Origin of the sequence: Roseobacter sp. OBYS 0001 (assembly GCF_019654895.1) — a bacterium.
GTDB classification, from domain to species: Bacteria; Pseudomonadota; Alphaproteobacteria; order Rhodobacterales; family Rhodobacteraceae; genus Roseobacter; species Roseobacter litoralis.
In genome coordinates this window covers 1-57,671 of the sequence record NZ_BPES01000001.1, presented here as the reverse complement: position 1 = coordinate 57,671, position 57,671 = coordinate 1, and the positions used below count along the sequence as shown (strand labels likewise).

Below are 57,671 nucleotides of genomic sequence, written 5' to 3'. Positions count from 1 at the left end.
GAACTGCGGCGCGGGTCGCTGCGTCAGCCGGGGGCGTCGGTGGGTTACGCTGAAAGGGGTTTTTGATGACCGGGCTAAAGGTGAACGTGAACTTCCAATCCGATGCAAAGGCATCTGGCGCAACGACGTTCTTTTCAATGCCAGCGTTGAGTTTTACGATCTGTTTGCCAAAGGCCGTTGTCTTGGCGACCTGAACACCCAAAGGCACGGTCCACGCGTTATCACTGTCCACCTTCCAGTCATAAGTGATTGTGGGTCCTGTCCCAATTTGCCAGCCGTTGCCCACACCGTAAAACAAGAAATACTGCAGGGACGTGATGGATGTGTCGGGTCCGCTTCCTCCGACTTTTTCGTTGTGGAAGGGGAAGAACCCCCATACGCCCCAATCTTCGGTTTTCACAGCCAAGGCGCTTGGCCCAAGCAGCCAGTTGTCCGAAGAGACATCGCTTCCCGTCGGAACTGCGCCGACGATCCCAGCGCCAAGCGTCCAGCCATCACGTGTGCCCGCGTAGAGCAGATCATAGGCGATATCGCCCACCGCGTCTTGGGCGTCAAAATCGCCTTGGCCAGCGTTAAAGTCAGGCTGCCCGAACGCATAAGCGAGAGCAGGTCTGAAAATCAGGTTATTGCCATTGGGCAAAACGAACGGAAATACAGGTTGGAACGTCGCGGTAAAGCTGTCCTGATCGTCGGCATTGGGCAAATCCCCGTCAAAATTCCGATACTCGAACTTGAAATTTAGCGTTGCGTTTGCGGCGCCCGGATTTGCCAACTCCTTCGCCAATTCATCGATATTTGGACCGACGCCTTGGGCCAGCGCAAATTGAGGCAATAGCCACATTGAAAGTGCACTCACGAGAATGCGGGGCCGCTTCATGGTTTCACGCTCTGGGACGTTGAAGAGAATGCGCTTGAAGCGCGTAATTTCTGCGCCAGTGCGTTGGCCGCATTGATGTCTGGGGACTTTCCGGCCTTGGCCTTAACATCAGCCAAGGTCTCGGCATGCTCGACTTCCATCAGGAACGTTGCATTCATTTGGACAGGGCCATCTACAATACGAACAACCTCCTGTGTCGGAGAGATTGATAGCTTACCGGTGAGGCGCACGGGTTCGTGTACGGCGCGTGGTTGCCACGCATTGGTCAGCCGCACTTTAATCATCTGATTGGCGTTCGGAGGGGGCATGTGGCTGCACATGCCACGCTCTGGGACAAGGTATGCCACCGACGTTCCGTCGGGGTCTGGCGGCGCCGGGATCGCATAACCGCTCAGGCTGACAACCTGACCGTCAACTTCACGGTTGCCGGTTGTAGCCGCCTTTTGTCGACGCTCAGCAACGACCCATCTCTGCTCAATAAGCCAGTCGGCGTTTTTTCCACTTTCCAAAAATCGGAGATTTGCACCACGCGCGATCTCTTCAAATTCTGATTGTTGATGATCTGACAAACCACCCCTCGCCAGCGCCTGTCGCACTGACGCAATCGTTTTCAACGCCTCAATTTCAGGATAAGATAAATCCCGATACGGATCGTCGAACACTTGTACCGACGGCTCTATGAGATCGGGCCACTCAACTGTCTCAGATGCAAGCGCGGTGCTTCCAAGTGTCGCCAACACGGCAAATACTAACAAAGGTTTCATCGGGTTTGGACTTCTTTGCGGATTTTGAAATAGTCAGAGATTTGTGCAGGGCAGCCGAGGCAAAAAACCGCCCTGCATCCCTACTCAGTTCAGAGTATTCTTGTAGATCACGCCATCTTTCATGATCACGAGGATGCCTTCAGGGCTTTCAGGCCGCTCGGGACCATCAAACCATTTGTCTGATGTGCCCATAACCGAGAAATCCTCTAACGGGTTGCCGTCGACCAGAAGAATATCCGCATAGGCGCCTTCCTCGATAACACCGAGTTTACCTTCTGGGTACGGGTTCATGAAATCACCAGACAGCGCAACGAGTTCGCCACCTACTGAGGTCATTGTAACCAGAGCGGTGTGCGGATCAAAGAAATCGGCATTGAGGAATTTCTCATAAGCGATTTGTTTGCTGCATGAGGCAACATCGCCAACACAGTCGGTTTGGAAGGCCCGTTTCGCCGGGCACTCTTTCATGTTGGTGATGTAGTTGCCGAAAGCGGCGGATGCGGATTTGGCTTTGCGCAGGCTTGCAGGGACGTTTGCGATTGCCGGTATCTCAAAGAGATTAGGATCGAAGGCGGTGAGGTTTGTCGTGATGTACGCGTCTTTTTTCGCCATGAGTGCTGAGATTTCGCAATCGAACATGAAGCCGTGTTCGATGGAACGAACGCCTGCGTTCAGCGCGTTCAAAATCGCTTCTTTGCGGTAAGAGTGGGCCATCACATAACTGCCATATTCGTTTGCAACCTGAACCGCAGCTTCGATCTCTGCCTGCGACCCAGCCAGCAACTGCCATGGATCGAAGGCTGAAACGACGCCGCCAGATTGCATGAACTTCAACTGGCTGGCGCCCATCCGGAAGTTGTTGCGACCATATTTTTGGACATCGGCAATATTATCAACTTCCTGTGCCATGTTCAGGCGGCTGAAGTTGGTCGACTGTCCGACGGGTGCGGTGAAGTTTGCGAAATCCGCGTGTCCACCGCGTGAGCCAAGAAATGCACCCGATGGATAGAGGCGCGGTCCGAGGATCATGCCCCCATCTATAGCACGCTGCAATCCGGCGTTTGCACCGCCTGCATCCCGAACGGTGGTGAACCCCTGCATCAAATACATCTCAGACATTTTGGTGCCGTGGATCGCAAAATCTTCCCATGTGGTTTCCGATTCCATGATAGGAAGCGACGGGCCCATAAGCATTAGGTGCGCATGACCCTCGATAAGCCCGGGCATCAGAGTGCGCCCACCGCCATCGATCACGCTTGCCTCACCTACATCAATGGCTTCTGTCGACACCGTTTTGATCAAGTTTCCCTCAACCAGAACGTTTGCATTCTCGATCCGGGCTTCGTTCACACCGTCAAAAACGTGTACGTTCGTGAACAGTGTCATCGCTGGTGCGCCGTCTTGCGCCCATGCCGGAATAGCGGCAACGGAGAGCAAAGCGCTTACCGCTGTTGCAGTCAGTAATTTGGTGAGTTTCATTTTTGACCTTTAGGTTGAGTCACTTTTCGGTGATTATACTATCCCGGTACGACAGCTTAACTCAATGAAGCGGTCAGTCATTTTTTCCCATTCCATTGTGAATCCTGGCAGATAATGACAGATTGCATTGACCAAATGACGAAATCGAGTCTGAATACTGGTCCCATCAGCCGTGTTCGAGGTTCTTTGTGTCGAAGTCTTTGCCTTTAGTTCAGCTCCAACTTCTTCACCCATTGATTGCTGGGCTGCGTTCATATGGCGTGGATCCAGACCCTGTTCTGGAGAGTGTTGGATTGACGCAGACCGCGGTTGATCAGGAGGGGGCTTCTGTTCACGTCATGGTCATGCACCATCTCCTGGAAAACTGTGCAGTTGCCGCCAACGATCAGACTTTTTGTGCGAAGATAGGCTCTCAACTCGACCCGACAGGCTGGCCGATGGTGCGAGACGCTTTTCAACGCGCAACAACCCTTGGCGATTTTCTGAATATCTATGTGGCGCAAGCGCACAAATACGCATCATCCGCCACATCCTATGTCGAAGTTCGGGGAGATATGGCGACGTTTGGCGAAACAAGAAAGTTCAAACCGCTTGTCGAACCGGCGCAGAACGACGGTTTTATGATCGCGCTGAAAATGGCGATGCTGGGAAGAGTATTAGGAGAGATCAAGGAACCGGAACGCGTTCTCCTGGTCCTCAGCGATCCTGCCGTTCTGCCCAATGCCCTCAAGCGGTTTCAGGCATTGCGCGGCAACAATATGGGCTGCCGCATTCAATTCCCGTCCGAATGGCTGTTACGGCCCAACTCAGAAAGCGGACTTGAAACTGGGTTCGCAGAACAGGGCACCGCCAAACAACAAGACGCATTTTTGATCAGTATGAGGCAGCTTTTGGGGCAACAGATCAGCAACGGGGGATTAAGTGCGAATGAAGCTGCGGAACTGATGCACATGAGCTCACGCAAACTCGCCAGAATGCTCTCCAAACTGGGAACGAGTGTTTCAAAAGAGCTTTCAAAAGCAAAGATAGAACATGCAAAAGAAGTTCTTCTTACCACTGATCGTTCCGTCGAAGATATCGCCGCTTCTCTCGGCTATTCCGACCCTTCAAATTTTGCGCGCGCATTTTCAAAAGTCGTACGTTCGACGCCATCCGCATTTAGGGACCAATTTAAATAGCAACCGGGTGACCATTGGTGAACCCCAGAGCGTGATTGCCTCAAAGCTCCGAAGGGGTTCGGCCAAAAGAGGCGAGAATTCTAGGGAGTCGTCAGCACGGCTTTCGGACGGTTGCGGCGCGCAGGAATTCGTCCTTCGCACCACAAGGCCCACGTCATCGGCACCGTCTCAGACCAAGCATGCTCTGCATATTGCGTCACGCAGCGGTATGACATGTCGCTATCTCAAACGATGAAGTCACCGATCACATAGTCGCCCAGCGACACGCTCTGAGTGTCGTTGATCCGGATCATCAGATCAATCGTGTCGTCATCGTCGATGCTCCCCAAGAGTAACGTCGCATCGAATATCGACCGGACCCAGAACACGCCCGCGCCAAAGGAAAGACCACTGACATCGGTCTGCTCTCCGATAAAGCTAAAGGCCTGGTTCCCGGCAATCAGGGTATTGGCGTCGATGTTGGACAGATCGATCCGGTCGCCGCCTGCCACTCCGACCCCGTCCATGCCGTTGATGCTGTCGTGCTGGAAAGGGTTGGAGTCCGCAACACTATCGAACTGAAAAACGTCGTTCTGAGCGCCGCCCACCAGTATGTCCGACCCCAGTCCGCCAACCAGAACGTCGTTGCCCCTGCCCCCCAAAAGCGTGTCATTCGCCGCACCGCCAAAGAGGAAATCGAAACCATCGCCACCAAACAGCCGGTCACTGCCAGCCTCACCAAACAGGTGATCGTCCTGCTGGTTGCCTTGCATGAAATCGTCGCCATCCCCCCCAAACAGCGTGTCGTCATTCGAACCGCCGAACAGCCTGTCGTTATCATCGCCGCCTCTCAGAACGTCATTGCCGCCGCCACCGCGCAGCTGGTCCTGCCCAGTGCCGCCGACCAACGTGTCATTGCCGATCCGGCCCACCAAAATGTCATCGCCATCGTTCCCCTCGATGACATCATCGCCCGCACTGCCATCCATCAGGTCGTTGCCTTGGCCACCCCGCAAGGTGTCGTTTCCGTCACCGCCAAAGGCTCTGTCATCGCCCACACCTCCGTCGATAACATCGACCCCGGTGCCACCGCGGAAATTGTCGTTGCCAAGGCCGCCGTCCATGATGTCGTCGCCGTCATTGCCGATCAAAAGATTGTTGCCATCCCCACCGTCCATGGTGTCGTTACCAGCACCGCCATACATGATGTCATCGCCGTTTCCGCCGATCATATCATCGTTGCCGTCACCGCCGTTCAGGACGTCGTTGCCGAGTTCGCCGCGCAGGGTATCATTACCCGTAACGCCCAGAATCCGGTCGTTGCCCTCCCCCCCTTCCAGAGTGTCATTACCGGAGCCACCAAGCAGAAAATCATTACCCCCCAAGCCCATAATAAGATCATCGCCGCCGCCGCCGTCCATGCGGTTCGCGCCTGCGGTGCCAGACAACGCGTCATTGCCGTTGCCGGAAATGATGTTCTCGAAGTTGTAAAATCCTTCGCGGGCCTCGTTTGGGGCGCCAAGGTAATCTGTCTGACCCGTTTCAAGATTGACAATGTAGTCACCATTGAAAGCAGTCGTATCCAGCGTATCGATACCCGCTTCGCCGTCCAAATACTTGAAATCACCCGCCAACGCGAAATCGGCACTGGAAATGATCAGATCATTCCCGCCGCCGCCCCAGAAATCGCCACTGCCAGAAGTGTAAATGATATCATTACCGCCCTGACCAAGGATTGTATCCCCGATCTCGCCTTCCAGCACGGTCGATCCGTTGATGCCAGTGGTTATCGTATCAGTCGCGAGGAAGTTCGTGCGAAGCTGACCGTAGTCGTCAGGGTCGATCACCTCGCCGCGCGGGTCCCAGATTGTGGAATAGATCTCTCTGGAGGATCCAGATCCTTGTTCGCCATGCCACACGAAAACAATCCGGCCGTCAGCCGTTACGCTGATTTCCGGTTGGGTTGCCAAAAACCCTCCATCACCGATCAGGACCGGCGCAGTCGCACTGGAACCATCAGCATTGAAGATTTGCGCGTGATATCGACCATACCCCACTTCGAACATGATTACGAAACCACCGTCTGGCAAAGCGGCGACACGCGGTTCGTTGACGACATAACCCGACATTTCAATCGGGATAATTTCAGCGACGGCGTTACCGGCGTTATCGTAGATCTGTCCAAGGATTTCACCGTAGTGCGAGCCTTCCTTGCCGACAACAACATAGCCACCATCTGCCATGCTCGCGATGTCGCGCGCAGCATTAAAGCTACCGGCGACCAGTGTTTGGTTAATAATTCTTCCACCTTCAGTGGCGATAGAAACTAAGTTTGCGTCACCACTCCAAAACAGCGTGGCGAAATTTCCATTGCTCAGAACAACAGCGTCTTCAACAAAGGGTCGGACAGCGCTCGCTGTTGGATTTTGAACAGCAAAGGTGGGCAAAAAGCTGTCGTCCTCGTCGATGACAAGAGCATCCACTTGGTCATCATCATCATTTCCATAAACGACGAAAATGTCATCGTTGCTAGGCAAAAGATTTGCCACGACCTGTGGCGTATCATAGTGACCTTCATTGGTGAGCGTGCCGTATATGTAAGAAAAATCTTCGAAATTTCGTTCAATACGAAGTGTCTCGCCAGCCCTACTTTGATCTGAATAAACGAAGACAAAGCCGTCATGTGTCGGCGCGATATCGAAGCTCGTCTGGTCCCCTTCCGTCCATTCAAAATTAAGCGCAAAGGAGTCGAATTCGACGTTGCCATCGGCGTTGTAGATTTTGGCCACAATATCTTGTCCATTGTCCGGCGCCCCCTCGCCGAATTGTTCTCTCCAGGCGACCATGAACCATCCGTTGGCAAGTCCGATCACCTTTGGCGCAAATTGGTGTCCGAAACTTGCATTGCCAGTATTGACCTGAAACGGCGCGCGCCACTCAGTTAGCGTTGTCATAAATTCATCCGTCCCTTTGAAACCATTTCTTAACAATAGTTAATAACTTCCTGCTCAAATCGTTGATCGAGATCAACTGAAGGTCAAAAGGGAAAAAAGACGCAACGCTGTGCACACGACACCAAGAAAAGATCAACGGCCGCCACCAGACGCTGATGGTCTTGAGCGTGCCTTCGTAACTTCTTCCCAAATGAAGACCTACTGACCTTTGCTCGCCCCTTCGGTCCCGGCGGATCGACGTGCCGACCTTCGCTGCAAGTCCCGAATTCACTGGACGTCCGGTGAGCGTTTCTGTCGGCGGTAACCGGGTGCAACGAATTTTGGCCCCTGCACAGACCGCGATGCCTACCGATCACGTCATGTTACACTTCAATTGCCGGTGCACGATTCGGTAAAAACCGCACGTCATGGAAAATGTCGGAAGATGAGAATAAGACGGGTCTCGGCCCTTGATACTGCCGACCCTTGCCCGCTCGTTTTCCGCGTCACGGCTCTTCGCGCTCACGCCGCGTCAATGGTAAGTCTCCATGGCCATCTATACATGTAGCACGGATTTTCAGCCGCCAGAGCCTCCGGTGCCCCAAACCGCTTTAATGTCCCATTTTATCTGACGAAGGACAGCATTGGGGTGGGCAAAGACGGCGCCTCCACTTTGGTCAAAAGCCTGCTGGCCATCGTGAACCAACAGGTCGTGACTGATTTGTTCAACCGTGTTCCCTGAGCGGAATACATCAAACGGGCTCCCCACGGCATCACACGCCGCAACGGCCATCGTGTCCTTGGAAAGGGCATGAACGCATTCAAGTCCGCAAACCTATGTAATCTTTTGATTTTTGGACAATCTTGCCAAGCAAGTAAAAGTGGTGCGGATGAGAAGACTCGAACTTCCACGGGTGTTACCCCACAGCGACCTCAACGCTGCGCGTCTACCATTCCGCCACATCCGCACGATAAATGGTCAGCGGTCTTTAGCCTGCCAAGGTAGCCTTGTGAAGAGTGATTTTTGCATTTTTCCAAAATCCACGAGAACAGACGGGATTGCGTGACAGACCTTTGCGCGCCGCCTCTGCTGCGGTATGGCTGCGCGTATGGTGGAATGGATCATCTCTGAGGGCCTGACCGATTTTCGCACGGCGGAGCGTTGGATGGAAACGCGGGCGACAGATATTGCCCAGGGCCGGGCGGCGGAATGCATCTGGCTGGTGGAGCATCCTCCGCTCTACACGGCGGGGACCAGTGCAAAGGAATCGGACCTGATCGACCCGGACCGCTTTCCTGTTCATGCAACCAAAAGGGGCGGGCAGTATACGTATCATGGACCCGGTCAACGCGTGGCCTACACCCTGCTTGATGTCGGCGCGCGCGGGCGGGATGTGCGCGCATTCGTTGAGCAACTGGAAAGATGGGTGATTTCGACACTTTCACAGTTCAACGTGACGGGGGAAATCAAGCAAGGCCGCGTCGGCGTCTGGGTGGAGCGACCGGAAAAACCCAAAACCGCGAACGGCGCAATTGCACAGGACAAGATTGCCGCCATCGGTATTCGGCTGCGCAAATGGATTTCCTTTCATGGGGTGTCCATCAACGTCGAACCCGATTTGAGTCATTTCAACGGGATCGTGCCCTGCGGAATATCCGAGCATGGCGTTACAAGCCTTGTGGATCTGGGGCTGCCTGTAACGATGAACGATCTGGATACCGCACTTATGCAGGAATTCGGTGAGGTCTTCGCAGGCCCCCTGCAGCCGGTGAAGTGGCGCGATTCGTAATTCAGCCACTTAAAACGCTGCCCTTTCGTCATGTCCGGCACCGCGCCGCACGCCGAGGTGCCGTCCCATCGGAACATGTACCACATCACCCGGTGTCGCCCTCTGACCAAGGGCGACAAAACCCCTGCCCGCGCATGAGGGAAAACTCCCGACACCACGCGCGCTGACAAATGCCCCCTCAGATCACCCGCTGCAAACCCTATATACTGTCAGCGCCATCGACGAGCTGCTGCTTTAACGCGGCATTCACCTCGTGCAAGTTCGCTTCGGCTGTTTTCTCTGCGGTGATGTCGAACGCGATGCCGATATGACGCAACACGCCCCCATCTGCCGCCCGTGTGAAAACCGTCTCAATCGAACGCAGCCAGACCTCATGACCATCGCGTGCGATTGCCCGATACTCCCAAACCGCTTGCTCATGATCGGCCAAGTCCTGCATTTCGGCCACATTGCCGGCAATGCGATCGAAATCATCATCGTGTATGATGGTTGGCAGTAAATCATCGCCCATCGCCTTGATGTCCTCCGGCGAATACCCGAGCAATTCCGCGATGCTCCGGTTGGAGTATTCGTTGCTCATGGTCTCATGATTGAACACATAAATGATGCCCGGCACCAGCGCCACGATCTGGCGCAAGAAGGTCACGCTGTCCGCATCGATCACGCTGGAGGATTCATACTGCCAGGGGATTTGTGCCAGTGCCATGGAGATCATCCTCTATACCCATACTCTTGTTGACCGCGGACATGGTCGGGGCATCAGATTGACACCTTGGGGGTAAAGGTTGCGTTAAAACCCAAGGCTGCCGGGGTCGAATCGCCACGAATACCCACCGGTATTAAGGCAAATGCGAAGGATAACGACCCGATCCGTTTGCGTGGCCGCAGGAATTTTCATTTTATCTTACACGTGCGGCATTAGGATCATTGCTCCTTGGCACAACACACTCTAAAACCGAGGTGAATCTATGGTCGGAACGGGAACCCCGGCCTGGACAAACACACAATCAGGAGGCACCGCATGGCAGACGCAGCCATTCACGGGCACGACCATCAAGACGAACGCGGGTTTTTCACTCGCTGGTTCATGTCCACCAACCACAAAGACATCGGTATTCTCTATCTGATCACATCCGCGCTTGTCGGGTTCGTATCAGTAGCCTTTACCGTTTATATGCGCCTTGAGCTGATGGAGCCGGGCGTTCAGTACATGTGTATGGAAGGCGCGCGTATGTTCGCCAGCGATGCGCTCTGTACACCCAACGGACACCTTTGGAATGTTTTGATCACCGGTCACGGTATTCTAATGATGTTCTTTGTGGTCATTCCCGCGCTCTTCGGCGGATTTGGCAACTATTTCATGCCGTTGCAGATCGGCGCGCCAGATATGGCCTTCCCGCGGATGAACAACCTGTCCTTCTGGATGTATGTCGCAGGCACCGCCTTGGCGATCTGCTCGGTCCTTGCACCGGGTGGGAATGATCAGGCCGGTTCGGGCGTTGGCTGGGTGCTTTATCCACCGCTGTCCACGAACGAGGGCGGGTATTCGATGGATCTCGCGATATTCGCGGTCCACGTCTCGGGCGCCTCCTCGATCCTTGGTGCGATCAACATGATCACGACATTCCTGAACATGCGTGCCCCCGGCATGACCCTGTTCAAAGTGCCGCTGTTCAGCTGGTCGATCTTTGTCACAAGCTGGCTGATCCTTCTGTCCCTGCCGGTTCTGGCGGGCGCGATCACCATGTTGCTGATGGATCGTAACTTCGGCTTTACCTTTTTTGATCCGTCTGGCGGCGGTGACCCCGTGCTCTACCAGCACATCCTGTGGTTCTTTGGCCACCCAGAGGTCTACATCATCATCCTGCCCGGCTTTGGCATCATCTCCCATGTGATCGCGACCTTCGCGCGCAAACCGATCTTCGGCTACCTGCCGATGGTCTGGGCGATCATCGCCATCGGTGCCTTGGGCTTCGTCGTCTGGGCGCACCACATGTACACCGTGGGCATGTCCCTCAACCAGCAGGCCTATTTCATGCTGGCCACGATGGTCATTGCGGTGCCCACAGGGGTCAAGGTCTTCAGCTGGATCGCGACCATGTGGGGCGGATCGGTGGAATTCAAAACACCCATGCTCTGGGCCTTTGGCTTCCTCTTCCTCTTCACCGTGGGCGGTGTGACCGGCATCGTGCTGTCGCAGGCCGCCGTGGACCGCTACTACCACGACACCTACTACGTCGTGGCGCACTTCCACTACGTGATGTCGCTGGGGGCTGTCTTCGCCATCTTCGCCGGGATTTACTTCTACTTCCCCAAGATGACTGGCAAGATGTATCCTGAATGGGCCGGCAAGCTGCACTTCTGGACGATGTTCATCGGCGCAAACCTGACCTTCTTCCCGCAGCACTTCCTGGGTCGTCAGGGCATGCCACGTCGTTACATCGACTATCCTGAGGCCTTCGCCTACTGGAACCTGTGGTCAAGCTGGGGCGCGTTCCTGTCCTTTGCCTCCTTCCTCTTCTTCTTTGGCGTCATCGCCTACAGCTTGAAGTGGGGCCGCAAATGCACCGAAGCGAACCCGTGGAACGAATACGCGGATACGCTGGAATGGACCCTGCCCTCCCCACCGCCCGAGCACACGTTCGAGCAGCTTCCAAAGCAGGAAGACTGGGACAAGCAGCACAGCCACTAAGGCACACGTCAGAAACTTCTAGGAAAAGCCCCGCACCGCCGGGGCTTTTTCACATTCCGGGTCACCCGCATTTTACCACTGACACATCGCCCCGCCCCACCCCGCAGGCACCGACGCAATACCGACGTGACACCGACGTCATACCGACAGGCCATTTTGCTGATGTGACGGCCTCAAGAGACGCCCGGGCCATCGGCGAAAAACCACATCGCGCCCCTGTGGTCTGCGTGCCGCATTGCGCCGCGCCCCGCCCCTGCGGTAAACATCGACATAGCAACACCCCCGGTTATCTCACCCGCAACCAGACTGACGTCCCATCATGCCCTATCAATGGATTTCACAGCCCGACGAGACCCCGCAGACGTTGCGTCTGTGGCCGCATAATTCGCTGCCCCCGCAGGGGATGGCCGCCTTTGTGCTGGCCACTTTCGCAATGATCCTGATCCCCGTGGTGACGATGCTCGGCTCGCCTGTGCTATGGGGCCTCTTGCCCTTTGTTTTATTGGCTGTCTGGGGCATATATCATGCCCTGCGACGCAACCGCAAAGCCCGCAATATCGTTGAGGTTCTGACCCTCAATGACGAGGAGGCGCATCTGATCCGAACGGAGCCCACAGGCGCCACGCGGGAGTGGGATTGCAACCGCTATTGGACCACCATCACGAAATACGAAAAGGACGGACCGATCCCGCATTACGTGACCCTCAAAGGCATGGGGCGCGAGGTGGAAATCGGCGCCTTCCTCAGCGAAGAAGAGCGTGTCGCGCTCTATGATGAGCTGCAACGCGCGTGGCGGCGCTAAAGCGTCATCCGGAACAACCTGACTAACCCACCACCGCCTGAAATCAATAATTTCAACGCGTTAGGGGATAGGCGATGTTTTTGGCATCTCGTCAGACGCTCTGGGCCTGCCCCACTGGTTTTCTTCGCCCCAGAGCTGGCGCAGCAAACCCGACTGTTCCGCAAACCGATCCTCAAGAACAGTACATTCATAGATGCGATCTGTCCTAAAATGACGGAAGCCGGTGCGTAACTCACACCACCCTGCGACCATCACGCATTCCAGATGATAGATCAGCGCAAGTGGGCGGATAACGCGTATTGTGTCCGTGCCCTCACCACTGCGATAGGTGAGTTTGAGCTTTCTCGCATCACGTATGGCAGATCGCAGTGACGCAATCGACACGCACCCCTTTGACGGATCATCGCGCGGTGCGCCCCACGGGGACACCTGCAGCCAGTCGGCAGGACCGTGCAGCGCATCAACCTTCTGGTGAATGCTCTTGGCGGCCGCCTCAAGCCCACTGTCCCCGGTGCGCACCAGCATCGCCAGCCCCACCCGCAGCGCGTCGATTTCATCGGCATCAAAATTCAGCGGCGGCAAGTCATACCCCGCACGCATCATATACCCGATACCCGGTGCGCCATCGATGGGCGTCTGGCGTGCCTGCAAGGTCGCTATGTCACGATAGACCGTTCGCTTGGACACCTCCAGACGCACCGCCAGCGCATCCGCCGTCAAGGGGCGCGGGGCTGCCCGCAAAAGCTGGATAATTTCGAACAGGCGGTCAGATCTGGCCATGGTGCACCCCTCTCGTCACTGCTGACACCTTATCACTCCCTGCTGACAACGTGCTGTCAGCAGGCTTGTGCGACAACAGTGAAAAAGAGAAAGGGCGCTTATGTACTCCTACGACGAATACACACTGTTACGGCTGCGTTTGGGGCGGTGGGATCCAGAGTTCACACCGAAACCCGTGCAGGTGCAGATCAAACTGATAAACTTTGAAAAATTGGTGCGCCGTATCAAGCAGTTGCTCCGCGGTCGACCGTTTCGGGTCAAAACCTGATCAGCTCAAACGTTCTTTGACGGTCGGACCAATTTTCCCGAAATCCATTTGGCCGGTGTACTTGCCTTTCAGCACACCCATCACTTTGCCCATGTCACGAATGCTCTCGGCGCCTATTTCGGCAATCGCCGCATCCACGGCGGCTGCCGCTTCATCGTCAGACAGTTGTCGTGGCAAAAATTCTTCGATGACGGTGACTTCCTGACGTTCCCGCTCTGCAAGATCAAGGCGCCCGCCCTCTTCGTAGGCGCGCGCACTCTCGAGCCGTTGCTTCGCCATTTTGCCGAGGATCGCAAGAACCTCTGCATCGCCAACGCCTTCGTCGTTCCCGACGGCACGCGCTGCAATATCCTTGTCCTTGATAGCAGCATTGATAAGGCGCAGCGTCGATAGACGGTCCGCTGCCTTGTCTTTCATCGCCTGTTTCAACGCGGTCGAAACCTTCGTGCGCAAATCCATCGCTCACATTCCTTTTTGACTGTCCCACGCCGATTGTCCTGTTGCCGAACGGGCGCGGTAAGGGGCAGACATTACCCAAAGCCCGGCGCCGCCGCAACACCCGCCGCTGCGTCATGTCGGTCGCGTCACAAGCGCAGCCAGCACGTGCCAATCCGCTTGACCCGATCTGTCCGCCCGTCTAGGTATCGCCAGATTTCGTCGGCATCCTTTTGCAGAAAGGTCATCCCATGACTGTCCCCGCGTCCGAGCGTCCAACCGCCTGTCTGGCTCTTGCGGATGGCACCCTGTTTTACGGGATGGGATTTGGTGCAACAGGCCAAACCGTGGCTGAGCTTTGCTTCAACACGGCCATGACCGGCTATCAAGAGATCATGACGGACCCTTCCTATGCCGGGCAGGTCGTCACATTTACCTTTCCGCACATCGGCAACGTGGGTGTGAACCCGCAGGATGACGAAACCGCCGACCCTGTAGCAGCGGGAATGGTGGTTAAGTGGATGCCCACAGAGCCGTCAAACTGGCGGGCCATTCAGCATATCGACGATTGGCTTACGGCCAGAGGACGAATCGCCATAGGCGGCGTCGACACCCGGCGTCTGACGCGCGCGATCCGTCAGTCCGGCGCGCCCCATGTGGCGCTGGCCCATGATCCGAGCGGCAATCTGGATGTTGAAGCGCTCGTCGCTGCTGCGCGCGGTTTCAGCGGGCTGGAAGGCGTTGATCTCGCCAAGGAAGTCACCTGCGCACAGTCCTATCACTGGAATGAAATGCGGTGGGCCTGGCCCGAAGGCTACACCGCGCAAACCGAGCCGAAGCATAAGGTCGTCGCGGTTGATTACGGCGCCAAGCGCAACATCCTGCGCTGCCTTGCAAGTGCCGGGTGCGATGTGACGGTGCTGCCAGCAACGGCGACATATGAGGATGTGCTTGCACACAAGCCAGACGGTGTTTTTCTGTCCAACGGGCCGGGTGATCCAGCGGCAACAGGTAAGTATGCGGTGCCCATGATTCGAGGCGTATTGGATAACACGGACCTTCCGGTCTTCGGGATTTGTCTGGGCCACCAGATGCTGGCATTGGCGCTTGGCGCACAAACCATCAAGATGAACCACGGACATCATGGGGCCAACCACCCGGTCAAAGATCATGACACCGGGAAAGTGGAAATCACGTCGATGAATCACGGCTTTGCCGTTGATGCGCAGACGTTACCGGATGGGGTCGTTGAAACGCATACATCGCTGTTTGACGGGTCCAACTGTGGGATTCGCATGGATGGTCGGCCCGTCTGGTCCGTGCAGCACCACCCCGAGGCAAGCCCGGGTCCACAGGACAGCTATTATCTTTTCGAACGTTTCGCCAAAGCGATGGCAGATCGGGCCGCTTAGATCGTTGCGCACCTGCGCTTTGAGTTGAATGATCCATATTTCAACGCGAGGGCGCTTGAATGTGAGCCTTTGACGTCCGACGGTACAACCTGTGCAATGTCTTATTCTGGCCGTTGGCGATGGCTTACGGTTTTAAGCAGTATAGCCATCAACCTATAGGGGGCCACGAGTCCCCTGCACACCTGAAATTCGTATTTGCCGGAGTGTCTCGGTGACCGCGTAACGGTTACACTGGATAGCACTGGCGCGATCATTGCAGGCGCGCGACCAAGCGCACCCTTTGTTTGTATTGCCGCCGCATCCGAACATGTGCCGCCTGACGGATCTCGGGTGATGACCGCCTCTCGGCCCCGATCTGCGCGTTCGCATCCTCCTACCAGATTTAGACGCGATAATTTGCAGTTCCAAATGAGACGTCGCACCAAGGTTTTCCTGCCATTTGGCTCGCTGAACGCTGTCAGTCACATCGGCGGTGAACTGCAGAGGTAAAGGCATGTTAAGCATATATGACTATTTCAGAGTGATGGTTCGTTGCCAAAAATTCGCAGACCTTGGGCAGAGTGAAAGTGCCCCAACCAACTGATTGGCGCCGCGATGCGGATTAACAGAAATATCCACGCACTGTTTTCGGTAACAGTTCATTAACTGCGATCTGCAAGACTGCATCGTCCTCTAACGATGCAAGGCAATCGACGATGAATGACATTCACCTGCGTTTGTCTGACAACAAATCCAACGCGCCCCCCGTAACGCATCCTCCCATTGGCCGCCTGTTGGTGGACCGGGGCAAGATTGCGCCAAACGACCTGACCCATGCGTTGAATTTGCAGCGTCGCATCGATGCGCCATTGGGTGACATCATGATCTCCGAAGGGCTGATCAACAAAAAGGATGTGTTGAGTGCGCTGGCCGCACAGGCAAGGGCAGAAGGCGCCGATCTGGAGTTGGAGCCGCCGGCCATGGAGATGGCAAACCGACTGCCTGCTTCGCTGTGTCTGCGCTATGGCGTGGTTCCATGGCGCGAAGACGCGCGGGCGCTTTATGTCGCCACCAGCAGCCCGACGGGGTTTACGCAGTTGCTGGAAGCCTGCGGTCCTCAGGAGCGACAGCTTTTTCCCGTCATTGTTGATGACGCACAAATTCAAGCCCATCAGAGCCGTCTTTATGGCAGTGAGTTGGCGCAAGGGGCCGCCTCGCGTGTCCCTGTGGAGGAAAGTTGCCGCAGTTGGGCAGGTCGCGGGCGTCACCGTCTGATCTGGGCGGCCGCCGCCTTTTGTCTGCTGGCGGCATCGCTGGTTTTTGCCCCGTCTTGGTCCATCACTGTGCTGGCCCTCTGGGCGATCATCACGCTGCTGATGACCAGCACTTTAAAAGCTGCTGCGTTGTTCATTTACCTCAGGGGCGGACAATCGGCGCACGCTCCTCCTGTAGACTTCAAGCCGTTTCGTATGCCGCGTGTGTCCGTTCTGGTCCCCTTACTCAAGGAAAAGGAAATCGCCGGACAGTTGATCGCACGTCTCAGCCAATTGACCTATCCCAAATCCCTTTTGAACGTTGTGCTCATACTCGAAGAGGGCGACACCCTCACGCGAGAGACGATCAAACGCACTGAACTGCCCGACTGGATGAGCGTGATTGAAGTCCCCGAAGCGGGCGGGCTGACCACCAAGCCGCGCGCGCTCAACTATGCGCTCGACTTTTGCAAGGGATCAATCATCGGGGTCTGGGACGCTGAGGACTGGCCCGAAGCCGACCAGATCGAGAAAGTCGTCACACGCTTCAACACCGCCCCCGATAACGTCGTCTGTTTGCAAGGCATTTTGGATTATTACAATTCGCGCAGCTCATGGCTCGCACGCTGTTTTACAATCGAATACGCCATGTGGTGGCGCGTCGTTATGCCGGGTATTGCCCGCTTGGGCCTTGTGGTGCCGTTAGGGAGCACAATAATTATTTAAATATCCATTTAAAAACAGAACTTTAATCTAATTATTTTTCACCCAACCACCCTTCTATCCACCTATTGGTCTTCCCTTGAATTGTGGGGAACTTTTTACCTTTGAACAGCCCACTCACAAATTTGACCACCGAGACCGGTTCACAAAACACCATCTGAGAGAATTGCTGCACCCCTCCGTAAGTACGATCTGTGAGCCACGAGCGTTGCAAGCTGTAGAGCATCTAAACTTGCGACCATTTTTTGACCAAGAGTTTCTGGTAGGGGATGATCTAAATCAAAGCGGGGTTGTATTGCCTCATGGTCTTACGGTCACGAGCTTGCTAGCAAAACATATGATGTGCCCGCTTGCACCAGTAGTAAACGTTGAGGTTGGATTATCCCGTGAATGAATTGCCCAATGCCGCAGTGTGTCTGCGAAACTTAGTTTGGGCGGATACCACTAGTTTAAGTCAATCTATTGTACTAACGATCTATTTCAGAAAACGGAGATAACATGAAAACGAAGTTAATTATTATGCCTATGCTTGCTGCAACGGTATCTCTCAGTGCGTGCGCATCCATTACGAATGATGCGAATGTCCCTATTGCCATATCGTTTAGTGATGGCACCAATGGCAGCTGCAATCTTTCGAACAAAAGAGCGTCATATCAAGTACCTATCCCGTCTACTCCAATGATCCGTCGCTCTGACGACTCGCTGAAATACAACTGTGAAACGAGCCGGGGCGACAAACCTTTTGGGAGTATTCCAAGCACGATGGGTGGCAAAATTATAGCGAGCGCTGTTTTCATAGACTTTGGCATCACCGATGCAATAACTGACAAACACCGCGAATATCCTGCCAGCTACGTTATCCCAGTACCTAGGTGAGAACAGTCAAATAGTGCTGGCAGGCGTTCGAGCAGCAAATCTAAAGCCAACGTAACTCTTTCGATGATTTCGATCAAAGCAACCTACACTGGCGGCTCAAACCTGTTCACGAGCTTTAGTTCTCTCGCGTATACTTGTACCACTGATGACATTGGTGATGACCACGTGTCTGGGAGAGAAAAGGTTTATGCAGCGTCCGTCCGAACAACGAGGGCAGTCCGGTGCATGACCGGTTTCTTTAGTTACGGCTGCTAACGGCAAGTCGTCGTAGTATTTACTTTTGGTTAACAGGAATCGCTTAATCTTTCTTAATTCATTCGTGTGACCGCGTTTGCTTTGTTTGACCGGTAGGTTTTGGAAATCATCCAGATTTCGTTCGCCAGCGCAAGTTGGGTGCGAAATCTTGGCAATCCTGTACTTTCTCTGAGGGAGTAAAAATATGACCAAGGAAGAATTCGCTAAACGTCTTGATTTGGCAATTCAGATCGCAGAACGTAATGGACTAAGCGAAACCCGCTTAGCTCTTATAGACATTAGATCCCAAATTATGAGCTTATCTAGTGGGTCTCATTTGTATCACCCGAACCTATCAAGAGCATCCTTAAGGCTTTGTTAAATTTTCTGGGATGAACTCAGTATTGTTCAAAACACCTCGGGAAGGGTGTTTGCCAGAGACTTAAGGAAACTTCGGGATGGAAAACGACAATGATTGGGTACTGGAAGTTTTGTTGGACCTAAAAGAGTACGCTCAAGACAATGATCTGCCCTTGCTCGCGAACATCATCTGTGACGTAGAAGGTGTTGCTCAAAAGGAAATTTCTCTTAAAGCTGGAATCTCAGAAGCTGGCATCACTCAACGACGAAGCAGCCTGCCATAGTGACAATGAAAACCTGCTCATAACCGCATGTATTGCCGCCTTTGGCACCAACGAAGGCTGAGCTTGCCAGAGCACGTTTATCTTGGACGTTGCATATTTGCTAAGCACTCAAGTGTTAACTGCCGCTGCAATATCTAGATAAGCGAATTCATTTACCGATCGTTAACTTCCATTCAATTATCCATGAAGCATGAAATATGTTTGGAAAATTACGGTGCGAAACGCAGTCGATAAATCGGAACGCCGCCATGGCTACGCTTTTGCAGGCAGCATGGGTGAAGCGCTAGAACTTGCAGGGCATCCTGACGCTGTTGCCATACCTCAAATCGAAAAAGTCTGGCCCGGTGCTGCAGGAACGAATTTCTTCTGGCACTAACGCCCATTGGTAAGTCGTAGTTCGAGAATAATGCTAGCTCAAAACGGCTGCCATGTTTAAAACGTCGTTATGACAAAATGGCCAAATTCAATCCCCCCCGATCTAAATCAAATGCTCGACCAGTTGGCATTGCACCGCAACGAAGCGCGCAACTCAGACGTTTGGGGCGTTCTCCAGGACTGGTTACAGCGACATGAAGTGCAGCCGTCAGAAACTATTATCGGGCGTGGCTGAAAACCTTCTACGCTGACAAGGGGATTTAGTGGCGTCCCATCTTATGACTTCTGCCAGCCCAACGCGGCCATTCGATTTAGACGTCCATTAACGGATCAGCGGACATTGCTCCCCGAGGCTGACGCAGCGAAACTGATCTCCATTTTCGCATCAAAAGTATAACTTTAGCATTTAGTGACAAGGCGCGGCATTTGTGTGACGGTCGGTTTCAAAAGAAGGTTTTGTTGGATGGCATTTGCATCCGATTTAATTTGGTTTGACGGATTAAAGCTGCAAAACAGATGTTAAAGAACGCGTACACTATCGAATATGTTAGAAACCCGAAATGGTCTAGCAAGGAAAAATCAGCGATCGACTGCTTCGTTAAGTTGAATCACTGTAAACGCGAGCTGCCGTTTACAGCGAACCCAAATGACTGCGAAGTACATGGAAGAGAAATATTCCAGCAATGCGTAAATGGCGAGTTCGGCCCTATTGCCGATTTCGACGATCCACCCCTGCAGCAAGACTTCATTGAACCGCAGTTGCAGCAGGAACTGCCATCTCGATACATTACGCAACTCGTCGGAATGCTTGACGAAGCCAATGCCGAAAACTCCGCAGGCACTGCACGCGGCATTGTATTGGTTTGGGGAGCCTTTCTGGAAGTAGTCCTGAACGACTATATTGAGGGCCATTATCAGAACCAGAATAGCAGCGACATACCGGCCAAAAAACGAAAGCAGATGAAATCTCTGGGAGGTAAGATTGTCGTTGCAGATGAGCTGGGCTTACTTGAAAACGATCTTCACGAGGATCTAAAGCAAATAAAGGAATTAAGGAATTCTGCTGCTCACAATTTGCATTTCACAAAGTTTTCACACCTGAGCAAGCAAGAAGCGTTAGCTGCTTACGAGCATTTATATACAAAATATGCTTCCGACGATTTCCATGAGGTCGACGATCTTCTTTTCGTATCTCGATTTGTTTATGGAACGGCGTGCCAAATGGTCTTGCAAAAATTGGCGGTCTTATTCGACAGACTGCTAAGGCCGTAAACGCATCCATCCGTTGGCCTCCCGTTTTCCGATTAAAAATTTGGCGAAAATCAGCCCACAGCCGACATCCGACATCCGACATCCGACATCCGATTTCTGGATGGATCGGAATGTCGTGGCGGCAAGGCGATAGTGGATTTCAAAGGTTTGCACCTGCCGAAACCGCAAGTGCGTTGATCCAGTCCTTCTTTTTTAGCGACCGGTTTTGCTTCAATTCAACATGCACTAGATCGCCCGTCAGTTCTTGGCGCAGTAATTTTTTGTACAAACTTACGCTGCTTGGCGAAAGCCATGGGTTAAGGTACACTCTCCGCAAACTGTAAGCAGAGAATTTGAGCTTCTCCGGCTCGCCGCGAACAGGCGGCGAAACACGAAGGACTCTGAATTCTCGCTCGTCTCCGTACTGTTCTCTTTTCGTAAATGCTATCTCGTCTGGTTTGGTCTGGAAAAGATCCTTCCTAGTCGGGTACCGAACCATGCCCGAAACCAAGGAGTGGTCTTGATCAAATTCACGAACAATGCGCTCCCGGTCGAACCACAGACACACCCCGAGTTCGCGCTCTCCGAAAATATGCCAGAAATGGAACCGGTCAGGTGCCGCTGTTAGACACGTTCCCCTGATATCAAAACCAGATTGTCGTTGAGAAAACATTAGGATGGCCGCCGCATCATTTTGGTCATCCCAAGACTTTGGATCTCCCAAGTGTAGCTGTCTTGTCTCCAGTATTTCAGGAAGATATTCGAGCTTTGTATACTTCTTCAGCCATTTAGGTTTAGACACTGAGCGGCTCAATTTTGCGAATCCCAAGGTGCGAACAGTTGAAGATTACAATCCTCATTTGCAGAGATCCACAGTTAGATATTCGTTCTTCTGTTAGCCCAGATCGGTGCAAAGCCGTCATCAGATACCCATCGCAACTTTGCAAAGTCCGGAATCTGTTCTGTGCTGCCACTGAAGCATATCGTAGTACGGGTCTGAAAGGGTTCAAACCAATCATTCACTGAAAGTGTACGACCTCAAAGAAAGCCTTGATCCAATTCACCTGCGCTTTTGCTGAGAACCGAAACCATCCGTCGTAGGTCCTGCATTTCCTTCGTGCGCAGCCCGTGCCGATGGTTGGGGTGCGCCTTGCCGCGTGGCGCGCCACCACCAGCTCCATGCAGGCGGCAGACGTTCCAATTCTGCTTAGAAGGATTGCGGCAGCGTTCGCCCGTACTCTTGGCCGTTGCGCTACATCTGGGCGCATCCCTGAGTCTCTGAGTGGGGTCTATGGGGTTAACGTCGCTTTTCATGTTCAACCCTCCCCCCGATGGCTTACATCGCCCACAACAGCCTGTCCGCCACTCTCAACGGTAACGCGCTCAACGCGGACTGTTTGCTTGCCGCCGTTGCGGTGTTTGCGAAGGGTCTCCATTTGCATAGAATAGGCGCGTGCCAGTTTGGTGTAGCCCGAATAATGTGCCTGAACTTGTTCAATCCGGTCTGCATGTGAGAGCCACCGGCCAGAGCGTATCATTGCCACATGCGTTGCCGCCATCTGCACGGCCAGCATCCTTTCAAATGCGTCACGCGGTTTGATTTCAGCCACAGTAGCCAGCATAAACGTCCGCTCATCATTGCCCTTGAATTCGTCGCTGCATTCGTTGGACTTAAGAACTTTAAAGCAGTGCATCAGTAGCCCATTCGCCATCTCTGGGTGCTTGGTCCCGAATATGGTCAGCAATGCCTTGTCTGTAGCTTCGGTTACGTGCTGCCCTTCGTCTGGTGTGCCGCTAAAAGTCACGCCTATGGTCTCGTCTGCTGGTGTCGGTTCTGTCGTCATTTGATTACCTGCCTATGGCTAGATGTATATATGTCCTGATTTTTGTGACGCGCGATTTGCGATTTAGCCGCTTTACGTCACAATTTTCAGGACGGCTTTACCTGTTTTCGCCTGTAGTTTCTGGGAGGTGCCACACTGACTGTGACGCGGTGTCCTGTTTTTTGTGCGGGGGTTTTGTTTTTCCGTCCAAGACATGAAGCGTTTTAGGGCGGGTTTCATATCAGGCGTCTTTTCTTCATCAAGCGCCCAGACAGATGCTTTGCCGACGCCGGACGGCCCCAAGTGCGGCCCTTTTGTTAAACGGATAAAACCGCGTCCCTCCAGTTCATCAAACCACGGGCCGACTGTGTTGCGATGCACATGCAGCGCCTTGGCGGCGTCACGGTGACTAAGGAAAATGCGCCCATTGTTCGAGCCATTGTAACGCCGCTTGAGTTCAACGTAGAGCGCACGAGGGCCGGGTTTCAGGGTCGCCCATGCCTCTGTCGATTGCAGCCATTCGGGAAGCTGGACATGACGCCCAGCCCCCCTTTTGTTGGCTTTGTAAAGCTTACCTGCCACTAGCGGCCACCCCGCGCCTTGAGTGCCAGATAGACGCGCACGGCGACGATTTGACTGGGGCACCCACCAAGGGACACCCACGCCGCGTCTGTGGCCGCACCAGCGCCCTTGCGGGCCATGATATGCCACCGGTTTGCGGCTTTGCTGAGCCTGTATCTATCTCCCATTTTTTGCCCCTTCAAAGAACAGCTCCGCTATAAGACGGGCTTGAGTGCCAGACAGGCCATGCTGACGACGAAGGCGGGAAACGCGCAGACGGTTCATGCCGCGCGCCCGTCATTGCCCAGCGCCTTGGCAGAACGGGGAAAGCGCAGATTTGCCTTGTCTGTGTCCGGTGCCAGCGAATAATAAGCGACCTTTCCAGAGCCGCGATATTCCACCTCAACCGGCCAGCCAAACTCACGTCTCAGGCGATGGGCGATTGCGCCAAGACGCCATGCGCCGATTTCGTTCATCGCCTCTCTGTGCGAAATGGTGCGCCCATCCGTGAACGCTTTGCATGCCCAGAAAACGGACGTGGATTTGGAGTAAAAGTTGTCAGATTGTGCCATAAGCACCTCCATGAGAAAGGTTTGCTTTCACAAGGCGCTGGGCGTAAGTTGCACGTACTCTTCTAACAGAATGCACCCCTACCCAGCAATATTGCGCGAGCAAGTTGCGGGTAGGGTTATGCCACGCTCTTTTCGAGCACAGCGTCGATTTCGGCTTCATTCCAATACAGGCGAGAACCGAGTTTTACCGGCTTAGGCAAACGGCCTAATTCGACATCGCGGTAAATGGTAGTGCGGCCCCGGCCGCCAAGTTTGATTTGAAGGTCGCGGAAGGAAAGAAAGGTCATGTAAGGGGATGCTCCAGCTTGCGCGGCGGTGTTTCGTCGCGCTTCGTGAAGCCCTTCTGACCACAAAAACTGCGCTTTAAAATCGGGCTATTTGAAGTGTCCCCCGGGGTACCTTCAAACAGCCCCCCCACGTCCATTCGCGCGAATTGCAGTTAAATCACCCTCTTGAGGTTGCAAGTGGGGATAGGCCTTTTCGAATGTATCTCCTTCTTGCCATAATTCCCACAAACCCCAGTTGTCAGAGCGCTCCCACGATTGAAAGACTCTTTGGTAGTGCAATACAGTTGAGAGATATGTCAAAGTGGATGGCAGAGGTTTAATCAATGGGTGGCCACTGGAGTTTGCACCAGCCAACACCTTCGCCGCACATATGTGCGCAGCCGACCTATACTTTCGAAAGTACTGCCTAATTTTGAAAGGGTCGCCTACAACTGCTTTTTCCTGAACCTCCCAAGACTTAGCCTTGGGTATCACAAAAGAAATCTTACCCGAATTATTGAAAATTTCTGATGCTATTTCGCTTGCCTGATTCAGACTCGCTGGACTTCCATCTTTGTTCAAATGACACATGATTAGAGCTACGATACCGCAAACGTGAACCTGTGCAGCACGCTTAGCAACGGAGTTAATGACGCTCATGGACAAAGCACTAAATTGCCAGCTTGCCGGGTCTGATTTGTAAGAAGCAAGTTCAGTTTCGAAGACTTGAAATGCTTGGCTAATGCTAACTCTGTCATCCGAAAAAAACGCAATCACTTCCAATTTTACGTGCGTTAGCTCGTCAATTGTTCCATCCGCCTTATTAAAACGAAACGTTGGATTCATAATTGCACCACTGATACATCATATTTCTTGCTGACGACCCCGGACCACCGCTCCATCAAAGCCCGCCTTTGTTCCAAGAAATCCGTACGCCTGTAAGCCCGCTCTACCGCGCCACCAACAACATGACCCATACAGGTTTCTGCCACTTCGTATGGCGCGTTTGCATTCTCTGCTAGCCAATCACGAAAAGAGGAACGAAAACCATGCGGCCTTTCAATCATTCCGCGTTGTTCCATCATTCTGGACATAGTGGCGTCAGAAATTACACCCTTTCGAACGCTTGGAAATAGAAAACCATCGCGCGCAAAGGCAGAGGCTTCGTCAATGACGCGCAACGCTTCTGTTGAAAGCGGCACCCTGAAATCCTTTGCGACGTTCTTACGGCTTTTCATGTTCTCGCCGGGTACCGTCCACACGTCGCCTTCAATCTCGTCCAGACGCATAAAACGAATTGCCTTTGATCTGAGCGTCGTGAGTATCAGGAGGCGCAGCGCCAAGTGAGTGACGGAACCATCTGTCAGGCTTTGGTAGAAGTCGGGCACATCCTGCCAATGCAGCGCTGGTATATTCTGCACCGTGTGACGCTGTTTGCCCAAGAGCGCCTTTGCCTTGTCCGTCGCTTGCAGATCTACGTTCAAGCCCAGCGCCGCCGCGTGTCGCATACAGATGCTAAGACGGTTCATTGCCTTGCGCGCAGTGTCCGCCTTGCTGTGCCAGATCGGCGCGAGCATATCGCGTATATCGGTCTGGTCAATTTCTGAGACTGGCACTTTGCCGAGCATAGGCAAGACGTGCAGTTCAAGCGGCGAAAACCACCGCCCCGCCTTTCCATCGCCCTTGAGTTCGGCCTTGCGGCTTTCGAAGGCATCAAGTGCTACGTCCTTTAGGATATGCAGGTTGCGCACCGCCTCGCGTTGTTCCCGCTCGCGCTGCTTGATCGGGTCCAAGCCTTGCCGCACCTTTGCTCTTTGTATTTCGGCCTGTTCGCGCGCCTCTTTAAGCGAAACCGCAGGATATGACCCCAGCCCCATTTCGCGCCGTCGCCCGTGAATATGCACCCGCAAGAACCACTGAGCGCCGCCATCTGGCCGCTTGTGGAACCAAAGCCCACCGCCGTCTGAAAGCTTTCCGGGAGCCGCCGCTTTGACCGCAGAGGCCGATAGCTTATTGAGGGGACGTGCCATTTCCTGACCACCTTTCTATCCACCCTCAACATATAGTATATACTGGTGCCCCATGGAATACTTCAGGACACGAAAACCTTTGTTTTTATAGGATTACCTAAATAGGTGATGCACCATCGCACACCAAGATGTAGCATTTCAATGCCGTTAGGGGGCACAACCTTGTTCTTCAAACGCTCAGCACTTGAGGAACTGGGCGGCTGGGACGCGCATAACGTAACCGAAGATGCCGATCTGGGCGTACGGCTCGCGCGGCACGGCTACAAAACAGAACTCTTGCCCACCGTCACGCGCGAGGAGGCCACCAGCCGACCATGGGCGTGGGTGCGACAGCGTTCCCGATGGCTCAAGGGCTTCATGATCACCTATTTTGTCCATATGCGCCGCCCCGGCGCGCTTTTGCGCGATCTGGGCTTCTGGCGGTTCATGGGCGTGCAGACCATTTTTCTTGCCGCTGTGTCACAGTTTGCAGCAGCCCCTGTATTGTGGAGCTTCTGGCTCACTTTTTTTGGCGTGGCCCATCCCGTGACCATGACCCTGGGCGCACCAATCATGTGGGGGCTTGCCGGGTTTTTTATTACCACCGAAGCCCTCAGCCTCGCCTTGGGCTTGGTGGCGGTCTCCGGAAAAGGGCACCGTCACCTGATCCCCTTCGTGCCCACCATGATGTTCTATTTTACACTTGGCACTGTCGCTGCGTACAAAGCCTTGTGGGAACTGGTGCGCGCGCCCTTCTTCTGGGATAAAACCCAACATGGCGTGAGCGCACAAACCGACCCAAATCCTCGAAAACCGGGTTTGGACGAGGGTTGCTAGACCTCTTCCTCGCGGCGTTTTGCATCCTGCTTTAGTCGCGTTATGAACGCCACGGAAATGTGGTCTCTGAGGGCCACATAGGCCGCTTCTTCGTTCTTTTCTTCGATGGCGCGCACGATCCCGTCATGTTCTGCCTGCGCGATGGCGCCGCGACCCTGCGCTGCCAGCGACGTCGTCGCCATCAACGCCATCGTGCGATGCACCAGATCAAGTTGCTGCACGAGATATCTGTTGTGCGAGGCAAGATGCACCTGCTTGTGAAACCGCCGGTTCGCCCGCGCCAAAGCGACCGGATCATCTATAAGAGCATTGTCGGCCTCGACCATCTCGCGCAGAATGCGGACCTCTTCCGGCGTTGCATGTTGCGCGGCCAATCGCGCCGCCAGACCTTCCAGCTCCCGGCGCACGACATATAATTCCGCCATCTGATTGTGATCCAAAGACGCGACAATCAGGCTTCGACCATCCCGTGCCAGCAAGGATTGCGTCTCAAGGCGCTGCAGCGCTTCACGGATTGGGGTACGCGAGACACCGAAACGCTCTGCAAGCTCGCTTTCGACCAGCCTGCTGCCCGGCCTGTAAATCCCGAGGTCAATCGCTTCGAGGATCATCGAATAGGCATCTGTATTCTGAGGCTTTTGCATGGTCTGAGGTGGCCTTTCGTTTCTCTCTTTTCATCTTAACGACGCCACAAGGCGACACGCAAGCCCTGCACACTTGCCTTGGCTCTCCTGAGCTTTTAGGACTAGCGGATGGTTAAAGCTGCTTTTTCGGATGTGCGCCACTGGGTCTTTGATCTTGACCACACGCTGTACCCCCCATCTGCCCGTTTGTTTGATCTCATCGAGGTGCGCATGACCGCATATGTCATGCAAGCGCTTGGGGTTGAGGAGCAGCAGGCAGATCGCCTGCGCAAACAGTATTGGGCGGAACATGGCACAACACTTGCAGGTCTCATGCGCGAACATGATGTCGATCCGGGCCCCTACCTGACGGATGTACATGATATCCCGCTGGATCGCCTGTCACCTGATCCGCAACTGGCGAAAAACATTCGCGCCCTTCCCGGGCGGCGCATCGTTTACACTAACGGCTGCGCCCCCTACGCCGAAAGAGTATTGGAGGCGCGCGGGTTAGCAGGCGTCTTTGATGCGGTTTACGGCGTTGAACATGCGGACTTCATGCCCAAACCGGACCATGCAGCCTTCGAAAAAGTATTTGCCAGAGATGGCGTGCAAACCAAGACCGCCGCCATGTTCGAAGATGACCCCCGCAACCTCAAGGCACCGCATGCCATGGGCATGCGCACGGTCCATGTGGCAGATCAAGCGGACAACGGCGACCACATCCATTTCCACACCGATGATTTAAGCGGGTTCCTGGCAAGGATAATTTAACCGACCAAATGCGACAATCAGGCTCATTCCGCAGTGCAGCGGGCATCCTATCTACCACATAGACCAAACAGGAGAGTTTAATGAGCCTTGCCGCCACACCGACCCGATTGCCGCTTTGGCAGCGGATGTTTTTCGCGCTTCCCATCATCGGCTGGATCGCGAAAGACCTTCTTTTCGGACATAAAAACAACGTCTGGTTCGCGCTGATCGGTTTTGTAAGCCTCTGGCTGTCGTCTGCGTTGATATTCGGGTTGCCCGGTCTTTACCTGCCGGCCCTCGCGCTGGTGCCGATCATTTTTGTGACTCTTCTCTTTATTACCTGGGCCTAGGTTCGTGATGGTCATCCAGATCTGATCGGGATATTCCGGGCGTAACGGAACGGGAATGCTATGACAGATCTAACGTGTGATATTCTGATATCGGGTGGTGGTATCGCAGGGCTTACGGCGGCAGCCGCGTTCGGCACCGCAGGTTTTGATGTGATCTGTGTTGATCCTTCCCCGCCGATCACCGATCGTGCCGATCTCAAGGCTGACATGCGTTCAACCGCCATGTTGCAGCCCGCACGCGAGGTGTTAACCGCTGCGGGCCTGTGGGACCGGCTAGCGCCGCACGCCTCCCCCTTGCAGGTCATGCGCATCGTGGATGCTGGCGGGCCAGAGCCAGAAGCGCGCATGACAAAAGACTTCAACGCCTCGGATGTGTCGGATCTGCCTTTTGGTTGGAACCTGCCCAATTGGCTGCTGCGCCGCGAAATGGTGGAGCGGTTGACTGAATTGCCAAATGTCGATTTCCGCCCCGGCACAGGAACGAAATCCCTATTCACGCGGGAAAACGAGGCCCGTGTCGGATTGACGGATGGATCGCGCGTGCGCGCCAAACTGGTGGTGGCCGCGGATGGGCGCGCCTCGCGCATGCGCGAAGCCGCAGGTATCCCGGTAAGCACCACCCGCTATGGGCAAAAAGCGCTGGCATTTGCCGTAACACACCCGATCCCCCATGAAAACGTATCGACCGAAATACATCGCACGGGCGGCCCGTTCACCCTTGTACCGCTCCCGGATCATGAGGGGATGCCATCGTCGGCGGTGGTCTGGATGGATGACGGCCCCGTGAGCCAACAGCGCTATCACAGCGAAGTGGAGCGCTTCGAAAAAGAGATGTCTGAGCGCAGTTGCTATTTATTCGGTCCGCTATCTCTCGCCTCTCACCGCACGATCTGGCCGATCATCACGCAAAAAGCCGACCGCCTGTCCGGTGAGCGCCTCGCGTTGATCGCCGAAGCGGCCCACGTTGTGCCGCCCATCGGGGCACAAGGTCTGAACATGAGCCTTGCCGATACATCAACGCTGCTGGCGCTTGCGCAGGAACGCCCAGAGGGGCTTGGTGATCGCAAGATGCTGGATGCGTATCACAAGGCACGCGACAACGATATTGCCCTGCGGGTGCGCGGGATTGACCTGCTGAACCGTGCCAGTCAAGTGCACACGCCCGCCCTGAGAGACGCGCGTGCCATGGGGTTGAATGCCCTATATGCGCTCGGTCCCGTCCGGCGCACCCTGATGCAGATGGGACTTGGCGTCAGATAACGTCGTCCAGCACCCGCGACAGGCGGGCAAGGGTCCCATCGACGTCATAAAGCTTGTCGAGCCCAAAGAGCCCCAGACGGAATGTTCTGAAATCAGCCGGTTCATCGCATTGAAGCGGCACACCCGCCGCGATCTGCATGCCCTGCGCCATGAACTTTTTGCCATTCTGGATATCCGGATCGGCGGTATAGCTGACCACAACGCCTGGTGCGCCAAACCCATCCGCCGCGACCGAAACGACCCCTTTTGCGGCCAGCATGTCGCGCACCCGGTTGCCAAGGTCCCATTGTGCATCCTTCAGGCGCTCAAAACCGTACTCCCGCGTTTCCAACATTGTGTCGCGAAACGCGCGCAACGCATCCGTGGGCATTGTCGCGTGATAGGCATGCCCGCCATTTTCATAGGCCTGCATGATGCTGTGCCACTTGCCCAGATCAATCGCAAAACTGTCCGACTGCGTCTCGGCCAAGCGTGCCACGGCACGGTCCGACAGCATCACAAGCCCCGCCGACGGGGACGCGGACCAGCCTTTCTGCGGCGCTGAAATCAGCACATCGACACCGGTTTTGCGCATATCAATCCACGCGCAGCCCGACGCGATGCAGTCAAGCACCATCAACGCGCCGACCTCATGCGCGGCGGCCGCCATCGCGGTGACATAGTCATCCGGCAGAATGACACCCGCACTTGTCTCAACGTGCGGTGCAAAAACCACATCCGGTTTTTGCTCGCGAATGGTCGCGACAACCTCTTCGATTGGCGTCGGTGCAAAGGGGGATGGGCTGGCGTTTCCGGTCTGGCGTGCCTTGAGAACCGTGGCCCCCGACGTCAATCCACCCGTCTCGAAAATCTGGCTCCAGCGATAGGAAAACCAGCCATTACGCACCACCAAGACGTCCGCATTGCGCGCGAATTGCCGGGCGACCGCTTCCATCCCGAACGTCCCGCCGCCCGGGATGATCACCACCGCGTCCGCGCTGTAGACGTCTTTGAGCATACCAGAAATGTCGTTCATCACCTGCTGAAAAGCAGCGCTCATGGAGTTCAACGACCGGTCGGTGAACACAACCGAAAACTCTTCAAGGCCATCGGGGTCAATTGTGTCAAGCAAGGCAGCCATTTGTATTCTCCTGTTCATTCTAGAGTTCCGTTCTAGCGCGCCCCGGGACAAGGGGCAAAGCCTGCTTTGACGCACCTGTGCATATTCTTACCCGTCGCCTATAGCGGCCCGGGCAAGCGTTCCTCGCTCAAAAGCACATTCGCCTCGACCTCACCGGCACCGGGCAGTGTCATGATCCGGCGGCGCAGCACGCGTTCAAAGTCGGGCAGATCACGCGCCACCACGCGCAGGCGGTAATCATAGAGTCCCAGAACATGCTCGACCTGCTGCACTTCGGGGATCGCGCTGACCGCCCGCTCAAAATCCTCAAGGCTGACGCGCCCCTTAGTGGCGAGTTTCACGCCCAGAAAGACCGTGACCCCAAAACCAAGGCTTTGCGCATTCAGCCGCAGGCGGCGGCCCCGCAACACCCCCGCCGCCTCAAGTTTGCGGATCCGTCGCCATGTGGCAGGCTGTGACAGGCCAAACCGCCGCCCCAATGCGCCGGCACTTTGCAGCGCGTCATCGGCAAGGGCGCGCACAAGGCGTCGGTCAATATCATCCAGTTCGATCATATGGGCAGCGCCTCTTCGGATTTGATCCGGGCGATCTGCATCAGGGCTTCGATGTCGGCGATATGCGGCAGGGTCAGAATGCGGTCGCGATAAATATCGTGATAATGTGGCATATCCCGCGCGATGATGTTCAGACGCGCATCAACGCGGCCCAGAAAGGTCTGAATTTCCGTAACCTCGGGAACACCCCGCGCCGCTTCGATGAATTCATCAAACGCCCGCGCGACGGTCTTGTCCAAAGTGACACGCAGCGATACCTCAACCGAATAGCCCAACGCAGCCCAATCCACGACCGCGCCCACTCCTTCGATAACGCCTGCGTCCTGCATCCGCGCCAGCCGTCGTGCGGCCTTTCCGGGCGAGATCCCGACACGTTCAGCCAATTCGGCCGAATTCAGGGTGGCGTCCGCTTGCCAATGGCGCAAGAGACTCCGATCAACCGTGTCGAGCATGATTTTACCGTTTTCTATTAAATCAACAAATGAATACTGCAAAAACTGTAGAATTTCCAGAGACTCAATCGCTGGTATTACAGGGATATGCGGGTATTGTGCACCCCAGCATAAACCAAACAGAAGGAGCGCCCGACATGCGCGTTTATTACGACAGAGATTGTGATGTAAACCTGATCAAGGACATGAAGGTCGCCATTCTCGGTTATGGCAGCCAAGGTCACGCGCATGCGTTGAACCTGCGCGATTCAGGTGCCAAGAACCTCGCCGTTGCGCTGCGCGAAGGATCTGCATCTGCCGCAAAGGCCGAAGGCGAAGGCCTGCAGGTCATGGGCATTGCCGAAGCCGCCGCATGGGCCGACCTGATCATGTTCACCATGCCCGATGAGCTTCAGGCCGAAACCTACAAGAAATACGTCCATGACAACATCCGCGAAGGGGCCGCAATCGCATTCGCGCACGGTTTGAACGTCCATTTTGGCCTGATCGAACCCAAAGAAGGCATCGACGTCATCATGATGGCGCCAAAGGGCCCCGGTCACACGGTCCGCGGCGAATACACCAAAGGCGGCGGTGTTCCCTGCCTTGTTGCTGTGGACAAAGACGCCTCCGGCCGCGCGCTGGAAATCGGACTGTCCTATTGCTCTGCCATCGGCGGCGGGCGCTCGGGCATCATCGAAACCAACTTCCGCGAGGAATGCGAAACCGACCTCTTTGGCGAACAGGCCGTTCTGTGCGGTGGCCTCGTTGAACTGATCCGCATGGGCTTTGAGACCCTTGTCGAAGCAGGTTATGCGCCGGAAATGGCCTATTTCGAATGCCTGCACGAAGTGAAACTGATCGTTGATCTGATCTATGAAGGCGGCATCGCCAACATGAACTACTCGATCTCGAACACGGCAGAATACGGCGAATATGTCTCCGGCCCGCGCGTCTTGCCCTATGATGAGACCAAAGCACGCATGAAGGCGATCCTGACGGACATCCAGAACGGCAAATTCGTCCGTGACTTCATGCAAGAGAATGCTGTGGGCCAGCCACACTTCAAAGCGACACGTCGCATCAATGACGAGCACCAGATCGAAGCAACAGGCGAAACCCTGCGCGGGATGATGCCTTGGATTTCTGCCGGTAAGATGGTTGATAAATCCAAAAACTAAGCGTCCAATATCCCTGATCGATGCTCACCCCGGCGCAAGGCGTCGGGGTGACTTTTTTAAACAGAAAGAACATGTGTCCCAACAGCCCCGCATAACAGCTACCAGCTGGCTTATGGTCGCGATCCTTGGCGTGACGTGGGGCGCAACATTTCTTGTTACGGAAATCGCCCTTGAGGGTATGACGCCGTTTTGGCTCGCGGCGGGTCGCATCGGGTTTGCAGCAATTCTGATGACCGCCATTTGGGGGGCCTTGGGGTTTCGCCTGTTTGAAAGCCCGCCCGACCGGAGCGTCTGGGGCGCAACCCTTTTCATCGGCGCGTTCAGTTCCGCCGTTCCCTTCATTTTGCTGGCGTGGGGTCAGCAGTTTGTCACAGCCGGATTTGCAGGCGTCTCAATGGCGGCTGTGGCGCTGATCGTCTTGCCACTTGCGCATTTTCTGGTGCCCGGTGAGATCCTCACCCTTCGCAAAGGGGTCGGGTTCGTAATCGGGTTTGTCGGCGTCTGCATTTTGATCGGCGGTCAGGCTTTTGACACAACCGGCGCCAGTCTCGAGCCCCTGGGCCGCGTCGCCTGTGTTGGCGCGGCAAGTTGTTACGCCGTCTCTTCAATCGTGCTGCGCCGCTTGCCTGAAGTGGATGCCATCGGGCTGTCCACGCTTTTGCTGTTGATCGGCATGGCGGTCGTGGTGCCCGCTGCGTTTATCGTCGAGGGCCCTCCGGTGGTGCCGGACAGCAAAACGCTGTGGGTGCTGGCCTTTTTGGGGCTGGTGCCGACCGCGGCTGCGAGCCTGCTGCGGGTGCTTGTGGTGCGCACGGCGGGCCCGGTGTTCATGTCACTGGTCAATTATCAGGTGCCTGTGTGGTCTGTCGTATTGGGCGCGCTTTTGCTGAGCGAGCCGCTGCCCCCCTCCCTGCTTTGGGCCATGATCCTGATCCTGAGCGGCGTTGGCCTCAGCCAATACGGATCACTTAATCGGCTGTTCAGGCGCGGCTAAAGCACCATGCGCAAAACCTGAGTCACCCACCGCTGCCCGAAATCAGACATTTCAACGCGTTGGGTGATATGCGATGTTTCTGATATTTCGTCAGACGCTTTAGGTCCCGCCCACGGCATCCGCAACAGCTTCGACAACGCTATCAACCGCCCGCTCCATTACCGTCTGATCCTCGTGTTCTGCCATCACACGCACCAGTGGCTCTGTGCCGGATTTGCGGATCAACAGACGCCCCTTAGCGGACAGATCAGCCTCCGCCGCCGCAATGGCGGCTTTGACGCGGGCGTCCTCAAGCGGGGTTTGACCTGCTGTAAACCGCACGTTCTTGAGCAATTGCGGCACTGGTTCAAATCGGTTCAGCAAAACGCTTGCGGGCTGGTCAGCTTGCGTCATCGCCGCCAGAAACTGCAACCCCGCCATCAGACCATCCCCCGTGGTCGCGTAATCCGTCATCACGATGTGACCCGACTGCTCCCCTCCAAGGTTAAACCCCCCGGCGCGCATCCGTTCGACCACATATCTGTCGCCAACCGCGGTGCGTTCCAGCTTCAGCCCCAGATCGGTCAGGAAATGTTCCAAGCCAAGGTTGGACATCACCGTGGCGACAAGCGCGTTATTCGCCAGTTTGCCGCGTTCCGCCCACCGCTGCGCCATAAGGGCCATGAACTGATCGCCATCCCCAACCTTGCCCGTTTCGTCGATCAGGATCACGCGGTCGGCATCGCCATCAAGGCAGATGCCCACATCAGCACCATGCGCCACAACCATTTCTGCCGCGGACTGCGGGTGCGTTGATCCGCACCCTTCGTTGATGTTCTTGCCATTAGGGGAGACGCCCATTGGAATAACCGTAGCACCCAGTTCCCATAATGCCTCAGGTGCGACACGGTGCGCTGCACCATTTGCGCAGTCGATGACAACTTTCAGCCCGTCAAGCCGCCGCTGGCGAGGAAAGGAGGTCTTGAGCCGTTCGATGTAGCGAAAACGCCCATCATCAATGCGTTTGGCCCGCCCGATATCATTCGCTTCGACGGCATCGACACCGGACGCGATCAGCGCTTCGATCTCCTGCTCGGCCAGATCCGACAGCTTGAAGCCGTCAGGGCCAAAAAACTTGATCCCATTGTCACAGGCCGGGTTATGGCTGGCCGAGATCATCACCCCAAGGTCCGCGCGCATCGACCGTGTCAGCAGACCGACCGCAGGTGTGGGCACCGGCCCCAGCAACAGCACATTCATCCCCGTGGAGGTCAGACCCGCCGTCAGCGCGTTTTCAAACATATAGCCTGATAAACGTGTATCCTTGCCGATCACCACACGGTGCGCGACCGATCCATCACGCCGGAAATATTTACCGACGGCGGCACCGATACGCAGCGCCATCTCGGCTGTCATCGGGTGCTGATTGGCTTTGCCGCGCACCCCATCTGTTCCAAAAAGCTTATCCATGCCCATGTCCTGCCACGACCGCACGCCAAAGCGCAATGGCCTGCAGGGTCTGTGGCACGTCATGAACGCGCACAATTTGTGTCCCATGTTTCAAAGCCGCGAGCGCGACCGCCAATGACCCCGGCATCCGGTCACGCGCCTTTTCGGCCCCGCCGAGTGTTCCGATGAACTTTTTGCGCGACGCCCCCAACAGGATCGGCACGCCCAACGCATGAAACAGGGACAGATGCGATAGCAGTCTGAGATTGTGCTCAAGCGTTTTGCCAAAACCAATCCCGGGGTCAGCAATGATCTGATCGCGCGGCACACCGATCTGCACGAGCCGCTCAATTTGCAGCGCCAGAAAGTCGTATACATCCAGCAGCACGTCGTCATACTCGGGTCGGGCCTGCATGGTTGCGGGATCCCCCTGCGCATGCATGACACAGACGGGCACCTGCCGCGCGGCACAAAGCGGCCCGAGGTCAGCATCAAACGTGAACCCGGAAACATCATTCACCAATGTGGCCCCCGCGTCGATCGCGGCCTCGGCGACAGGTGTTTTGCGGGTGTCGATCGAAATGGCCATCGCGTGGCCCGCCTGGCGCAGAGCTTGAATAACTGGCGCTGTCCGTTCGATTTCTTCCAGTGCTGGCACCAGCTGTGCACCCGGTCGGGTGGATTCCCCCCCCACATCAAGGAGGTCCACACCGACCATTTGGGCCGCACCTGCCAAAGCGTCAGCAACCGAATGATGAGTGCCGCCGTCCGAAAAGCTATCCGGCGTCACGTTCAAAATCCCCATGACACGCGGTTTGTTAAAATCCAGCCCGGCAATCGACACGCGTTCTCGGGTGAGAGTTGTCAAAACAGCCGGTGGCGCATCCGTGGCGGGAATGACCTGTGACGGGCGCCCCCGTTCCAGCACCTCGACATCCGTAAACCACGTCCAGCCCCCGGCCAGCGACATAGCACCGCGCGGGCGCACGGGCCCCGATTGCAGGAGCGGGCGAAAATAGGGCTGCACGTCTACCAGACTTCGGCGTCGATCGAAACGCTGCGAAGTGGCACAGACGCCTCGGTTGGCAGTGCGGCCCCGATGACGACCATTTCGCGCGCACCAAGGGTTGCTGCAAACCATGCAGCCAAGGCAACAGCATCGCGCGGTTGCGCGGATGGACCGTCCACGGCATCAAGTACAATCTTGGATGGCGCCCATACCGAGGACTGGCCGTTTTTCATCGCCCAATCAAGCTCTGTGCGGGTCGAAACCACCACACAGCGGTCGTCCTTGGAGGCCAGCACCCAGGCATTCTGCTCAATGGCCAGCAGGTCGATCCGGCGTTGCGCCATACGATGGTTGATCTGCGGGGCCCGTGTGAGTGATGCGCCCACACAAAACACCACGGGACGATTAGATTTCTCAAGTTGATCAATCCACGTCTTCAGATTTGGCGAGGCAATCGCCTCATTGCTCAGATACAGCAACTCAGGGCCAACGCTTGCGCTCTCAGCCTCTGGTGCGGCATTGAGCGTGCTGGTCGAGCGCACGATCTCAACCCCCAGCGCGCCCGGTCCCCGGTCGAGCTTTTCGATCCGAACGAAGGCCCGCATCGCCTGAGGCTCCAGCAAAATACGTTCCGCGACGCGTTCCGCCAGCGTTTCGAGCAGATTTAGGCGTTCATCAGCCAGCGCGCCAGCTATTGCTTCGGTCACGCGGTCGTAGCTGAGTATGCGATCAACATCATCGTCGATTACACCGGTGAGCGGCTGCACCTCCACCACAACGTTAAAGCAAATGCGTTGGGTGACCCCACGCTCGGCCTGAAACGCGCCGATTTCAACCTCGACGATATGATCGCGCAACGAGATGCGATCCAGTGGCATTTTGTCAGCAGTTGCCTCAGACCTCTCGGAAGGATGCGCAAAAGCAAGTCGTATTTCGGAACTCATTCAGAACGCCTCTCTTCCCGTACATTGAACGCCATCTTACCGAAAGCGCACCGGGGAGCAAAGCTCAGACCGCCACAATACGTCTGGAATACGTCAGTTGCTGGCTGTACGCCACGTGTGGCGGTAAAAGATGTGAGTCCCGATCGCCGTCGTTTTTGTATACGTCTTGCTCCAGCGCGGCTTTACAGCCGTGGTATGATAATGCGTGGCACCTTCTGTCAGTTCCGGCGCTTTGCCATCCAACGCGACACGCGCAACTTTTGAGACGCGCTCAAAAGCCCGGGGCTCCTTGATGACCTCTTTGTGTCCATCGCAGGTATAAGTGAACTGGCACTGGTACTTCTTGCCCGTTCCTTGGTTAATGACGCCGCACGCAGAGGATGGGAAGCGTTCGGATTCCACGCGGTTCATGATGACCTCCGCCACCGCAAACTGGCCCTTCACGGTTTCACCGCGCGCCTCGAAGTAGAGCGCTTCGGCAAGACAATTCCATTCTTCGCCGCCCGTTGCTTCGGGCAGGTCGTCGATCCAGTCGCGCGAAAACTCAACGCCGAAAGTGTCTGATCCATTCTCAGGCGTACGGTTCAGTGTAACAGACTGAAGCGCGTTCTTCTCATCGGATACGGCGTCGTCGTTCGCGACAACCGGCGCTGCCACGAAAAGGCCCAGAGACAGACCTATAGTAAACAATAACGTAGTCGGACGTAATACTCGCATAACTGCGGCCCCCACCAAAGTTGCAGTGAAAGCTCTCTACCGGGATAAAAAGTTTACGTAAAGTTTACGGCCGTCAACATGGTTAATTGGTCAGCCAGTCTGACGCTTAATGGCAACACTTGCTGGCTGATATAGTATTGATAATATTGAAAACTACGAAATATTGTGTCCGATCGCAAGCTGTGCGGCAGCTAGTCGCGCCACGGGGACCCTGAAGGGCGAACACGACACATAGTTGAATCCAGCGTTGCGGCAGAACTCTATCGATTCGGGGTTACCCCCGTGCTCGCCACAGATGGACAGTGTGATATCAGGCTGCGCCGCCCGCCCTCTTTGTGCCCCAATTTGCAAAAGCTCACCAACCCCGTCGATATCAAGCGTATGAAACGGATCTTCGGGAAAGACACCCTGCCGCACATAGTCGGACATGAAACGACCGGCATCGTCCCGTGACAAACCATAGGTCATTTGCGTCAGATCGTTGGTTCCAAAACTCAAGAATGCGCAATGCGGCGCGATATCGGCCGCGCGAATGGCAGCCCGTGGTGTTTCAACCATGACGCCGAGCCGATAGTTGAAATCCTGACCCTTTTCCAATCTCACTGCGGAAGCAACAGTATCTATGGACGCCTTGACCAATTCAACCTCGCGTTTTGCTGACACAAGCGGGATCATGATCTCGGGCACGACCGGATCGCCATCCGCGCTGGCATCCAGCGTTGCTTCAAAAATCGCGCGCGCCTGCATCTCGTAGATTTCAGGCACGGTGATGCCAAGACGCACACCGCGCAGGCCCAGCATCGGGTTATATTCCATCATCGCATCAATCCGGCGCGTGACGTCGGACAGGGGTAAATCCAAAGCATCCGCAAGCTCGCGCTGGCCCGCCCGGTCGGTTGGCAGGAATTCATGCAAGGGCGGGTCAAACAGGCGAATACAGACCGGTTTGCCTTCCATAATGCGGAACAATTGCGTGAAATCCGCGCGTTGCATCGGCAGCAAACGCTCCAGAACCGCGCGCCTGTCCTGCGAACTTTCCGCGAAAATCATTTCGCGCATGACGGTCAATCGCCCCGGTTCAAAGAACATATGCTCGGTGCGACACAGCCCGATACCTTCCGCCTGAAAATTGCGCGCCGTTTGCGCATCAGCGGGGGTGTCGGCATTGGCGCGGATCTCGATATCGCGCAACTCATCCGCCCATTCCATCAACGTCTGAAAACTCTCGTCCAGCGCTGCTTCACGCATCTCCGGCGCACCAGCGAGGACCTGACCGTTCGTGCCATCAACCGTGATGATGTCCCCCGCCGAAAACACCCGACCATCGCTGGCCACCAACTCTTTGCGCCGACGATGAAAACGCATATCCGTCGCCCCCACCACACAGGGCAGGCCGATCCCGCGTCCGATGACGGCGGCGTGACTTGTGATGCCGCCGCGCTCCGTCAGCACTCCTTGGGCGGCGTGCATACCCCGAATGTCTTCGGGGGCTGTTTCGCGGCGCACGAGGATACAGGGATCGCCCCGCGCGGCACTCGCTTGCGCCTCAGTGGCTGTGAAAACGATCGCGCCGGTCGCCGCACCGGGGCTTGCTGCAATGCCGCTGCCAATCACATCGCGCACGGCATTGGTGCGCACTTGCCGGTGCAAAAGCTCGGTCAAGGTGCGCGGTTCGACCCGCATCAACGCCTCTGCCCGCGAAATTACCCCGTCTTGTGCAAGTCGCACAGCGATGCGCACAGCAGCACGGCTTGATCGCGGCACCCGCACCCCGTCAAGGATATGCACCTTGCCGTTGTCCACCGCGAATTCCAGCTGCATTTCGGCCCGCAGTTTGATCCGCATCAGGGCCGCATGCTCCTGCAGTTCTGCGAAAGCGTCCGGTACAAGGTCTTCCAGCGAGGGACCGCGCGGGTCGCGCCCAAGATAAAGCGCCGAGGAATCCCCCTCTACCGCATCGCGGCCCTGGCTTTGGCTCAGGTAACGCCCGGTGATCTGCGGCAGCCCCGTGTCACTGTCGACAAGCTGCAAGACCCCCGATCCACATTCACCCAGACCGACACCAAGCGCCATTTGCTGCACCACGAGGCCCAACCCCGCATCCGCAGGCGCGCCCTTGGCCTGCCGCAACAGCCGCGCCGACGTGCCATCCCATGCCCGCGCCATGGATTTGAGCACAGCGGCAAGCTGCTCGCCGGGGTCTGTGGGAAACGGCTCTTCCATTTCAATTTCATAGGCCCGCAGGGAGTCCTGCAACGCCTGTTGGCCATCTTGCGCCACATCGTCGAACATATCCGGGTCAAGCCGGGCGACATCGACCGCAAAGGACTGCACGAAACGGGTATAGACCGAGCTTGCCGCCTCTGCGCCGAGTTCAGCCACCAGCGCCTGAAAACGCGTGTCATTCATCCCGATGTTGAGAACCGCGCCCGGCCCGCCCCAGTCGGGATCCTCAGAGGAAGGACGCACGCAGAGCAACGCATCCTCCGGAAACTGGGACACGATGGCGGCGATATCCGGCAACTGGCCCCGCGCGATGTTCTGCACCGCCTCAAAGGACAGCGCGACGGTGCGCGGCACCGGCAAGTCGAGACGCACAAGCCGTTGGAGGCACTTTGCGCGCCCCCCATGTGTATTGTTTGCGATGGGCGCTGTGGGCGTAACGAGGGTTGTATTCGGATTATTCTGCACTGCGGCACCTTTTTGAACTTGCCTGCAGCATAGAATGTAAACCTAGCCTGACAAGCACTAGTGCAAGCGCTCCCATTTTGCCGCAGGTCGGTTTAGCCCTCGATCCGGGTCAGGTCCGCGACAGACAGACAGATCTGCGTGATCCGGCTGAGCAGGTTGAGCCTGTTGCGCCGGACAGTCGGGTTGTCAGAATTGACCTGCACCGCCTCAAAAAACGCATCAATCGGCGCGCGCAGTGTGGCCATGGCGGACATGGCGGTGGCAAAGTCTTCGGATTTCATCGCCGGGGTGATGATCGCCTCAGCGGTGTCCAGCGCTTTGAACAGCGCGCGTTCTTCGTCGGTTTCGGCGAATTTGGCGTCCGCGCCGTAGGAGTATTCGACCCCATCCGCGTCCTGCGCCTGCGTCAGGATGTTGTTGGCCCGCTTGAAGCCTTGGATCAGGTTCTCGCCATCCTCGGTGCCGACAACATCTGACAGCGCCTTGGCCCGTTTGACCAATAGCGTGATGTCGTCATTGCCCGGCATGGCGATACAGGCGTCGATGATGTCATGGCGAATGCCTTGATCGCGCAGGTAGACTTTGAGGCGGTCGTGGAGGAAGGAGAGGATGTCATCGCCCTTTGCAACTAATTCAAGGGCGCTTGCTTCAGGATCGTTTCCTGTCAGCGCTTTGACATATTTTTCTCTCTCGTCCTCTATGGAGAAGTCGACTGAAAGGATGTCTGATACCGATAAAGTTGCAAGTTTCTTTGAAATTGCCCAAACGTGCAGGGCGCGACCAACGACACAGCCGCGCAGGCGGTTTTGCAAATTGATCTCAATGTCATTCTCCAACACGATCCGAATAACCCCCAGCGCAGCCCGTCTCAGGGCGTAGGGGTCTTTCGAACCGGTCGGTTTCTCGTCAATCGCCCAGAAACCCGTCAGCTTGTCGATCTTTTCGGCCAGCGCTACGGCGACGGACACGGGTGCGGTGGGCACGGCGTCGGATGGCCCAAGGGGCGCGTAGTGTTCCTGCGCCGCCGCCGCAATGGCGTCGGACTTCCCGGCAGCTTTTAGGTAGTAGCGCCCCATAAGCCCCTGCAGCTCGGGGAATTCATAGACCATCTCAGACGACAGATCGGCCTTGGCGAACCGCGCGGCCTCCTCGGCCTCATCCGCATCCGCCCCCACCATCGGGGCCAGTTCGCGCGCCAGCGCCGCGACCCGGTCCACCAGTTCGGCCTGCGTGCCAAGCTTGTTGTGGAAGGTCACACTTTCCAAGGCTTTCAGCCACTCGCCCATGCCCGCCTTGGCCACGCGCAAATCATTGTCCCAAAAGAATTTCGCATCCGCCAAACGCGCCGATAGCACCTTTTCATTCCCCGCCAGAATGGTCGCGCCGTTATCCGCCGTGTCGCGGTTGGCCACGGTGATGAACCGCTCAATCCGGCCCGTCTTGGGATTGCGCACGGAGAAGAATTTCTGATGCTCTTTCATCGAGGTTTGCAGAACCTCCGGCGGCAGATCGAGGAAGGCTTCGTCAATCCGCCCCATCAGGACGACAGGCCATTCGACCAACCCTGCGACCTCGGCCAGCAGACCCGCATCCTCGACCACCTCAAGCCCATTGGCAAAGGCCTGATTGGTGGCATCGTGCCAGATCATATCTGCCCGCTCTGCCGGGTCGAGCACGACAAAGGCGCGTTTCAGCTTGGCCGTATAGTCATCAAACCCAGTGACCGAGAACCGGTCCGGCGCCATGAAACGATGCCCCTGTGTGCTGTCGCCCGCCGTGATGTGATCGACGCTCAGCGGTACGACCTGCGTGCCTGCCTCATCCGACAAAATGCATAGGATCGAGTGTAACGGGCGCACCCAACGCAGGGTGCCCGTGCCCCAGCGCATGGATTTGGGCCATGGAAAGTTACGGATCGTCTTTTCCAGGACTTCCGCCACGATCTGCGCGGCGGGCCGTCCCTCTTTGGTGATTTTCGCAAAAAGCACCGGCCCTTTGGGCGTATCCCGCGTCTCGAGTGCCTCGCGCGTGACACCTGCACCGCGCAGGAAACCCTCAATGGCCTTGTCACGCGCATCGGCTTTCGGGCCTTTGCGTTCTTCGACGGTGGTGGGGCTTTCGGCAAGCACCCCTTCAAGCGTCAGGGTCAGACGGCGCGGGGTGGAGAACGCCGCCGCAGAGGCATAGGTTAACCCGGCCTCAACCAGACCATCAGCGACGAGTTTCTGCAGGTCTTGTGCCGCGCGGCGCTGCATGCGGGCGGGGATTTCTTCGGAGAAGAGTTCAATCAGTAGATCAGGCATCAGTTACTTTCTCGTCTGGGGCATTCTTCACCAACGATGGTGCCGTCATAGGCCTTTTCACCGCAGTCATTCAGCTCGTGCCAGATGTAGCCACGCCCGTCCTGCGTGATCGCCACAATCCGGTCGACGCCGAAGTCCACGTTCTTTTCGCCAATGAACGCCAGCGCCGTACCGGCCTTTAGTTCCTCCGCGATGGCGGCCGCATCAAAACACGCGAACCACTCCGGCGCGTTGCGTGGCACAGCCCGCTCAAGGCCCACGTAGGTTTCCGTCAGCATCGCGAGGCTCGATGGTGTGGTGAAACAGGCGCGGAACCGAATGGGAGAGCTGTCTGCGTCAATGGCCTCGATGTTTTCCGCCAGAATGGGCACCGGGGTGTCAGCCCCCAGCGGCAACAGCTGGACCTGTTGCAGATCGGCGCTTGCCTCTTCGTAAAAGCCGTAGACCTGTAAATAATAGAGCGCCCCGCCCGCGAGAAGTGCCGAGATCATAATGACTATTCCAACGATTTTACCGCTCATGCGGCACTCTCCGGTGTCCAGCCGCCCGCGCGCGTCTGCACAAAGGCGTCCGCACATTGCTTGGCCAGCGCGCGAACTCGTCCGATATAGGCCTGCCGTTCGGTCACGGAGATGACACCGCGCGCATCCAGCAGGTTAAAGATATGGCTTGCCTTGATGCATTGGTCATAAGCGGGTTGCGCCATGACGATACGCCGCCCGGTTTTGGGATCGTCGGGGGCTTGCGCGAGGATCCGCGCGCATTCGGCTTCGGCATCAACAAAGTGCTGCAGCAGGACATCCGTATCCGCCACATCGAAATTCCAGCGGGCATATTGCGCCTCGGCCTCCTGAAAGACATCGCCATAGGTCAGCGGGATCGGACAGCCGGGGTCGTTGAATGGCATCTTGTTGCCATCATCCGCACCCAGAATATACATCGCCAGCCGCTCTAATCCGTAGGTCAATTCCCCCGACACAGGGTGGCAGTCATGGCCGCCCACCTGTTGAAAATAGGTGAATTGGCTGACCTCCATCCCGTCGCACCAGACCTCCCAGCCGAGACCCCAGGCCCCCAGCGTCGGGCTTTCCCAGTCGTCCTCCACAAAGCGGATGTCGTGCAGGTCCATGTCGATGCCGATGGCGCGGAGCGATCCGAGGTAGAGCTCCTGCAAATCCGGCGGGCTGGGTTTAATGATCACCTGAAACTGGTAATAATGCTGCCACCGATTGGGACTGTCGCCGTAGCGCCCGTCCGTCGGGCGGCGCGAGGGCTGCACATAGGCGGCAGCCCATGGTCTGTTGCCAAGGCTGCGCAGGGTCGTGGCCGGGTGAAAGGTGCCTGCACCCACTTCCATGTCGTAAGGTTGCAAGATCGCGCAGCCTTTCCCGGCCCAGTAATCCTGAAGCCGCAGGATGATCTCCTGAAAGGATTTTGGCGTCGTGACGCTGTCTGACATGGCGCGAACCTCAAGCTGAACTCGCGCTCTTCCTACGTGGGCTGGGAACAAGGGTCAATTGTATCTCAGACGATAAATTACCTGACATCTTATGGTCAATCCGGTGATTTCCTGCTTATTAGACGCCAAAGTGTATGCCTTGGGGAAAACTGCTGTAATGACGCGACTTGTTTTGGTTTTATGTGTTTGCTTTAGCTGTCTGTCGGTCGCTGCTCAGGCGCAATCCGGACGAGATCTGGTATGGGTCCAGATCGAGGCGCGACCGACCTATGATGCAGCGCTGGCGCGGGTTGAGAGATATGCTGCGACTTTGCCTGATGTTGCCGGATTCTCTTTGGCCGGGGGATGGTATGCCGTGGTGCTGGGCCCCTATACCCCCGAAGATGCCGAGCAGGTTCTGACCCGCTATCGCCAGCAAGGCCTGATACCAAACGACAGCTATGTGGCGTTGAGCAGCAGTTATGCGCAGCAGTATTGGCCGGCCGGCGTCGATGTGCTTGGCCTTGGCGCAATTGGCTCTCTTTCAGAGCGGATCACCCCGCAGATCGTCCCCCCGGTGCTGGCAGGGGAGCAGACTGCACAATTGGATAATGTGGACGGTCCAGTTGATACCGAAACACCAGCGCAAGCGCGCCGCAGTGAAAGTCAATTGACGGCAGAACAACGGCGCGAGCTGCAAACAGCACTGCAATGGGCGGGTATTTATAACGCCGCCATTGACGGTGCATTCGGTCGCGGCACACGCAATGCGATGGCCACATGGCAGCGTAACAATGGACTTGAGGCAACAGGTGTATTGACCACACAGCAGCGGGCGCGACTGATTGCGGCCTATACGGCCATTCTGGACGGGCTGGACATGCGCATGGTCCGCGACGCCGAGGCGGGTATTTCCATCCAACTCCCGACAGCGGTGATGCGTTTCACCCGTTACGAAGCCCCATTTGCAGAATATGAGAGCACGGGGGATTTCAAAGCCCGCGCCTTTCTGATCAGTCAGCGCGGGGACCGGGATGCCCTAGCCGGGCTCTATGATATACTTCAAACCCTGACGATTGTCCCGCTGGAAGGGCCACGCAGCCTTTCGCGCAACAGCTTTCAGATCGTGGGGCGTGGTGCCGGTTTTGTCAGTGAAACCGATGTACGATTGATCGGGGACGAAATCAAAGGCTTCACTCTGATATGGCCTGTGGACGATGAGGCGCGCCGCGGCCGAGTGCTTCAGGAGATGCGCGCGAGTTTCCAAAGTACTCCCGGGGTATTGGACCCAAGCGCGGGGGTTCCCGCGTCACAGCAGTTGGACCTGTTTGCAGGGATCGATGTGCGAAAACCAACGATCTCGCGCTCGGGGTTTTATGTGGATGCGGCTGGGTCCGTCGTCACGACGGCGGCAGCGGTGGAAAGCTGCGCGCGCATCACATTGGACGATCAGTTCGAGGCGACACTCACAGGCGTTGACCTTAATCGCGGGATCGCCCTTCTGACGCCAAATCAGTCGCTCGCGCCGCCGGTTTTCGCGCAGTTCAGCGCACAGCCACCGCGGCTTCAGTCCGATATCGCTGTTGCAGGATATTCATTCGAGGGACAGCTCAGCGCACCCTCTCTCACCTTCGGGAAGCTGTCGGGCATGAAAGGTCTCAGCGGAGAAACCGACCTTGGCCGATTGTCCGTACAGGCTTTGCCGGGTGACGCGGGCGGACCGGTTCTGGACAGCAGCGGCAGTGTTTTGGGCATGTTGCTTCCAAAGGAAGAAGGCGGGCGCCAATTGCCCGAGGACGTACGCTTTGCGCTGACAGGTCAGGCGATTGGGTCGGTCATGACGCAAGCTGGATTAACTTTACGCAAGGGCGCGCAGACCGCTGGCATGGACCCGGAAGACATCACCGACCTTGGCGTTGGCATGACAGTCCTTGTCAGCTGTTGGGAATGATTTTTCCGCTACTGCCCCACGTCGGGTGTGACATAGATCAGCGTTGGGCCATCTGCCTCAAACGCATCCCGCACGGCGGCTTGGAGCGCATCCAGACTTTGGGGCGCGGCTGACCTCGCGCCAAAAGCTTCGGCGAGTTTGCAAAAATCCGGATTGCGCGCGATCACAGCATTGGGGGCGATCTGGGCACGCACCATGCTGTCTTCGATCTCTTTCAGCTTGCCATTGTCCCAAAGCAGGATCGGCAGGCTCAGCCCAAGCTCGACGGCCACGCCCAATTCCTGCATCGTATAATGAAATCCGTAGTCTCCAATAATGGCGAGCGTGGGTTTTCCAGCGCGTCCGATGGCCCCACCGATGGCTGCGGGCGTGGCATATCCAAGGGTTCCAAAGCCATAGGGATGATGCCAGTGGTCCGCGCGGTCCATATCCCAGACTTCTTTCGCGACATAGGCGAACTGGGTCATGTCGGAATAGATCATCGTGCCTTCGGGCAAGGCCGCTTGCAGCGCATCGCACAACGGCACAATGCCCGGACGTTCGGCGGCTATTTCGGCGCGCCATTGGGATCGCGTCGCCGCAATATCCTGAGCACGCCATTCGGTTTGCGGAATATGCCCCTCCAGCGCATCACATAGGGTTTGCGCGAAGGTGGCTGCTCTGGCGACAATCTGAATGTCGCCCTCCCGCCGCGCGCCGGTCATGTGGGATGGGTCAATATCCACGCGGATCGTCGGGCAATCATGCCCCAGTTCATTCCGCCAGATATCCACCTCCGCCAGTTCCGAGCCGATCACCACAAGCAGATCAGCTTGCGCCAGAACCCGCGCGGAATCCGGGCGCGCCAGCGTCGAGCCAAAGTAAAGCGCGTAATCCGACGGGATGATGCCGCGCCCTGCATATGTGCAGAATGCTGCAGCACCCGCACGGCTGGCGAGCTTGAAACAAGGGCTGGAGGCTGATGCAGCGCCGCCCCCGAAAATCATCATCGGGCGTTTGGCGGATTTAAGCGCTGAGACGACTTTAGCGGCGTCGCTGGTGGAAAACCCATCAGCACAGATTGTGGCACCATCGACGCGCGGCGGTGCAACCGGTGCCAGCGCCTCAAGTTCCGCAATGGGCACCTGAATGTGCTTGGGGCGCGCGCGCCGGGTCTGAAACTCGGTGAAAGCGCGGTCAATCAGGTGATACGCAGCCTGCGCCGTTTGCGCCTGCACCGACCAATCACACACGGTTTCCGCGGCGGCGCGCTGGTCTTTCATCTGGTGCAACTGGCCTTTTTGTGCGGCAACCTCATCAAGACAGGACGATAGGACCAGCATCGCAACAGAATCCGAATAGGCCTGCCCCATGGGCGTCATCGCATTGCACAGGCCGGGTCCGGTGATCACATAGGCCACCCCCGGCTTGCCGGTTGCGCGCGCATAACCATCGGCCATGAACCCCGCCCCCTGCTCGTGGCGTGCCAGAACATGCGTGATGCCCGCCTCTTCGATGCCCCGGTACATTTCCTGATTGTGGACCCCGGGGATGCCAAAGATGACATCGACGCCGCGATCCTTGAGCATATGTGAAATCTGCGCACCCAAGGGACGTTGCATATCAATCTCTCCAAAATGAAAGGGTGAGCATCGCATAGACGGCCAAAAGCTCCAGCCGTCCCAGCAACATGCCCAATGTCAAAAGCCATTTGGCTGTATCGTTCAGCCCTGCAAAACTACCTGTGGGGCCAATTTCATCGCCCAGACCCGGCCCCACGTTCGACAAAGCAGTCGCCGCACCGGAAAGCGATGTGATAAAATCAAGCCCCGTCAGGCTGAGGGCGACCGCGAGCAACCCCAGTGTCAAAACAAAGAACATGAAGAAGGACATCACCGAACTGAGGACTTCCTCGCCGACGGGCCGCTTTTCATATCGCACGATAAAAACGCCGTTGGGAGAGCGAATTTTTCGCAGCTGCAAGCGGATCGAGGCAAACAACAGCTGATAGCGGAATATCTTGATCGAACAGGTGGTTGACCCCGCACAGCCGCCAATCAGTCCGATAAAGAAAAAGAGGGAGATCAACAGCGGACCCCATTGCATATAATCCGCCGAGGAATACCCGGTCCCGGTCATAATCGAGGTCACGTTAAAGAGCGCCTCGCGAAACGCGCTTTCGGCGTCCTTTGGAAAATACTGCGTCAAGGCGATTGCGATGCCCAACACGATAATCAGGAGCGTCATCAGGAACACGCGCACCTGACTGTCGCGCCAAAGCGGTTCCGTGTGACCATTGATCATCTGCACGTAGCGCACGAAAGGCAGTGCTGCGAGGATCATGAACAGGCTGGCCACATATTCCGGCGGGCCGGAAAACGTGCCGAAGGACGCATCGTAATTGGCAAAACCGCCGGTCGAAACGGTCGTCAGCGCATGTACCGTCGCATCAAAAGCATCAAGGCCGAGGGCAAGATAGCACAGCGCGCAGGCCATGGTCAGGCCAAGGTAGATGCTGGATATCTGGCTGGCAATCTGCGTCGCACGGGGCAGAATTTTTCCCATCGTATCAAAGGCTTCAGATTTGAAGATCTGCATACCCCCGACCCGCAGTTCCGGCAGGAACACCATGGCGACAACAATAATACCGATGCCCCCCAGCCATTGCAGAATACCACGCCACAAGAGCAATCCTTTGGGCAGCGTTTCAAGCCCGGTGAACACGGTGGAGCCCGTGGTGGTCAGGCCCGACATGGCCTCAAAGAACGCATCGACAAAACGGGCCTCGGTCGCGCCGAGCACGAAGGGTATGGCACCGAAAAGCGGCAAAGCGACCCAGACCCCGGTGGTCAGGATGAACGTTTGCTGGATCGTCAGCCCTTCCTTGACGCCGTTTGAGCAGGCAACAGCGATCAGCCCCCCCGCAAGGACCGTAAAGAGCGCGGATTGCAGAAAAACCGGCCAATGTTCGCGCCCTTCTGCGATATCGATCATCATCGGCAGAACCATGGCTGCACCAAGCACAGCCACCAGCAAACCGATCACATATCCGACGGGGCGCAAGTCCAACATATGCGCAGGGTTGGCGCGGCGCTCCGCTGGTGTCAAGCGCATCCGGTCTGCTCTGCAAGTCCGGCCTGCCCACGAGGCCACAAGGCGCTAGAGCTGGTTGAGATACGCACGCGTTGAATTGGCCCCAAAAAGGCAGATCACATGTAAAATGGTCAAGTTATCCGACGTGAAACAGCGTGTTGAACAATTTCGGGTCAAGGCTCTCTGATTTGAACGTCTCACCCTCCATCAGAATGCTGACCGCATCATGGCTGTGCAGGCTTTCCTGATGGCTCGCGATCACGCGGAAGTCTCCGATCCGGGTATCGGCGTGCAATTGCTCACAAAACAGGCGCGCGGCATCTTCGACAAAGATCGGGTTGGCGGCGTTGAGTTCTGCGAACGCCTGTTCGTCTTCGCGTTTGACCATAACTTGTGTTTCGGTCGGCACAGCGCGTCGGCAGGCTTCGATCAGATCTTCGAACCACAGACATTGACCGCCGTTTTCAACCTCAACCGAAACCCGCGCAACAGAGCGTTGCGAATGCGGCGTCGCCAGCTGTCCGCGGGTTGCGCGCGCATGCTCGGAAAGTTCCAGCGAGCACGGGCAGGTCGATGAATACACATAATCAAGATGCATGATTTTCTTGCGCACGCCGCCCTGATCCACCAGTTCCAGCGCGATGTCGTAATACTGATACCCGGACAAACCAGACCTCAGGCTATCCACCTTCATCGGGAAGCTGAACCGCATCTGAATGCGGGCGTCAAAGCTCTCCAGATCATTGATATAGGCATCAAGCGCGGCTTCGATCACTTCAAAGCTGAAGGTTTCTTCTGCATGTTTGTAAAAACTGCGCATGATCCGGGACATGTTGATGCCCTTCTTATCCGCCTCAAGACTGACGGAGCCGGTCACGGATGTTTCGAGCGTGATATCCCCACCGGTACGTGTGTGGAACCGGATCGGCAGGCGGAAGTTAGAAATACCCACATGCTGGATCTGCTGTTTCGTCCCGCGGATCAGGCTCGACGGGCCGTTTTGAAGATCGGGCAATGTCTCTTTGTAGCTGTCATCAATCGCGAAATCACCGGGATACTCGCGCGACAAGGCTGGATACTCGACCCCGTCCATGCCCGGGATCAGGCGGGCGACCGACGGGTCAAGCTCGCTGATCTCAGTCGGGGTCGCCTGTTTGGCCCACTGGCGCAGCACATCCAGTGCCGCCTGCGCCTCATCTCTGTCGGGCGTGACCTGTAATCCGGGTGTGTGAATATTCATCGCGATGTTCCCTGTACGTCTTCGAAGTAGCAACATAGGGCAGCATTAACTATCTGCCAATCATAGAGGGAAATACCCGGTACATATTTGCCAAAAACAGATGCTTACGCAGCGCAGAAAACATATAACGCGTTGATTTTATTATATTCCATGAACAACTCATCAAACACACTGCAAGGCCTGAAAAAGGTCCGCTTTCAGGTCTTCCTGATCCTCAATCCCAACACTGATGCGAATTAAGCCTGCTGAAATTCCAAGCGCATCTTTCTGGTCTTGCGGCAAACGCTGATGTGTCGTTGTCGCGGGATGCGTCAAAATCGTCTTTGCATCGCCCAGGTTATTGGAGATGACACCAACCTCAATAGCGTTCAAAAACCGGAATGCCGCCTCTTTACCCCCTACCAGATCAATCGAAAGGACCGTCCCCCCTTTTTCCATCTGCCGTTTCACCAGCGCGTGCTGCGCGTGGCTTGGAATGCCGGGATAAATAACCCGGTTCAGTTTTTCATGCCCATCAAGCGCGATGGCCAGTGCCGTTGCGTTTTCGGTCTGCGCCCGCACCCGTAAATCAAGCGTTTCAAGCCCTTTCAGCATGACCCAAGCTGTAAACGGGCTCATGGAACCGCCGGTGTGTTTCATGTAGGGTTCAACGGTTTTTCGGACGAAATCCTTGGTGCCGAGGATCACGCCACCCAAGGCCCTGCCCTGCCCGTCGATATGTTTGGTCGTTGAGTAAATCACGACATCAGCACCCTGCTCAAAGGCCCGGGACCACACCGGGGTTGCAAACACGTTGTCCACAAGCACGATTGCGCCTTTGGCATGTGCCAGACCTGCGACGGTCTCAATATCAACGACCTGCAAGGTGGGATTGGAAATTGATTCGAAGAAGACGGCGCGCGTATCATCGCGAATGGCTTCCTTCCACTGCGCGATATCTGTGCCATCCACGAAGGTCACCTCGACACCGTAGCGTGTCAGGATTTCTTCGAGCACGTAGAGGCAGGACCCAAAAAGCGCGCGGGCCGAAACGACGTGATCGCCTGCTTTGAGCATGGACATCAACGCGCCCGACACTGCGGCCATGCCAGAAGCGGTGGCAAAGGCGTCTTCCGCACCTTCCAGTGCCGCGATGCGGTCTTCGAACATCGCAACTGTAGGGTTTCCATAGCGTGCATAGATGAACTCATCCGGCCCCGCTTCAACAAACCGTGCTTCGGCCTGTTCGGCCGTGTCATACACAAAGCCCTGCGTCAGAAAGATCGCCTCCGACACTTCGCCGTACTGGCTTCGTCGGGTACCCGCATGCACAGCACGCGTCCGCGGTTTGAGGTCTTTTGTCATTCTCGTCTTCTCCAGTCCGTTTCGGACACAAAAAAACCCCATACGCGGTCAATGCGACGGGGTTTCCTCATCGAGTGACCTTTTAGCGGAGTGTTTAGAGTGGCCCGCAATCCGGTATCAAATCGCCACGCCTTCTCGTAGAATAAAGGGTGTTGCGCGTCAACACCGTCACGGTGGTGTAATACGGTTTTCATCTTTCCTACCTATGGATGGTTCAACAAAGAACCACAAAATATGGTGTAGGGGGGCGCGATGCCTTTGCTCAGGATCAATGCCACGCCGTCCGCCCTTGCCTTGCATGACACGGCGCAAGCCGCGCCTTACAGGCTCTGCGCACTGGCCTCAAAACCGGGACCGGCCGTGATCATGGTGCATGGCTATAAATACGCACCGGGCACTGAAGATCACTGCCCACACCGCAAACTGTTTGGAAAAACCGAGCACAGTTGGCCCGCAGCACTTGGGTTCGAGGGGGCGCATCCCGCCGAGGGGCTTGGCATTGCCTTTGGCTGGTTCGCGCGGGGATCCCTGCGGACGGTGCACCAACGCGCATCACAGCTCGGTGCGCAGCTCGCCGCCGTCATTCAAATGCTCAAGGCCCATTCCCCTCAGCGCCCAATACACATTATTGCACACTCCATGGGGTCCGAGGCCGCCCTCAGCGCTCTGGCCCATTTGCCCGCCGGCGCGGTTGACTGCATGGTTCTGTTGACGGGTGCGACCTATGCAGGCCGCGCGAAATCGCTGCTCGCAACACCGGCCGGACGCACTGTGCGGGTTTTGAATGTGACAAGCCGCGAAAATGATCTTTTTGATGCGGCATTTGAACGTCTGGTCAAGGCCGACACCCCCGGCGATTGTACGATCGGACAGGGCATTGAGGCGCAAAATGCCGTCACCGTGCAGCTTGATTGTCCCAAGACGATAACGCGGCTGCAGCAAATCGGTCTGCCCATTTCGCCCCCGAGCAAGCGGATATGTCATTGGTCGGCCTATAAACGTCCCGGCGTCATGCGCATGTATAGCCGGTTTTTGCGCGATCCTGAGACGCTGCCGCTTGCACAGCTCAAGGCCATACTGCCTGAAAAACCTGCGCCGCGATGGTCGCGGCTTTTGCCGATGCCCGCGCAGGCACGCACCCGCCGACAATTCCGCTTGTCCCACCCCGCACATGCGGTAGGCTCCACTCTGTGCCTGCAGGATGCAGCCTATGCGCGGAGTGATAAGAATGAGCCAGCCTATTGATCTGTTCTACTGGCCCACGCCCAATGGCTGGAAGGTTTCGGTTGCGCTTGAGGAAATGGGCCTGCCCTATACCACGCACCTGATAGACATCGGGGCTGGCGATCAGTTCGCGCCTGATTTCCTGAAAATTGCGCCAAACAACCGAATGCCTGCGATCATCGACCCTGAAGGACCTGATGGGGCGTCCGTTTCGGTTTTCGAGTCGGGCGCAATCCTTCAGTATCTCGCGCAGAAAACCGGCGCGTTCGGTGGTGAGACCGCGCGCGACAAGATCGCCGTGACGCAGTGGCTGATGTGGCAAATGGGGGGACTGGGCCCAATGGCCGGTCAGGCGCATCACTTCTTGAAATATGCGCCTGCGATGGACCCGCCGCACGATCTGCCTTACGCGAAGGACAGATACAGGGCCGAGGTTGGCAGGTTATACGGGGTTCTGGACCGGCAACTGGCTTGCCATGAGTTCGTCGCCGGAGATTTCTATTCGATTGCGGATATGTCGATTTGGGGCTGGGCGTCGCTTTGGGAAGGCCAGCAACAAACGCTTGAGGACAAACCGCACATGAAACGCTGGCTCGACACGGTGAGTGCGCGCCCCGGCGTCATCGCAGGTCGCGCGCTTCATGCAGAAAAGCGCGGGGATTTCCGCAAGGACAAGGCCGCGCAGGCTCAGCTGTTCTCAAAGCGCTGATTTGAGCATCTGCGAACAATAACAATACTTTTCGTCTCGATTTTCTTTGCAATGCGGATCGTTTTCGCCAAGAGTCCTGCCATGCAATCACGAGGCAGAGTCGGATAATATGTACGGTAGCGTATTGACGCCGGAGAACATGGTTTACCTTGCCGGTGCTTTTTATGTCGCGGGCATGGCGATCACAAATCAGATCATCCTGCGGCTGCTCATTTTGGCGGGGACCTGCGTTTATCTGATCTACTATGCGATCATTGGCGAGAGCCCCTTGTGGGAAGCGATCTACGTCAGCCTGCTGATTGGCATCGCAAACATCGGCGGGTTGAGCACCTTGATCGCGCGCCAGTCGCGGCTTGCGATCCCGCGCGCCCATGCAGATATCTTTTACGACTTTCCGCGCCTGCCGCCGGGGGATTTTCGAGCCCTCATGAAACTCGCCAAACGCTATACCGTGGAACAGGACAAGCAGGTCACCCTTGAGGGCGAAATGGGTGAAAAACTTTACTTTGTGCTCAAAGGCGCGACGCTTGTGCGCAAGGGAGAACAGGCGTTTGTCCTGCCCCCCAAACTTTTCCTCGGTGAGGTGTCATTCCTCACAGGTGTGCCAAGTTCTGCCTCAGCGTGGCTCGAAGAAGGCGCCGAGGTGCTGGAGTGGCAATTTGATGACCTGCGCCGCAAATGCGCGCGCAACCCCCGCTTCAATCTCGCGCTGGAGGCAGCCATATCGCTTGATCTTGCAGGCAAGGTTGCACGGTCAATGGGTGAAGCGTCCGTGCATGTGGACAGTATTCCGGCACCGATGATTAACGCATTGTCTGATGTGCGACGGGTCTAGGTCTCGTCGGTACTGTCCTCGTCAATCATATAGCTTTGCAGAGACGTGAACTGCCACATCAGGAACGCCATGAGGGCTACGGGAAAGCCAAAGGTTTCGATCTTGACCCATGCATCCGTCGACATGGTGCGCCAGACAATTTCATTCGCCACAGCCAGCGCCAGAAATGCGGCGCACAAGCGACGGGTCAGGATCATCCAGCCCTCATCACGCATTGGCATCAGCTCGCTCATGACATAGGCCAGATACGAGCGGCCCTGCATCAAACCAATCCCCAGCAGGACGGCAAACAGACCATAGACAATGGTCGTTTTCATCTTGAAGAAACGCTCATCGTTGAACCAGGCAGTGAGCCCGCCAAAGAAGATCACCATGAAGGCCGTGAACACCTGCATCCGGCTTAGTTTGCCCGTAAGTGCCCAGAGTATGCCCATCGCAACGAGCAATATCGGCACAAAGATCAGAGCCGCGACAATGAAGCCGGTGTACTCAGTACCGCCAATGACAAAAACGTCTTCCTTGATCTTGAGATAGATCAGGAAAAACAAAATGGTCGGCCCCAATTCCAACACCTGTTTGAGTATTGGGTTGATGGTTTTTTCTTCTTTCACAGTGCTCTCCTATCCACCAACCTCAACTATCACGGCCCCCAGCGCAATCAATGCCATAAGCGCAATTCGCCGTGGGCCGACCGTTTCTTTGAGGAACGCCCAACCGATAACGGCTGCAAAAACCGTCGAGGTTTCACGCAGTACGGCCGCCTCACCGACTTTATCGAGCCGAGTGGCCAACATTATGCTGCCAAAGCTGAAAAAAGCGATAAACCCGCCGGTCACGCCGCGTACCATGAGCGGTGGCAATTCGGGGCGCGCATCCGCTGCCATGCCCAACCAGCGGCGTGCGGCCAGGATCGGCATGAAGAACCCATCGATCAGAAAGAACCACGCAAGGAACGTAAAGGGGTTGGCGGTCGCACGAATTCCATACGCGTCATAGGTGGTATAAAGGGCCACGAACAACCCTGTGATCACCGCCAGGCCCAAAGCTGCGTGAAGCGTGTCACGCTCGGACACCAGATAAACCATATTGTAGATGGCAAGTCCGAATATCCCCGCCAAGAGCCCCGCGATCCCAGCCCATTGAATGATGGTGAATGTTTCACCGAAGATCAGATAGGCGCCAATCACCGCAAACAGCGGCCCTGTACCGCGCACAACCGGATAGACAACCGTATAAGCACCCCGTGTATAGGCCATGGCTTGCAGGATTTTATAGAGCGTATGGATTACCCATGCCCCGACAAAGATCGGCCACATGTGCGGTTCCGGCCAAGGCACGACGAAAAGCGCAAAGGGTGCCGCCATTACCATATATGAAAAGTCGATGGCCCCGCGCGATATCCACGGATCATGTCTGCCCTTTTGCAAAGCACCAAAGACTGCGTGCAGAAACGCCGCCAAAATGGCCAACCAAAGGGCAAGCCGATGGCCTGCTTCGGTACCTTCGATGGAGATCAGCCAGTCTGTCATTTTGCTGGCTTATCGCCCGCCATAAAGCGCGTGACGGATTTGGATCTGCACTTCGGAAGCGCGTAAAGCGTTCACCCCCGCTCCAGCCCCATCAATGCGTCCGCAAAATCTTCCGGGTCAAAGGCATCAAGATCATCAATCTGTTCGCCCACACCAATCGCATGGATCGGCAGGCCGAATTTATCAGCCAGCGCCACAAGCACGCCGCCCTTGGCGGTCCCATCCAGTTTGGTCATCACTAGGCCGGAAACATCCGAAATATCGCTGAACACCTTGACCTGATTAAGCGCATTCTGCCCGGTCGTCGCATCCAACACCAGCAGGGTATTATGAGGTGCCGTTTCGTCCTTCTTACGGATAACGCGGACAATCTTGGCCAGTTCTTCCATCAGATCGGTCCGGTTTTGCAACCGGCCTGCTGTGTCGATGAGTAACAAATCCGCGCCGTCTTGCTGCGCCTTGACCATGGCATCGAAGGCAAGGCTCGCCGGGTCAGACCCTTCCGGAGCCGTCAGCACAGGCACGCCTGCGCGATCCCCCCAAACCTGCAATTGCTCAACTGCCGCTGCGCGAAAGGTATCCCCCGCTGCAATGACCACCTTTTTGCCGGCCGCGCGAAACTGGCTGGCAAGTTTGCCAATGGTGGTGGTTTTACCAGAGCCATTCACACCCACGACCAGAACAACCTGCGGTGTGCGTGGATAGAGCGGCAAGGGTTTTGCCACGGGTTCCATGATCTGCGCAATTTCGGAGGCCAACAGCTCTTTTATTTCCTGAACCGACAGCTTTTTCCCAACCCGTCCCTCCGCCATGTTGGCTACGACACGAAGGGCTGTGTCCACGCCCATATCCGCCGCTATCAGCAATTCTTCGAGCTGTTCCAGCATGTCGTCATCCAGCGTGCGTCTCACCACTATGGCAGGCGCTGAGCGCCCCATCAACCTGCCCAGCAAACCGGGTTTATCTGCTGCAACAGGTGTTGGTTCGGACAGATCAGACGCAATCGGCGCAGGTGAGCGCGGCATCACAAACGGATCATCCGCTGGCTGAACGTCTGTCTCATCGGCCTCAGCTTGCGGCGCGTCAGACTTGTCCAGCGCGACCGGCTCGGGTGTGATCTCTGGCTCTGGCTCTGGCTCTGGCTCTGGCTCTGGCTCTGGCTCTGGCTCTGGCTCTGGC

General features: G+C 56.3%; 54 protein-coding genes, 1 tRNA gene and 1 riboswitch (1 of these 56 running past the window's edge). Of the genes, 20 read left to right on the top strand and 35 right to left on the bottom strand.

Annotated features, from left to right (window positions below; translation table 11 throughout):
* From K5Q35_RS00275 to K5Q35_RS00265, 3 genes are all read right to left on the bottom strand, one after another.
* Positions 1–877: the 5' portion of a hypothetical protein gene (locus tag K5Q35_RS00275; protein ID WP_220798016.1), read on the bottom strand. The gene continues 17 nt to the left of window position 1, outside the view; 877 of the gene's 894 nt are visible here — the first part of the coding sequence; the start codon lies at positions 875–877; the stop codon falls past the left edge of the window.
* On the bottom strand, positions 874–1,641 hold the full coding sequence (locus K5Q35_RS00270; protein WP_220798015.1) for a DUF3299 domain-containing protein: 768 nt from the start codon (positions 1,639–1,641) through the stop codon (positions 874–876). The genes K5Q35_RS00275 and K5Q35_RS00270 overlap by 4 nt, the downstream gene beginning before the upstream one ends.
* Before the next feature lie 84 nt (positions 1,642–1,725).
* Positions 1,726–3,120 carry an amidohydrolase family protein gene (locus K5Q35_RS00265; RefSeq protein ID WP_220798014.1) on the bottom strand — a complete coding sequence of 465 codons (1,395 nt, stop codon included), beginning with the start codon at positions 3,118–3,120 and terminating at the stop codon, positions 1,726–1,728.
* 188 nt (positions 3,121–3,308) lie between these two features.
* Here K5Q35_RS00265 and K5Q35_RS00260 point away from each other — a divergent pair, with 188 nt between their 5' ends.
* Entirely contained in the window at positions 3,309–4,298 is a 990-nt protein-coding gene (locus K5Q35_RS00260) for an AraC family transcriptional regulator (RefSeq protein WP_220798013.1), read from the top strand.
* A gap of 224 nt (positions 4,299–4,522) precedes the next feature.
* Here K5Q35_RS00260 and K5Q35_RS00255 read toward each other — a convergent pair whose 3' ends face one another.
* Both K5Q35_RS00255 and K5Q35_RS00250 read right to left on the bottom strand, forming a co-directional pair.
* Positions 4,523–7,231 carry a calcium-binding protein gene (locus tag K5Q35_RS00255; protein WP_220798012.1) on the bottom strand — a complete coding sequence of 903 codons (2,709 nt, stop codon included), beginning with the start codon at positions 7,229–7,231 and terminating at the stop codon, positions 4,523–4,525.
* An 861-nt stretch (positions 7,232–8,092) separates the two neighbouring features.
* Positions 8,093–8,178 (bottom strand) — tRNA-Leu (locus K5Q35_RS00250).
* Positions 8,179–8,307: 129 nt separating this feature from the next.
* Here K5Q35_RS00250 and lipB point away from each other — a divergent pair.
* Complete coding sequence (gene lipB / locus K5Q35_RS00245) at positions 8,308–9,000, top strand: lipoyl(octanoyl) transferase LipB (protein ID WP_308443335.1); 693 nt, start codon at positions 8,308–8,310, stop codon at positions 8,998–9,000.
* Between the two features lie 199 nt (positions 9,001–9,199).
* Here the strand turns inward: lipB and K5Q35_RS00240 are convergent, their stop codons facing one another.
* Positions 9,200–9,706 carry a PAS domain-containing protein gene (locus K5Q35_RS00240; protein WP_158308138.1) on the bottom strand — a complete coding sequence of 169 codons (507 nt, stop codon included), beginning with the start codon at positions 9,704–9,706 and terminating at the stop codon, positions 9,200–9,202.
* A 315-nt stretch (positions 9,707–10,021) separates the two neighbouring features.
* Between K5Q35_RS00240 and ctaD the strand changes: the two genes are divergently transcribed.
* Both ctaD and K5Q35_RS00230 read left to right on the top strand, forming a co-directional pair.
* Positions 10,022–11,692, top strand: a complete 1,671-nt coding sequence (ctaD, locus tag K5Q35_RS00235; RefSeq protein ID WP_220798011.1) for a cytochrome c oxidase subunit I — start codon at positions 10,022–10,024, stop codon at positions 11,690–11,692.
* 319 nt (positions 11,693–12,011) lie between these two features.
* A complete protein-coding gene (locus K5Q35_RS00230) occupies positions 12,012–12,494 on the top strand; it encodes a DUF2244 domain-containing protein (protein ID WP_220798010.1) in 483 nt (160 codons plus the stop codon).
* A gap of 60 nt (positions 12,495–12,554) precedes the next feature.
* On the opposite strand, the gene K5Q35_RS00225 is transcribed toward K5Q35_RS00230, so the two are convergent.
* Together K5Q35_RS00225 and K5Q35_RS00220 are read right to left on the bottom strand one after the other, a co-directional pair.
* Positions 12,555–13,274: a YafY family protein gene (locus K5Q35_RS00225; protein ID WP_220798009.1), complete on the bottom strand. Its 720-nt coding sequence runs from the start codon at positions 13,272–13,274 to the stop codon at positions 12,555–12,557.
* 268 nt (positions 13,275–13,542) lie between these two features.
* Entirely contained in the window at positions 13,543–14,001 is a 459-nt protein-coding gene (locus K5Q35_RS00220) for a GatB/YqeY domain-containing protein (RefSeq protein ID WP_220798008.1), read from the bottom strand.
* Positions 14,002–14,228: 227 nt separating this feature from the next.
* Between K5Q35_RS00220 and carA the strand changes: the two genes are divergently transcribed.
* The 6 genes from carA to K5Q35_RS00190 all read left to right on the top strand — a co-directional run bounded on the left by carA (position 14,229) and on the right by K5Q35_RS00190 (position 20,745).
* Complete coding sequence (carA, locus tag K5Q35_RS00215; protein WP_013961006.1) at positions 14,229–15,389, top strand: glutamine-hydrolyzing carbamoyl-phosphate synthase small subunit; 1,161 nt, start codon at positions 14,229–14,231, stop codon at positions 15,387–15,389.
* Between the two features lie 695 nt (positions 15,390–16,084).
* The gene (locus K5Q35_RS00210) at positions 16,085–17,347 is read left to right on the top strand and encodes a glycosyltransferase (protein ID WP_259650419.1); all 1,263 of its coding nucleotides are present in this window, start codon (positions 16,085–16,087) and stop codon (positions 17,345–17,347) included.
* 495 nt (positions 17,348–17,842) lie between these two features.
* Entirely contained in the window at positions 17,843–18,220 is a 378-nt protein-coding gene (locus K5Q35_RS00205) for a hypothetical protein (protein ID WP_220798007.1), read from the top strand.
* Positions 18,221–18,912: 692 nt separating this feature from the next.
* A complete protein-coding gene (locus K5Q35_RS00200; protein WP_220798006.1) occupies positions 18,913–19,098 on the top strand; it encodes a hypothetical protein in 186 nt (61 codons plus the stop codon).
* A 214-nt stretch (positions 19,099–19,312) separates the two neighbouring features.
* On the top strand, positions 19,313–19,474 hold the full coding sequence (locus K5Q35_RS00195; protein ID WP_220798005.1) for a hypothetical protein: 162 nt from the start codon (positions 19,313–19,315) through the stop codon (positions 19,472–19,474).
* Between the two features lie 515 nt (positions 19,475–19,989).
* On the top strand, positions 19,990–20,745 hold the full coding sequence (locus tag K5Q35_RS00190) for a hypothetical protein (RefSeq protein ID WP_220798004.1): 756 nt from the start codon (positions 19,990–19,992) through the stop codon (positions 20,743–20,745).
* A 139-nt stretch (positions 20,746–20,884) separates the two neighbouring features.
* Here the strand turns inward: K5Q35_RS00190 and K5Q35_RS00185 are convergent, their stop codons facing one another.
* From K5Q35_RS00185 to K5Q35_RS00150, 8 genes are all read right to left on the bottom strand, one after another.
* Positions 20,885–21,526 (bottom strand): hypothetical protein, encoded by a 642-nt coding sequence (locus K5Q35_RS00185; RefSeq protein ID WP_220798003.1) that lies wholly within the window; start codon positions 21,524–21,526, stop codon positions 20,885–20,887.
* Positions 21,527–22,040: 514 nt separating this feature from the next.
* Positions 22,041–22,568 (bottom strand): hypothetical protein, encoded by a 528-nt coding sequence (locus K5Q35_RS00180; RefSeq protein ID WP_220798002.1) that lies wholly within the window; start codon positions 22,566–22,568, stop codon positions 22,041–22,043.
* A 72-nt stretch (positions 22,569–22,640) separates the two neighbouring features.
* Complete coding sequence (locus K5Q35_RS00175; RefSeq protein WP_220798001.1) at positions 22,641–23,129, bottom strand: hypothetical protein; 489 nt, start codon at positions 23,127–23,129, stop codon at positions 22,641–22,643.
* The gene (locus K5Q35_RS00170; protein WP_220798000.1) at positions 23,129–23,296 is read right to left on the bottom strand and encodes a hypothetical protein; all 168 of its coding nucleotides are present in this window, start codon (positions 23,294–23,296) and stop codon (positions 23,129–23,131) included. The genes K5Q35_RS00175 and K5Q35_RS00170 overlap by 1 nt, the downstream gene beginning before the upstream one ends.
* A gap of 93 nt (positions 23,297–23,389) precedes the next feature.
* Entirely contained in the window at positions 23,390–23,680 is a 291-nt protein-coding gene (locus tag K5Q35_RS00165) for a hypothetical protein (protein ID WP_220797999.1), read from the bottom strand.
* Between the two features lie 116 nt (positions 23,681–23,796).
* Positions 23,797–23,967: an AlpA family transcriptional regulator gene (locus K5Q35_RS00160; protein ID WP_220797998.1), complete on the bottom strand. Its 171-nt coding sequence runs from the start codon at positions 23,965–23,967 to the stop codon at positions 23,797–23,799.
* Positions 23,968–24,081: 114 nt separating this feature from the next.
* On the bottom strand, positions 24,082–24,792 hold the full coding sequence (locus K5Q35_RS00155) for a hypothetical protein (RefSeq protein WP_220797997.1): 711 nt from the start codon (positions 24,790–24,792) through the stop codon (positions 24,082–24,084).
* The gene (locus K5Q35_RS00150) at positions 24,789–25,976 is read right to left on the bottom strand and encodes an integrase arm-type DNA-binding domain-containing protein (RefSeq protein ID WP_220797996.1); all 1,188 of its coding nucleotides are present in this window, start codon (positions 25,974–25,976) and stop codon (positions 24,789–24,791) included. Before K5Q35_RS00150 ends, K5Q35_RS00155 begins: the two co-directional genes overlap by 4 nt.
* 108 nt (positions 25,977–26,084) lie before the next feature.
* On the opposite strand from K5Q35_RS00150, the gene K5Q35_RS00145 reads away from it, so the two are divergent.
* Positions 26,085–26,792 carry a glycosyltransferase gene (locus tag K5Q35_RS00145; RefSeq protein WP_374758564.1) on the top strand — a complete coding sequence of 236 codons (708 nt, stop codon included), beginning with the start codon at positions 26,085–26,087 and terminating at the stop codon, positions 26,790–26,792.
* On the opposite strand, the gene K5Q35_RS00140 is transcribed toward K5Q35_RS00145, so the two are convergent.
* Positions 26,789–27,436: a GntR family transcriptional regulator gene (locus K5Q35_RS00140; protein WP_013961003.1), complete on the bottom strand. Its 648-nt coding sequence runs from the start codon at positions 27,434–27,436 to the stop codon at positions 26,789–26,791. The genes K5Q35_RS00145 and K5Q35_RS00140 overlap by 4 nt on opposite strands.
* A gap of 108 nt (positions 27,437–27,544) precedes the next feature.
* Between K5Q35_RS00140 and K5Q35_RS00135 the strand changes: the two genes are divergently transcribed.
* The 3 genes from K5Q35_RS00135 to K5Q35_RS00125 all read left to right on the top strand — a co-directional run bounded on the left by K5Q35_RS00135 (position 27,545) and on the right by K5Q35_RS00125 (position 29,778).
* The gene (locus K5Q35_RS00135; RefSeq protein ID WP_220797995.1) at positions 27,545–28,189 is read left to right on the top strand and encodes a pyrimidine 5'-nucleotidase; all 645 of its coding nucleotides are present in this window, start codon (positions 27,545–27,547) and stop codon (positions 28,187–28,189) included.
* A gap of 80 nt (positions 28,190–28,269) precedes the next feature.
* On the top strand, positions 28,270–28,518 hold the full coding sequence (locus K5Q35_RS00130) for a hypothetical protein (protein WP_220797994.1): 249 nt from the start codon (positions 28,270–28,272) through the stop codon (positions 28,516–28,518).
* A gap of 60 nt (positions 28,519–28,578) precedes the next feature.
* Positions 28,579–29,778 (top strand): UbiH/UbiF family hydroxylase, encoded by a 1,200-nt coding sequence (locus tag K5Q35_RS00125; RefSeq protein ID WP_220797993.1) that lies wholly within the window; start codon positions 28,579–28,581, stop codon positions 29,776–29,778.
* Here the strand turns inward: K5Q35_RS00125 and K5Q35_RS00120 are convergent.
* The 3 genes from K5Q35_RS00120 to K5Q35_RS00110 all read right to left on the bottom strand — a co-directional run bounded on the left by K5Q35_RS00120 (position 29,771) and on the right by K5Q35_RS00110 (position 31,904).
* Positions 29,771–30,898 carry an aminotransferase class V-fold PLP-dependent enzyme gene (locus K5Q35_RS00120; RefSeq protein WP_013960999.1) on the bottom strand — a complete coding sequence of 376 codons (1,128 nt, stop codon included), beginning with the start codon at positions 30,896–30,898 and terminating at the stop codon, positions 29,771–29,773. The two genes, K5Q35_RS00125 and K5Q35_RS00120, sit on opposite strands and share 8 nt — an antisense overlap.
* A 98-nt stretch (positions 30,899–30,996) precedes the next feature.
* Complete coding sequence (locus K5Q35_RS00115; protein ID WP_013960998.1) at positions 30,997–31,452, bottom strand: Lrp/AsnC family transcriptional regulator; 456 nt, start codon at positions 31,450–31,452, stop codon at positions 30,997–30,999.
* Positions 31,449–31,904 (bottom strand): Lrp/AsnC family transcriptional regulator, encoded by a 456-nt coding sequence (locus tag K5Q35_RS00110; RefSeq protein ID WP_013960997.1) that lies wholly within the window; start codon positions 31,902–31,904, stop codon positions 31,449–31,451. Before K5Q35_RS00110 ends, K5Q35_RS00115 begins: the two co-directional genes overlap by 4 nt.
* A gap of 137 nt (positions 31,905–32,041) precedes the next feature.
* On the opposite strand from K5Q35_RS00110, the gene ilvC reads away from it, so the two are divergent.
* Positions 32,042–33,064, top strand: a complete 1,023-nt coding sequence (gene ilvC, locus K5Q35_RS00105; protein WP_011568179.1) for a ketol-acid reductoisomerase — start codon at positions 32,042–32,044, stop codon at positions 33,062–33,064.
* Positions 33,065–33,137: 73 nt separating this feature from the next.
* Positions 33,138–34,058, top strand: coding sequence for a DMT family transporter (locus K5Q35_RS00100; protein WP_259650418.1), 921 nt, complete (start codon positions 33,138–33,140; stop codon positions 34,056–34,058).
* Positions 34,059–34,157: 99 nt separating this feature from the next.
* On the opposite strand, the gene glmM is transcribed toward K5Q35_RS00100, so the two are convergent.
* The 8 genes from glmM to K5Q35_RS00060 form a co-directional block, all read right to left on the bottom strand.
* A complete protein-coding gene (gene glmM / locus K5Q35_RS00095) occupies positions 34,158–35,507 on the bottom strand; it encodes a phosphoglucosamine mutase (protein WP_220797992.1) in 1,350 nt (449 codons plus the stop codon).
* The gene (gene folP, locus K5Q35_RS00090; RefSeq protein ID WP_259650417.1) at positions 35,500–36,513 is read right to left on the bottom strand and encodes a dihydropteroate synthase; all 1,014 of its coding nucleotides are present in this window, start codon (positions 36,511–36,513) and stop codon (positions 35,500–35,502) included. The genes glmM and folP overlap by 8 nt, the downstream gene beginning before the upstream one ends.
* 2 nt (positions 36,514–36,515) lie before the next feature.
* A complete protein-coding gene (locus K5Q35_RS00085; RefSeq protein WP_220797991.1) occupies positions 36,516–37,439 on the bottom strand; it encodes a dihydroneopterin aldolase in 924 nt (307 codons plus the stop codon).
* A gap of 93 nt (positions 37,440–37,532) precedes the next feature.
* Positions 37,533–38,156 carry a cell wall hydrolase gene (locus K5Q35_RS00080; RefSeq protein ID WP_220798726.1) on the bottom strand — a complete coding sequence of 208 codons (624 nt, stop codon included), beginning with the start codon at positions 38,154–38,156 and terminating at the stop codon, positions 37,533–37,535.
* Positions 38,157–38,309: 153 nt separating this feature from the next.
* Entirely contained in the window at positions 38,310–40,847 is a 2,538-nt protein-coding gene (locus tag K5Q35_RS00075; protein WP_220797990.1) for a putative PEP-binding protein, read from the bottom strand.
* 92 nt (positions 40,848–40,939) lie between these two features.
* A complete protein-coding gene (gene glyS / locus K5Q35_RS00070; protein ID WP_220797989.1) occupies positions 40,940–43,150 on the bottom strand; it encodes a glycine--tRNA ligase subunit beta in 2,211 nt (736 codons plus the stop codon).
* The gene (locus K5Q35_RS00065) at positions 43,150–43,671 is read right to left on the bottom strand and encodes a DUF6446 family protein (RefSeq protein WP_220797988.1); all 522 of its coding nucleotides are present in this window, start codon (positions 43,669–43,671) and stop codon (positions 43,150–43,152) included. The genes glyS and K5Q35_RS00065 overlap by 1 nt, the downstream gene beginning before the upstream one ends.
* Positions 43,668–44,609, bottom strand: coding sequence for a glycine--tRNA ligase subunit alpha (locus K5Q35_RS00060; protein ID WP_013960988.1), 942 nt, complete (start codon positions 44,607–44,609; stop codon positions 43,668–43,670). The genes K5Q35_RS00065 and K5Q35_RS00060 overlap by 4 nt, the downstream gene beginning before the upstream one ends.
* A 157-nt stretch (positions 44,610–44,766) precedes the next feature.
* Here K5Q35_RS00060 and K5Q35_RS00055 point away from each other — a divergent pair, with 157 nt between their 5' ends.
* Positions 44,767–46,539 (top strand): serine protease, encoded by a 1,773-nt coding sequence (locus tag K5Q35_RS00055; protein WP_220797987.1) that lies wholly within the window; start codon positions 44,767–44,769, stop codon positions 46,537–46,539.
* Positions 46,540–46,547: 8 nt separating this feature from the next.
* Here K5Q35_RS00055 and K5Q35_RS00050 read toward each other — a convergent pair whose 3' ends face one another.
* The 4 genes from K5Q35_RS00050 to metZ form a co-directional block, all read right to left on the bottom strand.
* Positions 46,548–48,140, bottom strand: a complete 1,593-nt coding sequence (locus K5Q35_RS00050) for a thiamine pyrophosphate-binding protein (protein ID WP_220797986.1) — start codon at positions 48,138–48,140, stop codon at positions 46,548–46,550.
* A gap of 1 nt (position 48,141) precedes the next feature.
* Positions 48,142–49,632 (bottom strand): TrkH family potassium uptake protein, encoded by a 1,491-nt coding sequence (locus tag K5Q35_RS00045; protein ID WP_013960985.1) that lies wholly within the window; start codon positions 49,630–49,632, stop codon positions 48,142–48,144.
* 115 nt (positions 49,633–49,747) lie between these two features.
* Positions 49,748–50,851 carry a GTP cyclohydrolase FolE2 gene (gene folE2 / locus K5Q35_RS00040; RefSeq protein WP_220797985.1) on the bottom strand — a complete coding sequence of 368 codons (1,104 nt, stop codon included), beginning with the start codon at positions 50,849–50,851 and terminating at the stop codon, positions 49,748–49,750.
* A gap of 162 nt (positions 50,852–51,013) precedes the next feature.
* Positions 51,014–52,195: an O-succinylhomoserine sulfhydrylase gene (gene metZ, locus K5Q35_RS00035; protein WP_220797984.1), complete on the bottom strand. Its 1,182-nt coding sequence runs from the start codon at positions 52,193–52,195 to the stop codon at positions 51,014–51,016.
* 62 nt (positions 52,196–52,257) lie between these two features.
* Positions 52,258–52,334, bottom strand: a riboswitch (SAM riboswitch).
* A 113-nt stretch (positions 52,335–52,447) separates the two neighbouring features.
* On the opposite strand from metZ, the gene K5Q35_RS00030 reads away from it, so the two are divergent.
* The 3 genes from K5Q35_RS00030 (at position 52,448) to K5Q35_RS00020 (ending at position 54,963) form a co-directional block, all read left to right on the top strand.
* Complete coding sequence (locus K5Q35_RS00030; RefSeq protein WP_220797983.1) at positions 52,448–53,440, top strand: alpha/beta hydrolase; 993 nt, start codon at positions 52,448–52,450, stop codon at positions 53,438–53,440.
* Positions 53,424–54,128: a glutathione S-transferase N-terminal domain-containing protein gene (locus tag K5Q35_RS00025; RefSeq protein ID WP_013960981.1), complete on the top strand. Its 705-nt coding sequence runs from the start codon at positions 53,424–53,426 to the stop codon at positions 54,126–54,128. The genes K5Q35_RS00030 and K5Q35_RS00025 overlap by 17 nt, the downstream gene beginning before the upstream one ends.
* Before the next feature lie 109 nt (positions 54,129–54,237).
* Positions 54,238–54,963: a Crp/Fnr family transcriptional regulator gene (locus K5Q35_RS00020; RefSeq protein ID WP_220797982.1), complete on the top strand. Its 726-nt coding sequence runs from the start codon at positions 54,238–54,240 to the stop codon at positions 54,961–54,963.
* Here K5Q35_RS00020 and K5Q35_RS00015 read toward each other — a convergent pair.
* The 3 genes from K5Q35_RS00015 to ftsY all read right to left on the bottom strand — a co-directional run.
* On the bottom strand, positions 54,960–55,574 hold the full coding sequence (locus tag K5Q35_RS00015; protein ID WP_013960979.1) for an inner membrane-spanning protein YciB: 615 nt from the start codon (positions 55,572–55,574) through the stop codon (positions 54,960–54,962). The genes K5Q35_RS00020 and K5Q35_RS00015 overlap by 4 nt on opposite strands.
* A 9-nt stretch (positions 55,575–55,583) precedes the next feature.
* The gene (locus K5Q35_RS00010) at positions 55,584–56,492 is read right to left on the bottom strand and encodes an EamA family transporter (protein WP_220797981.1); all 909 of its coding nucleotides are present in this window, start codon (positions 56,490–56,492) and stop codon (positions 55,584–55,586) included.
* 71 nt (positions 56,493–56,563) lie between these two features.
* Positions 56,564–57,671 (bottom strand): signal recognition particle-docking protein FtsY (gene ftsY / locus K5Q35_RS00005; protein ID WP_220797980.1); only part of this gene is annotated, 1,108 nt, incomplete at its 5' end.

Coding starts and splice junctions, on each gene's coding strand:
- K5Q35_RS00150 (WP_220797996.1), bottom strand. CDS start 25,976: ATGGCACGTCCCCTCAATAAGCTATCGGCCTCTGCGGTCAAAGCGGCG.
- K5Q35_RS00045 (WP_013960985.1), bottom strand. CDS start 49,632: ATGCGCTTGACACCAGCGGAGCGCCGCGCCAACCCTGCGCATATGTTG.
- K5Q35_RS00165 (WP_220797999.1), bottom strand. CDS start 23,680: ATGGCACAATCTGACAACTTTTACTCCAAATCCACGTCCGTTTTCTGG.
- K5Q35_RS00220 (WP_220798008.1), bottom strand. CDS start 14,001: ATGGATTTGCGCACGAAGGTTTCGACCGCGTTGAAACAGGCGATGAAA.
- K5Q35_RS00160 (WP_220797998.1), bottom strand. CDS start 23,967: ATGACCTTTCTTTCCTTCCGCGACCTTCAAATCAAACTTGGCGGCCGG.
- K5Q35_RS00210 (WP_259650419.1), top strand. CDS start 16,085: ATGAATGACATTCACCTGCGTTTGTCTGACAACAAATCCAACGCGCCC.
- K5Q35_RS00130 (WP_220797994.1), top strand. CDS start 28,270: ATGAGCCTTGCCGCCACACCGACCCGATTGCCGCTTTGGCAGCGGATG.
- K5Q35_RS00255 (WP_220798012.1), bottom strand. CDS start 7,231: ATGACAACGCTAACTGAGTGGCGCGCGCCGTTTCAGGTCAATACTGGC.
- K5Q35_RS00080 (WP_220798726.1), bottom strand. CDS start 38,156: ATGCGAGTATTACGTCCGACTACGTTATTGTTTACTATAGGTCTGTCT.
- folE2 (WP_220797985.1), bottom strand. CDS start 50,851: ATGAATATTCACACACCCGGATTACAGGTCACGCCCGACAGAGATGAG.
- ilvC (WP_011568179.1), top strand. CDS start 32,042: ATGCGCGTTTATTACGACAGAGATTGTGATGTAAACCTGATCAAGGAC.
- K5Q35_RS00265 (WP_220798014.1), bottom strand. CDS start 3,120: ATGAAACTCACCAAATTACTGACTGCAACAGCGGTAAGCGCTTTGCTC.
- K5Q35_RS00110 (WP_013960997.1), bottom strand. CDS start 31,904: ATGCTCGACACGGTTGATCGGAGTCTCTTGCGCCATTGGCAAGCGGAC.
- K5Q35_RS00180 (WP_220798002.1), bottom strand. CDS start 22,568: ATGACGACAGAACCGACACCAGCAGACGAGACCATAGGCGTGACTTTT.
- K5Q35_RS00010 (WP_220797981.1), bottom strand. CDS start 56,492: ATGACAGACTGGCTGATCTCCATCGAAGGTACCGAAGCAGGCCATCGG.
- K5Q35_RS00155 (WP_220797997.1), bottom strand. CDS start 24,792: ATGAATCCAACGTTTCGTTTTAATAAGGCGGATGGAACAATTGACGAG.
- glyS (WP_220797989.1), bottom strand. CDS start 43,150: ATGCCTGATCTACTGATTGAACTCTTCTCCGAAGAAATCCCCGCCCGC.
- glmM (WP_220797992.1), bottom strand. CDS start 35,507: ATGGATAAGCTTTTTGGAACAGATGGGGTGCGCGGCAAAGCCAATCAG.
- K5Q35_RS00200 (WP_220798006.1), top strand. CDS start 18,913: ATGGAAAACGACAATGATTGGGTACTGGAAGTTTTGTTGGACCTAAAA.
- K5Q35_RS00205 (WP_220798007.1), top strand. CDS start 17,843: ATGAAAACGAAGTTAATTATTATGCCTATGCTTGCTGCAACGGTATCT.
- K5Q35_RS00240 (WP_158308138.1), bottom strand. CDS start 9,706: ATGGCACTGGCACAAATCCCCTGGCAGTATGAATCCTCCAGCGTGATC.
- K5Q35_RS00170 (WP_220798000.1), bottom strand. CDS start 23,296: ATGGGAGATAGATACAGGCTCAGCAAAGCCGCAAACCGGTGGCATATC.
- K5Q35_RS00135 (WP_220797995.1), top strand. CDS start 27,545: ATGGTTAAAGCTGCTTTTTCGGATGTGCGCCACTGGGTCTTTGATCTT.
- lipB (WP_308443335.1), top strand. CDS start 8,308: ATGGCTGCGCGTATGGTGGAATGGATCATCTCTGAGGGCCTGACCGAT.
- K5Q35_RS00270 (WP_220798015.1), bottom strand. CDS start 1,641: ATGAAACCTTTGTTAGTATTTGCCGTGTTGGCGACACTTGGAAGCACC.
- metZ (WP_220797984.1), bottom strand. CDS start 52,195: ATGACAAAAGACCTCAAACCGCGGACGCGTGCTGTGCATGCGGGTACC.
- K5Q35_RS00030 (WP_220797983.1), top strand. CDS start 52,448: ATGCCTTTGCTCAGGATCAATGCCACGCCGTCCGCCCTTGCCTTGCAT.
- K5Q35_RS00050 (WP_220797986.1), bottom strand. CDS start 48,140: ATGCAACGTCCCTTGGGTGCGCAGATTTCACATATGCTCAAGGATCGC.
- K5Q35_RS00145 (WP_374758564.1), top strand. CDS start 26,085: ATGCACCATCGCACACCAAGATGTAGCATTTCAATGCCGTTAGGGGGC.
- K5Q35_RS00020 (WP_220797982.1), top strand. CDS start 54,238: ATGTACGGTAGCGTATTGACGCCGGAGAACATGGTTTACCTTGCCGGT.
- K5Q35_RS00190 (WP_220798004.1), top strand. CDS start 19,990: ATGTTAAAGAACGCGTACACTATCGAATATGTTAGAAACCCGAAATGG.
- K5Q35_RS00115 (WP_013960998.1), bottom strand. CDS start 31,452: ATGATCGAACTGGATGATATTGACCGACGCCTTGTGCGCGCCCTTGCC.
- carA (WP_013961006.1), top strand. CDS start 14,229: ATGACTGTCCCCGCGTCCGAGCGTCCAACCGCCTGTCTGGCTCTTGCG.
- ctaD (WP_220798011.1), top strand. CDS start 10,022: ATGGCAGACGCAGCCATTCACGGGCACGACCATCAAGACGAACGCGGG.
- K5Q35_RS00230 (WP_220798010.1), top strand. CDS start 12,012: ATGCCCTATCAATGGATTTCACAGCCCGACGAGACCCCGCAGACGTTG.
- K5Q35_RS00055 (WP_220797987.1), top strand. CDS start 44,767: ATGACGCGACTTGTTTTGGTTTTATGTGTTTGCTTTAGCTGTCTGTCG.
- K5Q35_RS00065 (WP_220797988.1), bottom strand. CDS start 43,671: ATGAGCGGTAAAATCGTTGGAATAGTCATTATGATCTCGGCACTTCTC.
- K5Q35_RS00225 (WP_220798009.1), bottom strand. CDS start 13,274: ATGGCCAGATCTGACCGCCTGTTCGAAATTATCCAGCTTTTGCGGGCA.
- K5Q35_RS00140 (WP_013961003.1), bottom strand. CDS start 27,436: ATGCAAAAGCCTCAGAATACAGATGCCTATTCGATGATCCTCGAAGCG.
- K5Q35_RS00060 (WP_013960988.1), bottom strand. CDS start 44,609: ATGTCAGACAGCGTCACGACGCCAAAATCCTTTCAGGAGATCATCCTG.
- K5Q35_RS00120 (WP_013960999.1), bottom strand. CDS start 30,898: ATGGCTGCCTTGCTTGACACAATTGACCCCGATGGCCTTGAAGAGTTT.
- K5Q35_RS00125 (WP_220797993.1), top strand. CDS start 28,579: ATGACAGATCTAACGTGTGATATTCTGATATCGGGTGGTGGTATCGCA.
- K5Q35_RS00025 (WP_013960981.1), top strand. CDS start 53,424: ATGAGCCAGCCTATTGATCTGTTCTACTGGCCCACGCCCAATGGCTGG.
- K5Q35_RS00085 (WP_220797991.1), bottom strand. CDS start 37,439: ATGAGTTCCGAAATACGACTTGCTTTTGCGCATCCTTCCGAGAGGTCT.